The 56656-nt window shown below is 74.5% G+C and carries 53 protein-coding genes and 1 pseudogene (2 of these 54 running past the window's edge); 39 read left to right on the top strand and 15 right to left on the bottom strand.

The window, feature by feature from the left end; translation table 11 throughout:
* A protein-coding gene (locus tag ACR80Q_RS06930; protein WP_435376866.1) for an HNH endonuclease signature motif containing protein crosses the window boundary here: on the top strand, window positions 1-124 show its 3' end. The gene continues 1547 nt to the left of window position 1, outside the view; 124 of the gene's 1671 nt are visible here — the last part of the coding sequence; its start codon lies beyond the left edge, outside the window; the stop codon is at window positions 122-124.
* Window positions 125-428: 304 nt separating this feature from the next.
* Here ACR80Q_RS06930 and ACR80Q_RS06935 read toward each other — a convergent pair whose 3' ends face one another.
* A complete protein-coding gene (locus ACR80Q_RS06935) occupies window positions 429-2192 on the bottom strand; it encodes an alpha-amylase family glycosyl hydrolase (RefSeq protein ID WP_435376867.1) in 1764 nt (587 codons plus the stop codon).
* A 152-nt stretch (window positions 2193-2344) separates the two neighbouring features.
* On the opposite strand from ACR80Q_RS06935, the gene ACR80Q_RS06940 reads away from it, so the two are divergent.
* The 6 genes from ACR80Q_RS06940 to ACR80Q_RS06965 all read left to right on the top strand — a co-directional run bounded on the left by ACR80Q_RS06940 (window position 2345) and on the right by ACR80Q_RS06965 (window position 8036).
* On the top strand, window positions 2345-3391 hold the full coding sequence (locus ACR80Q_RS06940; protein ID WP_435376868.1) for a methylated-DNA--[protein]-cysteine S-methyltransferase: 1047 nt from the start codon (window positions 2345-2347) through the stop codon (window positions 3389-3391).
* Window positions 3388-4017 (top strand): VTT domain-containing protein, encoded by a 630-nt coding sequence (locus tag ACR80Q_RS06945; RefSeq protein ID WP_435376869.1) that lies wholly within the window; start codon window positions 3388-3390, stop codon window positions 4015-4017. The genes ACR80Q_RS06940 and ACR80Q_RS06945 overlap by 4 nt, the downstream gene beginning before the upstream one ends.
* A 106-nt stretch (window positions 4018-4123) precedes the next feature.
* A complete protein-coding gene (locus tag ACR80Q_RS06950) occupies window positions 4124-4891 on the top strand; it encodes a phosphatase PAP2 family protein (protein WP_435376870.1) in 768 nt (255 codons plus the stop codon).
* Window positions 4881-5675, top strand: a complete 795-nt coding sequence (locus tag ACR80Q_RS06955) for a phosphatase PAP2 family protein (RefSeq protein WP_435376871.1) — start codon at window positions 4881-4883, stop codon at window positions 5673-5675. Before ACR80Q_RS06950 ends, ACR80Q_RS06955 begins: the two co-directional genes overlap by 11 nt.
* A gap of 46 nt (window positions 5676-5721) precedes the next feature.
* On the top strand, window positions 5722-6762 hold the full coding sequence (locus tag ACR80Q_RS06960; protein ID WP_435376872.1) for a prolipoprotein diacylglyceryl transferase: 1041 nt from the start codon (window positions 5722-5724) through the stop codon (window positions 6760-6762).
* A gap of 29 nt (window positions 6763-6791) precedes the next feature.
* Window positions 6792-8036: a bifunctional alpha/beta hydrolase/OsmC family protein gene (locus tag ACR80Q_RS06965; protein WP_435376873.1), complete on the top strand. Its 1245-nt coding sequence runs from the start codon at window positions 6792-6794 to the stop codon at window positions 8034-8036.
* A gap of 54 nt (window positions 8037-8090) precedes the next feature.
* On the opposite strand, the gene ACR80Q_RS06970 is transcribed toward ACR80Q_RS06965, so the two are convergent.
* From ACR80Q_RS06970 to ACR80Q_RS06995, 6 genes are all read right to left on the bottom strand, one after another.
* Entirely contained in the window at window positions 8091-9023 is a 933-nt protein-coding gene (locus ACR80Q_RS06970; protein WP_435376874.1) for a glycine betaine ABC transporter substrate-binding protein, read from the bottom strand.
* Between the two features lie 70 nt (window positions 9024-9093).
* Complete coding sequence (locus ACR80Q_RS06975) at window positions 9094-9936, bottom strand: ABC transporter permease (RefSeq protein WP_435376875.1); 843 nt, start codon at window positions 9934-9936, stop codon at window positions 9094-9096.
* Window positions 9933-11096, bottom strand: a complete 1164-nt coding sequence (locus ACR80Q_RS06980) for an ABC transporter ATP-binding protein (protein WP_435376876.1) — start codon at window positions 11094-11096, stop codon at window positions 9933-9935. The genes ACR80Q_RS06975 and ACR80Q_RS06980 overlap by 4 nt, the downstream gene beginning before the upstream one ends.
* Complete coding sequence (locus ACR80Q_RS06985; protein WP_435376877.1) at window positions 11089-11739, bottom strand: ABC transporter permease; 651 nt, start codon at window positions 11737-11739, stop codon at window positions 11089-11091. The genes ACR80Q_RS06980 and ACR80Q_RS06985 overlap by 8 nt, the downstream gene beginning before the upstream one ends.
* On the bottom strand, window positions 11736-12545 hold the full coding sequence (locus tag ACR80Q_RS06990) for an IclR family transcriptional regulator (RefSeq protein WP_435376878.1): 810 nt from the start codon (window positions 12543-12545) through the stop codon (window positions 11736-11738). Before ACR80Q_RS06990 ends, ACR80Q_RS06985 begins: the two co-directional genes overlap by 4 nt.
* A 362-nt stretch (window positions 12546-12907) precedes the next feature.
* Window positions 12908-13408 (bottom strand): inorganic diphosphatase, encoded by a 501-nt coding sequence (locus tag ACR80Q_RS06995; RefSeq protein WP_435376879.1) that lies wholly within the window; start codon window positions 13406-13408, stop codon window positions 12908-12910.
* Window positions 13409-13556: 148 nt separating this feature from the next.
* Here ACR80Q_RS06995 and dacB point away from each other — a divergent pair, with 148 nt between their 5' ends.
* The 8 genes from dacB (at window position 13557) to ACR80Q_RS07035 (ending at window position 22864) form a co-directional block, all read left to right on the top strand.
* A complete protein-coding gene (dacB, locus tag ACR80Q_RS07000) occupies window positions 13557-15065 on the top strand; it encodes a D-alanyl-D-alanine carboxypeptidase/D-alanyl-D-alanine endopeptidase (protein ID WP_435376880.1) in 1509 nt (502 codons plus the stop codon).
* A 17-nt stretch (window positions 15066-15082) separates the two neighbouring features.
* Window positions 15083-16216 carry an Rv3626c family coenzyme F420 biosynthesis-associated protein gene (locus ACR80Q_RS07005; RefSeq protein ID WP_435376881.1) on the top strand — a complete coding sequence of 378 codons (1134 nt, stop codon included), beginning with the start codon at window positions 15083-15085 and terminating at the stop codon, window positions 16214-16216.
* A gap of 14 nt (window positions 16217-16230) precedes the next feature.
* The gene (gene tilS, locus ACR80Q_RS07010) at window positions 16231-17436 is read left to right on the top strand and encodes a tRNA lysidine(34) synthetase TilS (RefSeq protein WP_435376882.1); all 1206 of its coding nucleotides are present in this window, start codon (window positions 16231-16233) and stop codon (window positions 17434-17436) included.
* Window positions 17423-17974 carry a hypoxanthine phosphoribosyltransferase gene (gene hpt, locus ACR80Q_RS07015; protein ID WP_435376883.1) on the top strand — a complete coding sequence of 184 codons (552 nt, stop codon included), beginning with the start codon at window positions 17423-17425 and terminating at the stop codon, window positions 17972-17974. The genes tilS and hpt overlap by 14 nt, the downstream gene beginning before the upstream one ends.
* Window positions 17975-18187: 213 nt before the next feature.
* Window positions 18188-20428, top strand: a complete 2241-nt coding sequence (gene ftsH / locus ACR80Q_RS07020; RefSeq protein ID WP_435376884.1) for an ATP-dependent zinc metalloprotease FtsH — start codon at window positions 18188-18190, stop codon at window positions 20426-20428.
* Between the two features lie 5 nt (window positions 20429-20433).
* Complete coding sequence (gene folP, locus ACR80Q_RS07025) at window positions 20434-21345, top strand: dihydropteroate synthase (RefSeq protein WP_435376885.1); 912 nt, start codon at window positions 20434-20436, stop codon at window positions 21343-21345.
* Window positions 21342-22313, top strand: coding sequence for a 2-amino-4-hydroxy-6-hydroxymethyldihydropteridine diphosphokinase (folK, locus tag ACR80Q_RS07030; protein ID WP_435376886.1), 972 nt, complete (start codon window positions 21342-21344; stop codon window positions 22311-22313). The genes folP and folK overlap by 4 nt, the downstream gene beginning before the upstream one ends.
* A gap of 50 nt (window positions 22314-22363) precedes the next feature.
* On the top strand, window positions 22364-22864 hold the full coding sequence (locus ACR80Q_RS07035; RefSeq protein WP_435377114.1) for a DUF3180 domain-containing protein: 501 nt from the start codon (window positions 22364-22366) through the stop codon (window positions 22862-22864).
* A 22-nt stretch (window positions 22865-22886) separates the two neighbouring features.
* Here ACR80Q_RS07035 and ACR80Q_RS07040 read toward each other — a convergent pair whose 3' ends face one another.
* Window positions 22887-23843, bottom strand: coding sequence for a hydroxymethylglutaryl-CoA lyase (locus ACR80Q_RS07040; RefSeq protein WP_435376887.1), 957 nt, complete (start codon window positions 23841-23843; stop codon window positions 22887-22889).
* Between the two features lie 137 nt (window positions 23844-23980).
* Here ACR80Q_RS07040 and ACR80Q_RS07045 point away from each other — a divergent pair, with 137 nt between their 5' ends.
* The 5 genes from ACR80Q_RS07045 (at window position 23981) to ACR80Q_RS07065 (ending at window position 30621) form a co-directional block, all read left to right on the top strand.
* Window positions 23981-24652: a GntR family transcriptional regulator gene (locus ACR80Q_RS07045; protein WP_435376888.1), complete on the top strand. Its 672-nt coding sequence runs from the start codon at window positions 23981-23983 to the stop codon at window positions 24650-24652.
* The gene (locus ACR80Q_RS07050) at window positions 24649-25920 is read left to right on the top strand and encodes a CaiB/BaiF CoA transferase family protein (RefSeq protein ID WP_435376889.1); all 1272 of its coding nucleotides are present in this window, start codon (window positions 24649-24651) and stop codon (window positions 25918-25920) included. Before ACR80Q_RS07045 ends, ACR80Q_RS07050 begins: the two co-directional genes overlap by 4 nt.
* 83 nt (window positions 25921-26003) lie before the next feature.
* Window positions 26004-28085 (top strand): hydantoinase/oxoprolinase family protein, encoded by a 2082-nt coding sequence (locus tag ACR80Q_RS07055; protein ID WP_435376890.1) that lies wholly within the window; start codon window positions 26004-26006, stop codon window positions 28083-28085.
* A 3-nt stretch (window positions 28086-28088) separates the two neighbouring features.
* On the top strand, window positions 28089-29963 hold the full coding sequence (locus tag ACR80Q_RS07060; protein ID WP_435376891.1) for a hydantoinase B/oxoprolinase family protein: 1875 nt from the start codon (window positions 28089-28091) through the stop codon (window positions 29961-29963).
* 10 nt (window positions 29964-29973) lie between these two features.
* The gene (locus ACR80Q_RS07065) at window positions 29974-30621 is read left to right on the top strand and encodes an isochorismatase family protein (RefSeq protein ID WP_435376892.1); all 648 of its coding nucleotides are present in this window, start codon (window positions 29974-29976) and stop codon (window positions 30619-30621) included.
* Between the two features lie 58 nt (window positions 30622-30679).
* Here the strand turns inward: ACR80Q_RS07065 and ACR80Q_RS07070 are convergent, their stop codons facing one another.
* The 3 genes from ACR80Q_RS07070 to ACR80Q_RS07080 form a co-directional block, all read right to left on the bottom strand.
* Window positions 30680-31621, bottom strand: a complete 942-nt coding sequence (locus ACR80Q_RS07070) for a ferredoxin family protein (RefSeq protein WP_435376893.1) — start codon at window positions 31619-31621, stop codon at window positions 30680-30682.
* Entirely contained in the window at window positions 31618-32910 is a 1293-nt protein-coding gene (locus ACR80Q_RS07075) for a cupin domain-containing protein (RefSeq protein ID WP_435376894.1), read from the bottom strand. Before ACR80Q_RS07075 ends, ACR80Q_RS07070 begins: the two co-directional genes overlap by 4 nt.
* Window positions 32911-32978: 68 nt before the next feature.
* Window positions 32979-33296 carry a hypothetical protein gene (locus ACR80Q_RS07080; protein ID WP_435376895.1) on the bottom strand — a complete coding sequence of 106 codons (318 nt, stop codon included), beginning with the start codon at window positions 33294-33296 and terminating at the stop codon, window positions 32979-32981.
* A 558-nt stretch (window positions 33297-33854) separates the two neighbouring features.
* Here ACR80Q_RS07080 and ACR80Q_RS07085 point away from each other — a divergent pair.
* Both ACR80Q_RS07085 and ACR80Q_RS07090 read left to right on the top strand, forming a co-directional pair.
* A complete protein-coding gene (locus ACR80Q_RS07085) occupies window positions 33855-36071 on the top strand; it encodes a putative bifunctional diguanylate cyclase/phosphodiesterase (RefSeq protein ID WP_435376896.1) in 2217 nt (738 codons plus the stop codon).
* Entirely contained in the window at window positions 36065-36703 is a 639-nt protein-coding gene (locus tag ACR80Q_RS07090) for a DUF5317 family protein (RefSeq protein WP_435376897.1), read from the top strand. The genes ACR80Q_RS07085 and ACR80Q_RS07090 overlap by 7 nt, the downstream gene beginning before the upstream one ends.
* Here the strand turns inward: ACR80Q_RS07090 and ACR80Q_RS07095 are convergent.
* Window positions 36598-37806, bottom strand: a complete 1209-nt coding sequence (locus tag ACR80Q_RS07095; RefSeq protein ID WP_435376898.1) for an ABC transporter ATP-binding protein — start codon at window positions 37804-37806, stop codon at window positions 36598-36600. The two genes, ACR80Q_RS07090 and ACR80Q_RS07095, sit on opposite strands and share 106 nt — an antisense overlap.
* Between ACR80Q_RS07095 and ACR80Q_RS07100 the strand changes: the two genes are divergently transcribed.
* From ACR80Q_RS07100 to nadC, 10 genes are all read left to right on the top strand, one after another.
* Window positions 37795-38490 carry an ABC transporter permease gene (locus ACR80Q_RS07100; RefSeq protein WP_435376899.1) on the top strand — a complete coding sequence of 232 codons (696 nt, stop codon included), beginning with the start codon at window positions 37795-37797 and terminating at the stop codon, window positions 38488-38490. The two genes, ACR80Q_RS07095 and ACR80Q_RS07100, sit on opposite strands and share 12 nt — an antisense overlap.
* Entirely contained in the window at window positions 38487-39254 is a 768-nt protein-coding gene (locus ACR80Q_RS07105; protein WP_435376900.1) for an ABC transporter permease, read from the top strand. Before ACR80Q_RS07100 ends, ACR80Q_RS07105 begins: the two co-directional genes overlap by 4 nt.
* A 219-nt stretch (window positions 39255-39473) precedes the next feature.
* Window positions 39474-40469: an ABC transporter substrate-binding protein gene (locus ACR80Q_RS07110; RefSeq protein WP_435376901.1), complete on the top strand. Its 996-nt coding sequence runs from the start codon at window positions 39474-39476 to the stop codon at window positions 40467-40469.
* Between the two features lie 120 nt (window positions 40470-40589).
* Window positions 40590-41489, top strand: a complete 900-nt coding sequence (locus ACR80Q_RS07115; protein ID WP_435376902.1) for a hypothetical protein — start codon at window positions 40590-40592, stop codon at window positions 41487-41489.
* A 67-nt stretch (window positions 41490-41556) separates the two neighbouring features.
* Window positions 41557-42063 carry a PH domain-containing protein gene (locus tag ACR80Q_RS07120; protein WP_435376903.1) on the top strand — a complete coding sequence of 169 codons (507 nt, stop codon included), beginning with the start codon at window positions 41557-41559 and terminating at the stop codon, window positions 42061-42063.
* On the top strand, window positions 42060-43706 hold the full coding sequence (locus ACR80Q_RS07125; RefSeq protein WP_435376904.1) for a PH domain-containing protein: 1647 nt from the start codon (window positions 42060-42062) through the stop codon (window positions 43704-43706). Before ACR80Q_RS07120 ends, ACR80Q_RS07125 begins: the two co-directional genes overlap by 4 nt.
* A gap of 503 nt (window positions 43707-44209) precedes the next feature.
* Entirely contained in the window at window positions 44210-45154 is a 945-nt protein-coding gene (locus ACR80Q_RS07130; protein WP_435376905.1) for a Rossmann-like and DUF2520 domain-containing protein, read from the top strand.
* Between the two features lie 10 nt (window positions 45155-45164).
* Window positions 45165-46067, top strand: coding sequence for a pantoate--beta-alanine ligase (panC, locus tag ACR80Q_RS07135; protein ID WP_435376906.1), 903 nt, complete (start codon window positions 45165-45167; stop codon window positions 46065-46067).
* A complete protein-coding gene (locus ACR80Q_RS07140) occupies window positions 46064-47737 on the top strand; it encodes an L-aspartate oxidase (RefSeq protein WP_435376907.1) in 1674 nt (557 codons plus the stop codon). Before panC ends, ACR80Q_RS07140 begins: the two co-directional genes overlap by 4 nt.
* Entirely contained in the window at window positions 47734-48636 is a 903-nt protein-coding gene (nadC, locus tag ACR80Q_RS07145; protein WP_435376908.1) for a carboxylating nicotinate-nucleotide diphosphorylase, read from the top strand. The genes ACR80Q_RS07140 and nadC overlap by 4 nt, the downstream gene beginning before the upstream one ends.
* A gap of 19 nt (window positions 48637-48655) precedes the next feature.
* On the opposite strand, the gene ACR80Q_RS07150 is transcribed toward nadC, so the two are convergent.
* Window positions 48656-48973 carry an STAS domain-containing protein gene (locus tag ACR80Q_RS07150; RefSeq protein WP_435376909.1) on the bottom strand — a complete coding sequence of 106 codons (318 nt, stop codon included), beginning with the start codon at window positions 48971-48973 and terminating at the stop codon, window positions 48656-48658.
* Window positions 48974-49141: 168 nt separating this feature from the next.
* Window positions 49142-49918 (bottom strand): class I SAM-dependent methyltransferase, encoded by a 777-nt coding sequence (locus tag ACR80Q_RS07155; protein WP_435376910.1) that lies wholly within the window; start codon window positions 49916-49918, stop codon window positions 49142-49144.
* A gap of 74 nt (window positions 49919-49992) precedes the next feature.
* On the opposite strand from ACR80Q_RS07155, the gene lysS reads away from it, so the two are divergent.
* The 3 genes from lysS (at window position 49993) to ACR80Q_RS07170 (ending at window position 52353) form a co-directional block, all read left to right on the top strand.
* Entirely contained in the window at window positions 49993-51564 is a 1572-nt protein-coding gene (lysS, locus tag ACR80Q_RS07160) for a lysine--tRNA ligase (RefSeq protein ID WP_435376911.1), read from the top strand.
* A 7-nt stretch (window positions 51565-51571) separates the two neighbouring features.
* On the top strand, window positions 51572-51802 hold the full coding sequence (locus ACR80Q_RS07165; protein WP_435376912.1) for a hypothetical protein: 231 nt from the start codon (window positions 51572-51574) through the stop codon (window positions 51800-51802).
* Window positions 51803-52017: 215 nt separating this feature from the next.
* Window positions 52018-52353 carry a histone-like nucleoid-structuring protein Lsr2 gene (locus ACR80Q_RS07170; RefSeq protein ID WP_435376913.1) on the top strand — a complete coding sequence of 112 codons (336 nt, stop codon included), beginning with the start codon at window positions 52018-52020 and terminating at the stop codon, window positions 52351-52353.
* 91 nt (window positions 52354-52444) lie between these two features.
* On the opposite strand, the gene ACR80Q_RS07175 is transcribed toward ACR80Q_RS07170, so the two are convergent.
* Window positions 52445-53527 carry a TerC family protein gene (locus tag ACR80Q_RS07175; RefSeq protein ID WP_435376914.1) on the bottom strand — a complete coding sequence of 361 codons (1083 nt, stop codon included), beginning with the start codon at window positions 53525-53527 and terminating at the stop codon, window positions 52445-52447.
* A gap of 175 nt (window positions 53528-53702) precedes the next feature.
* On the opposite strand from ACR80Q_RS07175, the gene ACR80Q_RS07180 reads away from it, so the two are divergent.
* The 4 genes and pseudogenes from ACR80Q_RS07180 to ACR80Q_RS07195 all read left to right on the top strand — a co-directional run.
* Window positions 53703-54104: a YidH family protein gene (locus tag ACR80Q_RS07180; protein ID WP_435376915.1), complete on the top strand. Its 402-nt coding sequence runs from the start codon at window positions 53703-53705 to the stop codon at window positions 54102-54104.
* An 18-nt stretch (window positions 54105-54122) separates the two neighbouring features.
* Window positions 54123-54494 carry a DUF202 domain-containing protein gene (locus ACR80Q_RS07185; RefSeq protein ID WP_435376916.1) on the top strand — a complete coding sequence of 124 codons (372 nt, stop codon included), beginning with the start codon at window positions 54123-54125 and terminating at the stop codon, window positions 54492-54494.
* 253 nt (window positions 54495-54747) lie between these two features.
* Window positions 54748-54927 (top strand): annotated as a pseudogene (locus ACR80Q_RS07190) (Clp protease N-terminal domain-containing protein); the annotation flags it as partial.
* Between the two features lie 256 nt (window positions 54928-55183).
* Window positions 55184-56656: the 5' portion of a Clp protease N-terminal domain-containing protein gene (locus ACR80Q_RS07195; protein ID WP_435376917.1), read on the top strand. 1299 nt of this gene lie beyond the right edge of the window; 1473 of the gene's 2772 nt are visible here — the first part of the coding sequence; it begins with the start codon at window positions 55184-55186; its stop codon lies off the right edge, out of view.

Here is a 56656-nt window from a genome sequence, read left to right on the forward strand (position 1 = left end):
CGGTCCTGGGGCGACCGGAGCCGCGACCCGGCACCCCACAGGCCGGGTCGACGACGGGGAGGACGAAGACCCGCCGTGGGCGGCGCGAGGCGGGGGCACTCCAGGTGAGGTGCCCGAGGGGTGAGGTCGGCCCGGAGGCTGAGGTGCCCGAGGGGTGAGGTCGGCCCGGAGGCTGAGGTGCCCGAGGGGTGAGGTCGGCCCGGAGGCTGAGGTGCCCGAGGGGTGAGGTCGGCCCGGAGGCTGAGGTGCCCGAGGGGTGAGGTCGGCCCGGAGGCTGAGGTGCCCGAGGGGTGAGGTGGGCCCGGAGGCTGAGGTGCCCGAGGGGTGAGGTCGGCCCGGAGGCTGAGGTGCCCGAGGGGTGAGGTGCCTGTGGGGCAGCTGTCCGTCGAGGGTGAGGTGCCCGAAGAGGGCGAGCCGGCTCGCCCCGGTCAGCGGATCTCGAGGAACCAGGCGTTCTCCCAGGGCCTCATGAGGTCCCCGTCCTGCGCGGCCGACCCGGCCGCGTCCGCGCCGCCGTCGATGCGCACCCAGGTGCCGTCGGGAAGGTCCAGAGGGACGGGCTCCCCCGACACGTTGACCGCCACCACGGCTCGGCAACCCCCCGCCGGGACACGCTCGACCACGACGAGCGAGGGGTGCTCACCCAGGATCACCTGCGCTGCGTCCGGCGAGAACGCCGCGTGCTCACGACGCACCTGGAGCATCGCGCTGATGCCCGACAGGGCCGCCGCCTCCCGCGAGCCCGGGGTCGCCAGCCGGTCGCCCAGCTCGGTGACGTCCCAGCGGCGGCGGTTGAGGTCGCGTCCGTGCCCGGTGCGTTCGTAGGTCTCGGTGTCGTTCGCGGCCGCGACCAACGAGTTCAGGTACAGGAGCGGGACACCGCGCAGGGCCAGGGCCAGGGCGTGGCTGGACAGGTGCCGGCGCATGGCGGACTCGGCGTCGTGGCCCGCGGCCATGACGTCGGCCCAGCTCACCGCGAGCTCGTACGGCTGCCGGCTCCCGTCGGCCAGGGTGCGCTCGTTGACGACCCCGCCGGCCTGGTGCGTGACCTCGACCAGCCGGGACAGCTCGTCGGGGCCGAGCAACCGTTCGACGGCTCGTACCCCGATCCCGTCGTGGCTGGCGAGGAAGTTCAGGTACGTCCGACCCGGCCCCGCGAACCACAGCGAGCCGGCCCAGGACTTCAGCGTCGTCGCGTCACCGGTGACGAACGCGTGCAGGGTGAGCGGGGGCAGGGCGAACTGGTAGACGGCCTGCGCCTCGCGCTCCCCGTCGAGACCGAGGTAGGCGATGTTCTCCGTGTGGGGGACGTTGGTCTCGGTGACCAGCTGCAGCCCGGGGTCGATGGCGTCCAGGCAGGCGCGCATGAGCTGGACCAGGTGGTGGGCGCCCGGCAGGTTCAGCGACGTCGTGCCCGGGTCCTTCCAGGCGAAACCGATGGCGTCCAGCCGGATCGCGCGCGCCCCCAGGGCCACGTAGTCGAGGAGCACCCCGACCATCGCCAGCAGCACCCGCGGCTCGGCGTAGTCCAGGTCCACCTGGTCGGCCGAGAACGTCGTCCACACCCCGACCTCGGTGCCGTCGTCCTTGGTGAACACGGTTCGGAGCGGGCTGGTCCGGGGGCGGGTCACGCCGCTGGTGTCGGTGTCCGCGCCCAGGGTGCGGAAGAACCCGTCCACCTCGGGGTCACCGGCGAGCCAGCGGCGGAACCAGGTGCCCTGGGCCGACACGTGGTTCACGACGGCGTCGGCCACCCACGTCCCCCCGGCCGCGAGCCGTCGCAGGTCCTCGGCGACGCCGTAGGCGGGGTCGACGACCGAGTAGTCCATCACCGAGAAGCCGCCGTCTGAGCTGGACGGGTGCAAGGGCAGCGTGTGCACCCCCGACACGGCCGGAGACATGTGCGCGTCGACCAGGTCGGCGAGCGAGGACAGCGGGGTCCGGGCGCCGGAGTCGTCCCGGACGTGGTCCGGGTACGCGATGAGCCAGGCGTCCGTCTCCCCCACCGGCTCGGTGGGGACCGGGCGCGGCCGTCCCGACAGCAGCCGCGTCAGGTCGGTGGCGAGCCGGTCGGCGGTCGGCTCGCCGTACAGCTGCCCGAGCAGGTGCCGCCGGTGGGTGGCCCCGGGGTCGACCGTGCGGCGTGCGGTCGACCGGGAGGGCGTAGGACGGCCTGGCGGAGTGACGGTCATGGCGCGGGCGCGTCCCAGGGCTGGTGGTCGACGAGCAGGGGGTGCCATTGGATGGCGGGGGGGCTCGGTGCGTCAAGCCGCCGGACGGGTCGGAGCAGGCACGGCGAGGATCGGGAGGCCGGGTGACGCACGCCAGGTCTAGCGTCCTGGACGTGGAGCTGGAGGAGCAGGAGCGGGTGCTGTCGGAGCAGGACGACGCGTCGTCGGGCCGGCGGGAGCCGTCGGGCCGGGAGCAGCCGTCGGGCCGGGGGGAGCCGTCGGGCCGGGAGCAGCCGTCGCGCCGGGAGCAGCCGTCGGGCGAGGGCGAGCAGTCGGACCCGGACCGGGCGCGGGTGGCCGCCGCGTGCCGCGTCATGGACGACGCCGGGGGCCCCGTGGCGGCCGAAGACCTCGCCTCGGCCGCTCACTGCTCCCCGCGGCAGCTGCACCGGGCCTTCGCCGCCGTCCTGCAGGTCACCCCGCTGCAGTACGGCCGGGCCGTGCGGACGGGCCGCGCCCGAGAGGTGCTGCGGAGCGCAGGGACGGTCACCGACGCCGTCTGGGAGGCGGGGTACGGCTCGGCGCGCGGCTTCTACGAGGAGGCCGGGCGACGCCTGGGCATGAGGCCGGCCGAGTTCGCCGCCGGTGCTCGTGGTCGACGCCTGCAGTGGAGCGCCGTCGACACCGTCCTGGGCGCGGTGCTCGTGGTGGTCAGCCCCGACGGCATCTGCGCGGTCCGGATCGCCCCCGGCACCACCGCGGCCGAGCCGGAGGCGATGCTCGCGGAGGTGCGCGAGGAGCTGCCCCACGCCGAGCTGGTGCGGGACGACGAGGCCCTGGTGCACGTCACCGCGGCCGTGCAGGGCCTCGCCCGCGGTGAGCGACCGGCGGGCGACCGGTCGACGGACCTGCCGCTCGACGTGGCCGGCACGGCGTTCCAGGCCCGCGTGTGGCAGGCGTTGCGCGAGATCCCGGCCGGCAGCACGCACACCTACACGCAGGTCGCCGCCGCCATCGGCAGCCCGTCGTCGGTGCGGGCCGTGGCCCGGGCCTGTGCGACCAACCCGGTGGCGCTGGTCGTGCCCTGCCACCGGGTGATCCGCTCGGACGGGTCACTGGCCGGGTACCGGTGGGGCCTGGAGGTCAAGCGGTCGCTGCTGGACGCCGAGCGTCGTGCGCGACCGGCGGCCGGGCACCCCGCACCTACCCTGTCGGGGTGAGCGACACCGTCGGCGCGGCCCCGGGGGCGGGCCCGGCCGGGAGACCGCCTGCGGACCGGCGTCGTGCGCGCCGCCGGGCCCTGCTCGCGGTCGGCGCCGTCGTGGCCCTCAACGTGGCCACCTACGCCGTCCTGGCCACGGACACCGCGCAGCGCTGGATCGCCTCGGTGGAGCAGTGGGCCTACCTGGGCTCGTTCGTCCTGGCCCTCCTCACGAACGCGACCCTCGCCGTCCCCGTGCCCTACAACCCCGTCGTCATCCAGCTGATGGTCGCCGTCGAGCACCCCATGATCATCGCGGTCCTGGCCGCCGCGGGGGCGTCGCTGGGGGAGTCGACCGGCTGGTGGGTGGGCAGCCAGGGGCGGGCGGTGCTGCCGACCGAGGGTCGGGCGGGGGCGTTCGTCGCCCGGCTGCACCGCCTCAGCGCCCACCGCGCTGCGGCGTTCTGGGGCCTGGTCGTGTTCAGCGCGGTCCCCAACCCGGCGTTCGACGTGGCCGGCCTCGTCGCAGGGGCCGCCAGGGTGCCGTACCTGGTGTTCCTCGGGGCGGCGTTCCTGGGACGCCTGATCCGCTTCACCCTGTTCGCGCTGTTCGGCGCGGCCCTGCTCGACCTCTGGCCGTTCTGAGCAGGCGGCCAGAGCAGGCGGCCAGAGCAGGCGGCCTGAGCGGGTCCTGGGCGAGGTTCTGAGCAGGTGGCCTGCCGCACCCGCCGGTCTGCACCAGGATGTCCTGATGCGCCTGGACGTCCGACTCCCCACCCGAGGTGAGACGGTCGCCGGTGCCCGGACCGTCCTGGACGTCCTGCGTCAGCAGTGGACCCTGGTGCTCCTGCTGCTCGTCGGGGTCGGTGTGTTCGCCGCGATGGTCGCGGCCAGCGCCGAGGTGTACGAGAACGTCCAGGAGTCCGACGACCTGGCCGTTCTGGACCGACCGGCCCTGGACGCGGCGGTCGACCTGCGGACCCCGGGGCTGGACCGGCTGGTCACCGCCTACACCGACCTGGGCGGGACCGTCTGGGCGCCGATCGCGACCACGCTGCTCGTCGTTGGTCTGGCCCTGCTCTGGCGGTCGTGGTCGCCCGTGGTCCTCATGCTGGCCGCGACCGCGGGGTCGCTGGCGATGACGTCGGTGGGCAAGGTCGTCGTGGCCCGGGACCGCCCGGACGTCGAGCTGGCGGTGCCGCCGTTCGAGACGTCGGCGGCGTTCCCGAGCGGTCACGCGCTGAACGCCACGGTGATCGCCGGCGTCGTCGCCTACCTGCTGATCCTGAGGGCGAGGTCGGTCCGGGTGGGGGTGCTGGTCGTGGTCCTGGCGGTGACGCACGCCGTCCTCATGGGCCTGTCCCGGGTGTACCTGGGGCACCACTGGGTGACCGACGTCGTGGTCGCCTGGTTCCTGGGTGCGGCCTGGCTCGCCCTGGTCGTCACGGTTCACCAGCTCCTCCTGAGACGTCTGGCGCACCGGTCCCGCCGGCGTGAGGAGGCCCCGGATGTCGCCTGACCCCGGCACCTCCGCCCGGACGGACCCCGGCACCACCGCCCGGACGGACCCCGGCACCACTGCCCGGACGGGTGGCGGGTCCACCGCCGCGGGGACCTACGGCCGGCTGCGCGGGTCACGCGCCCGGTTCACCGGTGTCGTCGTCCTGCTCCTGCTGTTCCTGCCGTGCCTGGTGGCCAGCCTGGTCCTGTTCTGGATGGAGTCGACCGGCTCCGGCCTGGTCGCCCACGACCAGGGCGTCCTGGAGCGGGTCTCGCAGGCCCGGACACCGACCCTCGACACCGTCGTGACGATCTACAGCGACCTGGGTGACCCGGCCCCCGCGATCATCGCGACCGGCCTCGCGGTGGCGGGCCTGGGCCTGCGGTGGCGCTCCTGGACCCCCGTGGTGCTGATGTTCCTGGGGGGCGCGGGCTCCCTGGCCATGTCGATGTCCACCAAGGCGTACGCGGACCGGGTCCGGCCCCCGCTGGACCTGGCGGTCACGCCGCTAGAGCCCTCGTGGTCCTTCCCCAGCGGGCACGCCCTCAACGCCACCATCATCGCCGGTGTGCTGGCCTACCTGGTGGTCAGTCGAACCCGGTCCTGGCGGGTGGCCGCGCTCGTCGTCCCGCTCGCGGCGCTGCACATGGTCCTCATGGGCCTGTCGCGGGTCTACCTCGGCGCCCACTGGCTCACCGACGTGATCGTCGGCTGGACGATGGCCCTGGCCTGGCTGGCGTTGGTCCTGGCGGTGCACCAGCTGCTCCTGCGCCGGTCCGAGCGCACGGCCCAGAGCCCCTGACCGGCCACGACACGGACCGCTCAGCCGCGGCGGATACCCTCGCGCCGTGATCCCCCTGGTCTCCGCTGTCCCCGCCGGCATCCCCTACGTGCCGTTCCCGACGATCGAGATCGGGCCGCTGACGATCCAGGTGTTCGGTCTCTGCGTCGCCGTGGGGGTCCTGCTCGGTGGCTTCGTCACCGCCCGGCGCAACGCGAAGCTGGGGATCTCGACGGACGACACTGAGAAGATCGTCATCGCCCTGGTGCTCGCCGGCGTGGTCGGGGCCCGGATCCTGTGGGTGCTGACCAACCTCGACCGCATCGAGGGCCCGATCGACGTCATCGCGGTCTGGGACGGGGGGCTGCAGTTCTCCGGCGGGTTCATCCTGGCGCTGCTCATCGCGCCGTACCTGGTCAGGAACCTGTCCAAGGAGCAGCGCTGGCACATGATCGACGGCGCCGCCATCGGGCTGGCGATCGGCCTGATGTTCGGTCGGATCGGCTGCTACGCGGTCGGCGAGCACCTGGGCGGGACGACGACCTTCCCGCTCGGCATCACCTACCGCGGCACCCCGGGCGACACCATCGAGGGTCCGCTGGTCGTCGGCGAGACCTACTGGGCGCTGCCGGTGATCGAGTTTCTCTACGTGGGCGTGATCCTGGCCGTCATGCTGGCGGTGGACCGGAAGGGCCGCTTCGGCGCCGGGACGCTGGCGGGCGTCTTCTGCATCGGCTACGCCGTCTCGCGCTTCGCCTCCGACTTCCTGCGGACCTTCGACGACACCGTGTACGGGTTCACCGGGGCCCAGTACATGTGCATCGTGCTGCTGCCGGTCGGGCTGTGGTTCCTGCTGTCGGCGCGGCGCCGGGAGAGCCCGGCCGTCTACCAGGACCGCCTCGCGGCGGAGCAGGCCGTGGCGCGCGCCGACGCAGCGGCCCCGGGCCAGGCCGCACAGGACGGCGCGGTCACGGACGGCGTGGTCACGGACGGCGTGGTCACGGACAGCGCGGGCACGGACGGCGCGGGCAGCCCGGTCGACGGCACCGGCACCGGCGCGGACGGCGCGGTCGACGGCACCGGCACCCGCACGGTGCGCGAGGACTGACCGGACCGGACGTCAGGAGGGGTCGCAGCGTGCCGCAGCAGGACGTCCGCTTCACGGGGGTGCACGGCGGGACCCTCGTCGGGGTCCTCGACGTCCCCGAGGGGGACGCCAGGGCCTGGGCCGTGTTCGCGCACTGCTTCACCTGCAGCAAGGAGTCCCACGCCGCCTCCCGCATCTCCCGTGCGCTGGCGTCCCGGGGCATCGGCGTCCTGCGCTACGACTTCACGGGCCTGGGGGAGTCCGGCGGGGACTTCGCCGACGCGACCTTCAGCTCCGACGTGACCAACCTGCTCGCCGCCGCCGACACGATGCGGCAGCAGGGCCGGGCGCCGCGGCTGCTGGTGGGGCACTCCCTGGGCGGTGCCGCGGTCGTGGCGGCCGCGGGGCGCATCCCCGGCATCGCGGCCGTGGTCACCCTCAACGCCCCCGCGCAGCCGTCCCACGTCGCCCACCTGCTCGACGACGTCACCGACGAGCTCGCGAGCGCGGGGCAGGCCTGCGTGCGCATCGGCGGTCGGGCCTTCACCGTCCGGCAGGAGCTGATCGACGACCTCGACGGCCAGGACCAGCGGGACCGGTTGGCCTCGCTCGACGCGGCGCTGCTGGTGATGCACGCCCCGACGGACGAGGTGGTGGGGGTGGAGAACGCCCGCGAGCTGTTCGACCTGGCGCGCCACCCCAAGTCCTTCGTCGCCCTGGACGGCGCGGACCACCTGCTGAGCCGTCGGGCGGACGCGACCTACGTCGCGGACGTCGTGGTCGCCTGGGCGTCGCGCTACCTCGACCAGGAGGTGGGGGCGGACGAGGCCGACGCCGGCGCCACGACCGCGCCCGGGGTGGTGCAGGTGCGCGAGACGGGGAAGGGCCCCTTCACCCAGCAGGTGACCGCGGGCCGTCACCGCTGGGTGGCCGACGAGCCGCCCGAGGTCGCCGGCGGCCTCGACACCGGGCCGACGCCCTACGACCACCTGCTCGCCGGCCTGGGCGCCTGCACGTCGATGACGCTGCGGATGTACGCGGACCGCAAGAAGATCCCGCTGGAGCGGGTGAGCGTGACGCTGCACCAGGAGCAGGTCCACGCTGTCGACCTGAGCGCCTGCGTCGACGGGGGCGAGGACTGCATGCGGCAGTTCACCCGGGAGGTCACCCTGGAGGGCGACCTGACCGACGCCCAGCGCCGGGCCCTGCTCCGCATCGCCGACCGCTGCCCGGTGCACCGCACGCTCGAGGGCGGCGTCCGGGTCGTCACCACCCTGGTGGGTGCGACGACCTGACCACCGCCCTCGGGTGCGCTCAGGTGCTGCGGCGAGGCAGCGGGAGGGGCTCGATCAGCCGATCAGGCCCTCGGACTCCAGCCACTCCTCCGCCACGGCGTCAGCGGTCTCGCCGTCGACGTCCACCTGGGCGTTCAGCGCGGTCATCGTGTCGTTGTCCAGCGCCTCGGTGATCGGGGCGAAGACGTCGGCGATCGCCGGGAACTCCTCGAGCAGCTCGGCGCGCACGTTCGGCGACGGGTTGTAGATCGGGAAGAACGCCAGGTCGTCCTCGAGGACGGTGAGGTCCTGCTCGACGATGCGGCCGTCGGTGATGAAGACCTCGCCGAACTGGCACTCGTCCCCACCGGTCGCGGAGTAGATCGCGCCCGTGGCCAGCTCGCTGATCTGGTCGGGGCTGAACGTCGTGCCGTACACCTCCTGCAGGCCGGGCAGGCCGTCGTTGCGGACGGCGAACTCGGACTCCACGCAGATGTTGACGGGCTCGCCGGCGTTGTTGGCCTCGGCCAGGTCGCTGAGGGTCTCGATCCCGGTCTCCTCGATCGTGGCCTGGTTGGCCGCGAACGCGTAGGTGTTGTTGAAGGGCGCGTAGGGCAGCCACTCGATCTGGTTCTGCTCGAGGTCGGCCTCGGCGACGGCGGTGAACTGCTCGTCGGGCTCCTGGATCGGCTCGGCGTTGCCCAGGTGGGTGATCCAGCCGGTGCCGGTGTACTCCCAGTAGGTGTCGATCTCGCCCGCGAGCAGCGCCTCGCGCGCGGCGACGGTGCCCTGCAGGTTGCAGCTGTTGGTCACGTCGGCGCCCGCGTCCTCGAGGGCGAGGACGGTCATCTCGCACAGCACGAGCTGCTCGGTGAAGTCCTTGCCGCCGACGGAGATCGACGCACCGGACAGCTCGCCGTCGCCGCCGCCGGAGCCACCGCCGCAGGCCGCGAGGCCGAACAGGGCCGCCGTGGCGGTCGCGGTCATGGTCAGGGTGCTTCTGCTCACGTGGGTGTGCTCGCTTCCAGATCGGGGGTGGTGCAGATCAGGTGCAGGTGCAGAGGTGGAACGACCGGGGTCAGAGGCCCCGGGGGCGGAGGACGCGCTGCGCGACGGCGGACAGCCAGTCGACGGTGAGCGCGAGCGAGGCGACGAGGAGGGCGCCCACGAGGGTGACGTCGCCGCGGGCCAGCTTCTGGCCGGTGTCGATGAGGTAGCCGAGCCCGCCGGCGTTGATGAACGCGCCGAACACGGCGGCCCCGACGGCCAGCACGAGGGAGACCCGGATCCCGGTGAGGATGACGGGCACCGCGAGCGGCAGCTCGACCTTGAGCAGGGTCTGCAGGTTGGACATGCCCATGCCGCGGCTGGCCTCGATGAGGCTGCGGTCGACCCGTTCCAGGCCGACCAGCACGTTGCGGAGCACCGGCAGGACGGCGGCGATGACGATGGCCGTCACGGCGGTCCGCAGCCCGAAGCCCATGAAGCTGGGCAGCAGGAACATGACGCCCAGCGGGGGCAGGGCCTGGGCGAGGGTGAGGAACGAGACGAGCCCGCCCCGGACCCGCTCGAACGCGGGCCGGCTGAACAGCACACCCAGGGGGACGGCGATCAGGATGATGAGCGCCACGGCCCGGACCGACATGTCGAGGTGCTGCACGACGCGGCGGAGCACCTCGTCGGTGGCCAGCGCACGGGCCTCGATCTCGTCCAGGTCGCCGTTCATGACGACGACGGCGACGACGGCCGCGGTGATCGCGACGACGGGGGAGATGACGAGCTCTAGCGCCGACCGCAGACCCGTCCGGCGGGCGGCCCGGGCGTCCTCGGCGGCGGCGACGCCGTGGCGCTCGGCCGTCGCGGCGGCCGTCTCTGGCTCGTGGGCGCCCGGCGCCGCGGGGCCGGGGGTGGCCAGGCTCATGCGCCCGCCGCTGCGCTCGGGGTGGCCGTGGCGGCCGCGCCGGCGGACCCGGTGCCGACGGAACCGGTGGCGACGACCTCGTCCCGCTCGTTGACCAGGTCCTCCCAGCGCAGCGCCCCGACCAGACGACGGGCCCCGTCGACGACGGCCACCACCGGTACGTGGTGGGTGAGCATCTCGTCGACGGCCGTGTGCAGGCTGGCGTCCTTGTCGACGTAGATCAGGGGGATGTCGCGGCCCTCGTGCCCGGGGACGGACGCCCAGCGCTTCGGCTTGCCGCCGCCGTCGACCTCGGCCACCAGGTCGCCGCGGGTCACGCGGCCGGCCCCGGCCTTCAGCACGTCGCGCAGCGGCATGTCGTCCAGGGTGACCAGCGCCAGCCGGCGCACGGCGGCCCCGCCCCCGACGAACTCGGCGACGAAGTCGTCGGCGGGCTCGCTGAGCACCTTGGCCGGCACGTCCAGCTGGTGCAGCCGACCGCCCTGCCCGAACACGGCGATCCGGTCGCCCAGCTTCACGGCCTCGGTCAGGTCGTGGGTGACGAAGCAGATGGTCTTCTTGACCTGCTCCTGCAGGGCCAGGAACTCGTCCTGCAGCCGGTCGCGGGTGACGGGGTCGATGGCCCCGAACGGCTCGTCCATCAGCATGACGGCGGGGTCGGCGGCCAGGCCGCGGGCGACGCCGATCCGCTGCTGCTGCCCGCCCGACAGCTCCTTGGGGTAGCGGTCGCGGTAGTCCTTGGGCTCCAGGCCGACCAGGGCCAGCAGCTCGTCGACGCGGGCCGCGGTCCGCTTCTTGTCCCAGCCGAGCATCTTGGGCACCGTCGCGATGTTGGCGCCGATGGTCCAGTGCGGGAACAGCCCCACCTGCTGGATCACGTAGCCGATGGTCCGGCGCAGCTTGTCGACGTCGACGTCGGTGACGTCCTCGCCGTTGATGACGATGCGACCGCTGGACGGCTCGATCAGCCGGTTCATCATCTTCAGGGTGGTGGTCTTGCCGCACCCGGAGGGGCCGATGAGCATGACGATCTCGCCCTCGGGCACGGACAGGTCGAGCGCCTTGACGGCGGGCTCGGCCTGGCCGTGGAACCGCTTGGTGACCTGCTGCAGCTCGATCATCGGACGGGCTGCTGCGGTGCTGGTGGTGGGCTCAGGCACGGATCCCCCTCGGGACGGTGAGGCGTTGGACGACGGAGAAGACGGCCTCGAGGACCAGGGCGACGACGACCGTGCCGGCGATGCCGACGATGACGCTGGCCAGGGCGTTGGTGCCGCCGAAGCGGCTGATGCCGGAGAACAGCAGCTCCCCGAACCCGCCGGCCTGGACGTACGCCGCGGCGACCGCGATCGAGGTCAGGACGGTGGTCGTGGTGCGGATGCCGCCGAGGATGACCGGCCAGGCCAGCGGGAGCTTGGTCCGCAGCACCCGCTGCGTGGCGCTCATCCCCATGCCCCGGGCCGACTCCAGGACGTTGCGGTCCACGGTGCCGAGCCCGGTCACGGCGTTGACGAAGATCGGGTAGACCGCGTAGACGGTCAGACCGATGTAGGCCGCGGTCGCGCCGAGGCCCACCAGCGGGATGAGCAGGACGAACAGGGCCAGCGACGGGATGGTCAACGACGTGGCCGACACCGTCGTGACGACCTCGCGCGCGATCGGGTTGCTCTCGACCAGCAGCGCGAGACCGACGGCGACGACGGTGGCGATCACGATCGGCACCATCACCAGCTGGACGTGCTGCAGGAACAGCTCGAACAGGTCGTCGTAGCGCGAGGCCAGGAAGCCGGGCAGGTCGCTCATCGGATCACCTCGTCGCGGTGGGAGGCGCCGAGACGCTCGGCGAACGTGGCGGCGGCGGCGCGGAGCGCAGTCGTCAGGATCACGACGTTGTCCGCGAGGCGCTCGGTGGGGCCGGCGCAGGACACGGCGGCGGTGACGGACCCGTCGGCGCCCCGGACCGGGACGGCGAACGCGGACAGGCTGCGGTCGATCTCCTCGTCGGCGCGGGCGTACCCGGCCCCGGCCACGGTGCGCACCCGCCGCAGCACCTCGTCGGCGTCCTGCGGCGCGGCGGGACCGCCGCCGTCGGCGCCGTAGCGGCCGTGCAGGGCGAGGACGGCGGCGTCGGAGGCGTCCACCAGGAAGCACCGGCCGGCCGCGGTGGCCAGCAGCGGGTAGCTGAAGCCGACCCGGCCGATCGCCTGCAGCGGCGTGGCCGGCGCGGCCGTGGCGATGCTCACCACGGTGCCGCCGTCCCGGACCAGGACGTCGATGCGTTCGCGCAGCGACGCGCTGAGCTCGTCGACGACGGACCTCGCGTGCTCGGTGAGCACCCCGTCGTGGGCCCGGGCGGCGATGGTGAACAACCGGGGACCGATCCGGTACCCCAGGCCCACCGGGTCGCGGCGCAGGAGCCCGGAGTCGGCGAGGACGCGCAGCTGCCGCGACACCACCGACTTCTCCCGGCCCAGGGCCCGGGCGACCTCGACGACGCCGGGGGCCGACCGTTCGGAGCAGCCGGCGACGAACGTCAGCACGTCGACGGCCCGGGCGATGGTGTGCCCCGGGTCGCGGCCGGCGGCCGGCTCGGTGTCCACGGTCGTCATCGGGTGCTGGTCTCCTGGTCTGTCGGCGAGGTGCGGTCCGTCGGGGAGGTGCTCGAGCACGCGTCGTCCCGGCGGCGACACAGGCAGGTGCGTGCGACGCAACCGTGGTTGGCGGGATCGCATCGACAGTAGGCCGACGAGGGTGCTCCGCGTCCAGCCAGCACCCAGGTATGGCGGTCATCGTGACCGGATCGTGCCCTCGGGGGTCCTCGTGGTGACGCGCAGTGACCGGACGGGGGGCGGTTGTCACGCCCCGACGCGACGAGGGCGGGGCCGCGGGCCGGCCCTCGACGGGGTCGGCCCGCGGCCCCGCCCTCGGCGGTGACGCGGGGTGGTGCGCGGTCGGTGCGAGCCCGGTGGGCTCAGTGGGAGGTCGAGTACCCGGCCTCGCGGGCGCGGACGACGGAGCGGTTGATCTCGCGCTCCGCCTGCTCGCGACCGGCCCAGTGGGCGCCCTCGACGCTCTTGCCGGGCTCGAGGTCCTTGTAGGTCTCGAAGAAGTGCTGGATCTCCAGGCGGTGGAAGTCGGCGACGTCGGTGAGCTCGCGGATGTGGGCCATCCGGACGTCGTTCGCCGAGACGCACAGCACCTTGTCGTCGCCGCCCGCCTCGTCGCGCATGCGGAACATGCCGATGGCGCGGCAGGCGATCAGGCAGCCGGGGAACGTCGGCTCGTCGAGCAGGACCAGCGCGTCCAGCGGGTCGCTGTCCTCACCGAGGGTCCCCTCGATGTAGCCGTAGTCGGCCGGGTAGCGGGTCGCCGTGAACAGCATCCGGTCCAGCCGGATCCGTCCGGTGGCGTGGTCGACCTCGTACTTGTTGCGCTGCCCCTTGGGCACCTCGACCGTGACGTCGAACTCCATGTGCGCCTGACCCTTCTTCTCGCCTCGCGTACCGGTCCCCGGGTAGGGCCGTATCGTCGCCTCGCGCGGGCCGCCCGGGGACGGCCCCGGACCCCGGACGACGGGGACGGGCCCGCCCATCATGGCGCAGGTGGGGGGAGGACGGAGCATGGCCGGCAGGTCTGGGCGTGCAGGTGTGTCCATCGTCACGGCGTCGGCACTCTGCGTGGCCCTGGTCGCGGGGTACGCCTGGGCGGACGCCGCCGACGTCGTCCCGGGCCCGCTGACCGCGGCCCCGCCCCCCGCGCCGCTGCCCTCGCCCGCCCCGGAGGCGGTCGTCCCCGCCCCGGCCGCAGCCGCCCTGGACGACGTCGCCGCCCCGGCGGCGGCCGCGGTCGACGTCTCCGCACCCCCGCCGCCGGACGCCGACGCCCTGGCGGTGCAGCTGGGCGCGCTGCTGGGCGACCCGGCGCTGGGGCCCGGCCCGACGCTCAGCGTCCGGGACCTCGCCACGGGCGAGGAGGTGGCGCTCCGCAGCTCCGGCGAGGCGGTCGAGCCGGCCTCCACCGCCAAGCTGGTCACGGCCGCGGCGGCCCTGCAGGCCCTGGGGGCCGAGCACCGCACCGTCACCAGCGTGGGCTGGGTCCCCGCGGGTGAACGCCCCGGCGCCGTACCGGCCCTGGTGCTCGTCGGCGGTGGTGACCTGCTGCTGGGTGCCGCCGAGGGTGACGAGACCGCCACGGCCGGGCGCGTGGGTCTGCTCGACCTGGCCCGCACGGCGGCGGCGGCGCTCACCGAGGGGGAGCAACCGCTGCTGACGCCCGGTGCGACCCGGGTCGACGTCGTGGTGGACGACTCGCTGCTCGGCGCCCCGCAGACGCTGCCGCGGGGTGCGGGTGACGCGTTCTTCGCCTCCCCCCCTGCCTCGGTGGCCGTCGACGCCGGTCGGCGGGACGAGGGGCAGGGGCGTGACCCGGACCCGGCCGCCACGGCGGGGACCCTGTTCGCCGGGGCGGTCGAGCAGGCCCTGGCCGAGACGCTGGGCGACGCCGCCCCCTCGACCGGGCCCGTGCAGGTCAGCGTCGCCCCCGTCCCCGTGGGGTCCGTCGTGGCCGAGGGTCGCTCCGCCCCTCTCGAGGACGTGATCGCCTACCTGCTGGCGACCAGCGACAACACGGTCGCGGACGCCGTCGCCGGGCTCGTCGCCGTCGCCCGGGACCAGCCCGCCACCCTGGCCTCGGCCGGTGGGGTCCTGGTCGACGTCGTGGAGCAGGACCTGGGCGTGGACCTGGGGCCCACCGCCCTGGTCGACGGCAGCGGCCTGGGCGACGGCAGCGTCGCCACCGCCTCGGCCCTGACGTCGCTGCTGGCCGCCGCGGCCGCCCGGCCGCCGGGCGACGACGTCTCGCGGCTGGCCTCGCTGCTGCCGGTCGCCGGGGTCGACGGCACGCTGTCGGAACGGTTCACGGCCGCTGACGCCAGCGCCGCGGGTCGGGGCGTGGTGCGCGCCAAGACCGGGACGCTGACCGGCACGACGGCCCTGGCCGGGGTGACGACGACCGCCTCGGGGCGTGGTGTCGCCTTCGCGCTGCTGTCCGACCAGGTGCCGGCCGACGGGACGCCTGCCGGTCGGGTGGCCACCGACCGGGTCGTCGCAGCGGTGGCCGCCTGCTGCTGAGCACATACGCTCCTCGCATGCCCGCCGCCACCGCCACCATCGTCGACTGGGCCGCCGCCGGTGCCGCCGCGGGTGCCCTCGCGCCGCCCGGGCCCCCCCTGACGCGGGCCGAGATCGACGACCTGGTCGCGGAGCTGCGCGAGTGCTCGTCGCTGGCGGTCGACCCGGTCGCCGAGACGGCCGAGCTCGAGGCCGGTGACGACGCGGGAGCGGTGCTCGTCGTCGACCGGGCCGGCTGGGCGCGGGCCAACGCCGCGTCGTTCGGTCACCTGATGGACCCGGTCATCGCGCGGGCCATGGCCGCCCAGCGGGACAAGCGCGAGCAGAGCCGGGTCGGTCGCGCGCGGGCCCGGCTCGGGGACGGGCCGTCGCCGGCCACGGCGGTGGCCCGCGCGGTCAACGCCGCCGAGACCGGCGGGCTGCTGGCGTTCATGGCCACCAAGGTGCTCGGCCAGTACGACGTCCTCGCGCCCGAGGGTGGTCGGCTGCTGCTGGTGGCCCCCAACGTGGCGCAGGTCGAGTCCGAGATCGGGGCCGTCCCGTCGGACTTCCGGTTGTGGGTCTGCCTGCACGAGGAGACCCACCGGGTCCAGTTCGGCGCCAACCCGTGGCTGGGGGAGTGGTTCCGGACGCAGGTGGTCGAGCTGATGGACGACATGCTGGCCGACCCCGCGTCGTCGCTGGACCGGCTGCTGGAGGGCCTGGGGCGGCTGCCCGAGATCCTCCGCGCCCCCGCCGCGGGTGAGGGCTCGCCCCCGGGCTCGGCCAGCACGGGTCTCATCGACCTGGTCCAGACGCCCGAGCAGAAGGAACGCCTCGACGCCCTCACCGCCGTGATGTCGCTGCTGGAGGGCCACGCCGACGTCGTGATGGACGCCGTCGGACCGTCCGTGGTGCCGAGCGTCGCCCAGATCCGGTCCCGGTTCCAGGCCCGTCGAGGTGGGACGGGGCCGGTCGACCGGGTGGTCCGCCGCCTGCTGGGCCTGGAGGCCAAGGCCGCCCAGTACCGCGACGGCGCGCGCTTCGTGCGCCAGGTCACCGACCGGGTGGGCACGAGCGGCTTCAACGCCGTCTGGGCCGGTCCGGACAGCCTCCCCCGACCCGGTGAGCTGCGGGACCCCGCGGCGTGGGTGGCCCGGGTCCACGCCTGAGCGGGCCCTCCGTCGTGGACAGCACCTCCCCCCAGGAGCAGGTCGGGGCAGCGACCCGGCAGGTGCAGCTGGCGGTGCGGGCCGCGCTGGGACGGGCCGGCGGGGTGGCCGGCGGGCGCGTCGTCGTCGGGGTCAGCGGTGGCCCCGACTCGCTGGCCCTGCTGGCTGCGACCGTCCACGTGGCCGTCGGGTCACGGCTGCGGGTGCACGCGGTCACCGTCGACCACGGCTGGCGCCACGACAGCCCCGCCGTCGCCGCCCGCGTCGCCCGCGCCGCCCTGGGCCTGGGCGCCCAGGACGTGTCCGTCGTCCGGGTCACCCCGCGCCGGTCCTCCGGTGGCGGTTGGGTCGGCGGGCCCGAGGACGCCGCCCGCGACGTCCGGCTGAGGGCCCTGGCCGGGGTCGCGGAGAGGGACGGCGCGGTGGCCGTCCTGCTCGGCCACACCCTGGACGACCAGGCCGAGCAGGTCCTGCTGGGGCTGGCCCGCGGTTCGGGCAGCCGGGCGCTGGCCGGCATCCCCACGTTCCGTCCGCCGTTCGTCCGCCCGCTGCTCGGGCTGCGGCGCGGCGTCGTGGCCACCGCCTGCCCGCAGCTGCCGGCCCTGGGCCTGCCCTGGTACGACCCCGGCAACCACGACCGCACCCTGCTGCGCTCCCGCGTGCGCGCCGACCTGCTCCCCGTGCTGGCCGACGTCCTGGGGCCCGGCGCCGTGCCGTCGTTGGCCCGCAGCGCCGACCTGCTGCGTCGGGACGCGGACGCCCTGGACGACTGGGCGGGCCGGGAGGTCGCGGAGCTGACCGGGGCGTCGCCACCCGCCGGCGCAGCGGTGCAGGAGGGACCGGTCGACGTCTTGGTCGACGTCCCGGTCGACGTCCCGGTCGCGGTGCCGGTCGGTGTCCCGGTCCCGGTCCCGGTCGCGGTCCCGGTCGCGGTCCCGTCCCGCGTCCCGGTCGACGTCCCGGTCGCGCCGTTGCTCCGGCTGCCGGACGCGGTCCGGACCCGGGTGCTCCGCCGGCTGGCCACCACCGCCGGCGCCGGGCCGCTGTCGCTGCGGCACACCACCGCCCTGGACGGCCTCGTCGTGGCCTGGCGCGGGCAGGGCCAGGTCCGGCTGCCGGGTGGTGCGGCGGCCGCGCGCGTCACGGGGCCCGACGGCTGTGGCAGGCTTCGGATCGCTGTCGACCGCACCCCTCGAGAGGACCCTCATGGACGCCCGTGACGCCGGGACAGACCTCGCCAGCGTGCTGCTGACGCAGGAGCAGGTGCACACGCGCCTGGAGGAGCTCGCGGCCGAGATCGACGAGTTCTACGCGGGGTCGGAGGTGCTGCTCGTCGGCGTCCTCAAGGGGGCCGTCATGGTGATGGCGGACCTGGCCCGGGCGCTCACGGTCCCGGTGACGATGGACTGGATGGCGGTGTCCAGCTACGGCTCGGGCACGCAGTCCTCCGGGGTGGTGCGGATCCTCAAGGACCTCGACACCGACCTGACCGGCAAGCACGTCCTCATCGTGGAGGACATCATCGACTCCGGCCTCACGCTGTCCTGGCTCAGCGCCAACCTCGGCTCCCGCGGCCCGGCGTCGGTCCGGATCGCGACGCTGCTGCGCAAGCCGACCGCGGCCAAGGTGCAGGTCGAGGTGCAGTGGGTGGGGTTCGACATCGGTGAGGAGTTCGTCGTCGGCTACGGCCTGGACTACGACGAGAAGTACCGCAACCTGCGCGACATCGGGGTGCTCGCCCCGCACATGTACCGCTGACGGAGGTCGACCCGTCCGGCTTCGCCCGCGGCGAACAGCGCCCCCGGGCGGAACGCCTGCGGCACGGACCCCGTTGACACCGCAGATGGTGTGTCGTAGGCCCGCTGTACCCTCAGGACCTGGGCCTGCACGACCGGCGACACCCAGGACCACGACGAACAACCGACGCTGTCAGCAGGGAGGACGGGGCTCGCGCCCCGTTTGGTGAACCGGATGAAGATGCGCACGTTCCTGCGAAGCGGAGCGATCTGGATCGTCCTCGCGATCGTGATCGTCCTGGTGGGGGCCCGGCTCATCAGCACCGACCGGTTCGCGCAGGTCGACACCAGCCAGGCGCTGCAGCTGATCGAGGACGGCCTGGTCGCCTCGGCGCTGGTCGTCGACCAGGAGCAGCGCCTCGACCTGACCCTCGTCGACGGCGAGGAGGTCGACGGCTCGACGCAGGTCCGCACCTACTACGTCGACCAGCGTGGCGAGGACGTCCTGCGCCTGCTGGACGCCAACCCGCCCGAGGACGGCGTCAACGAGGAGAACCCGCAGGGGTCGCTGCTGACGACGCTGCTGATCAGCATCCTGCCGCTCATCATCATCCTGGGTCTGTTCTGGTTCGTCCTGACCCGGATGAGCGGCGGGGGCAACCGGGTGATGCAGTTCGGCAAGTCCAAGGCCAAGCTCATCACCAAGGACATGCCCAAGGTCACCTTCGCCGACGTCGCCGGTGCCGAGGAGGCCGTCGAGGAGCTCACCGAGATCAAGGAGTTCCTCTCCGAGCCGCAGAAGTTCCTGGCCGTGGGCGCCAAGATCCCCAAGGGCGTCCTGCTCTACGGGCCGCCCGGCACGGGCAAGACGCTGCTGGCCCGCGCCACGGCCGGCGAGGCCGGTGTGCCGTTCTACTCGATCTCCGGCTCGGACTTCGTCGAGATGTTCGTCGGCGTCGGCGCCTCCCGCGTCCGCGACCTGTTCGAGCAGGCCAAGCAGAACGCGCCCGCCATCATCTTCGTCGACGAGATCGACGCCGTCGGCCGCCACCGCGGCGCCGGCATGGGCGGCGGGCACGACGAGCGCGAGCAGACCCTCAACCAGCTCCTGGTCGAGATGGACGGCTTCGACGTCAAGGCCAACGTCATCCTCATCGCCGCGACCAACCGCCCGGACATCCTCGACCCGGCGCTGCTGCGCCCCGGCCGGTTCGACCGGCAGATCACCGTCGAGGCCCCGGACATGCAGGGCCGGCTCAAGATCCTGACCGTGCACGGCAAGGGCAAGCCGCTGGCCGACGTCGACCTGGAGTCGATCGCCCGCCGTACGCCGGGCTTCACCGGTGCCGACCTGGCCAACGTGCTCAACGAGGCGGCCCTGCTCACCGCGCGCGGTGACAGGCAGCTGATCGACGACGCCACCCTCGACGAGGCCATCGACCGCGTCATGGCCGGGCCGCAGAAGCGGACCCGGCTGATGAACGACAAGGAACGGCTGATCACCGCCTACCACGAGGGCGGGCACGCCCTGGTGGCCGCGTCGCTGCCGAACACCGACCCCGTCGCCAAGATCACGATCCTGCCGCGGGGCCGGGCGCTCGGCTACACGATGGTCCTGCCGACCGAGGACAAGTACTCCACCTCGCGCAACGAGATGCTCGACCAGCTGGCCTACGCCCTGGGCGGGCGGGTCGCGGAGGAGCTCGTCTTCCACGACCCGACCTCCGGTGCGGCCAACGACATCGAGAAGGCGACCGGCCTGGCGCGCAAGATGGTCACGCAGTTCGGCATGAGCGAGGAGATCGGCGCCATCAAGCTCGGCAGCGCGTCGGGCGAGATGTTCCTGGGCCGCGACATGGGCCACGAGCGTGACTACTCCGAGTCCGTCGCGGCGACGGTCGACCGCGAGGTCCGCCGGTTGATCGAGGCCGCGCACGACGAGGCCTGGGAGATCCTGGTCGAGCACCGCCCGATCCTCGACCGGCTCGTCAAGGAGCTCCTCGAGAAGGAGACCCTGAACGCCGAGCAGATCCGCGGCATCTTCTCCGACGTGGTCAAGCGGCCCTCCCGGGCGGTCTGGCTGTCCAGCGAGCGTCGCGCGGTCTCCGACCTGCCGCCGGTGCCGGTGCCGCCACGTCCGGTCGTCAACGCCAACGGGTTCGCCGTGGCCAACGGTGCGCCGGTCAACGGTGCCCCGGTCAACGGTGGTCCCGACGGCGGCGCGAACGGCGGCGCGAACGGGGGCTCGAACGGCTCGTCGAACGGCGGTTCCGACTCCTCGCACGTCGACGGGTCCTCCAACGGCGTCGGCCACGGCTCGGGCAACGGCGGGTCGGCCACCGACGGCGACGGCCCGGGGCAGGGCCCGGGGCCCGGTGCGACCGGCGGCCCCGACCCGTGGGTCCCCACCCCCGGCTCCCCGTCCGCGGGTGGCTCCGGTCTCCCGGGCGCGCCCGGCCGCCCCGGACCGTCCTGAGCCTCGTGGCGCAGGCCCCCCGGCGCGGACCGGCGGGCCTGCAGGGCCCGGCCGGGTCGCTGCTGTCCGGTCTCGACCGGCCGGTGGTGCTGGCCGTCCTCAACGTCACGCCCGACTCGTTCAGCGACGGCGGGCTCTGGGCGCGCGAGGACGACGCGGTGCTCCACGGCCTCGGCCTGGTCGCGGCCGGGGCCGACGCGGTCGACGTGGGAGGGGAGTCCACCCGGCCCGGGGCGCAGCGCGTGCCCGAGCACGAGGAGCTCCGTCGCACCGTGGCCGTCGTCCGGCGCCTGGCCGCCGACGGCGTCCCGGTGAGCATCGACACGATGCGGGCCTCGGTCGCCGCGGCGGCGCTGGAGGCCGGGGCCGTCATGGTCAACGACGTCAGCGGGGGGGTTGCCGACCCCGACATGGCGCGCGTCGTGGCGCAGGCCCGCTGCGCCTTCGTGGTGATGCACTGGCGGGGGCACGCGGAGCAGATGGACGACCTGGCCCGCTACGACGACGTCGCGGTCGACGTCGCCGACGAGCTGGGCCGCCGGGTCGACGCCCTCGTCGCCGCCGGGGTGGACGCCGACCGGCTCGTGCTCGACCCCGGGATCGGCTTCGCCAAGACCGCGGCCGACAACTGGCGGGTCCTGGGCGAGCTGTCCCGCCTGGACGCGTTGGGTCTGCCGCTGCTGGTCGGGGTCAGCCGCAAGCGGTTCCTCGGCGCCCTGCTCGCCGCCCCCGACGGCACGCCGCGCGACGTCGAGCACCGTGAGGACGCCTCCCACGCCGCGGCGGCCCTGCTGGCGGCGCACGGGGTGTGGGGGGTCCGGGCTCACACCGCCCGCCCCACGGCCGACGCGGTCCGGGTCGGCGCGGCCTGGCGTCGGGCCAAGGCCGGTCGGAGCGAGCAGGATGGGTTCTCGTGACCGATCACCACCTCGTGGGTGCCGGGACCGGCCCGCTGGACCGCGTGTCCGTGACCGGCGTCCGGGCTCACGGCACCCACGGCGTGCTGGAGCACGAGAAGCGTGACGGGCAGGAGTTCTCCTGCGACATCACCATGCACCTGTCGGTGGTCCGCGCGGGCCGGAGCGACGACCTGGCCGACGCGGTCGACTACTCCGTGGTGGCGCGCCAGGCGCACGAGATCCTGGCCGGGCCCTCGCTGGACCTGGTCGAGACGGTGGCCGAACGGATCGCCGCCGCCGTCCTCGCCGACCAGCGGGTCCAGGCCGTCGAGGTCGTCGTCCACAAGCCGCAGGCCCCCGTGGGGGTCCCGTTCGACGACGTCCAGGTCCGGGTGCTCCGCACGCGCGAGGACGCGGTGGCCGACGCCGCGCCCGACCGCCCGGTCCGGGCCGTGCTGGCGCTGGGCGCCAACCTCGGCGAGGCCCACGCCACCCTGCACCAGGCCGTCCTCGACCTGGCCGCGGTCGACGGCCTCACGGTGCTGGAGTCCTCGCCGGTCGTGGACACCGCCCCGGTGGGCGGTCCGCAGCAGGGGCGGTACCTCAACGCCGTCCTGCTGGTCGAGACCACGCTGTCACCGCGCGCACTGCTGCACGCCTGCCAGGACGTCGAGACCGCGCACGGGCGGACCCGTGAGGTGCGGTGGGGCCCGCGCACCCTGGACGTGGACGTGGTGAGCGTCAGCCGCACCGACGGGCGGGCCCTGGTGCTGCGGACGATCGACCTGGAGCTGCCGCACCCCCGCGCCGCCGGTCGTCGGTTCGTGCTGCAGCCGTGGTCCCTGGTCGACCCGCAGGCCCGGCTGCTCGACCTCGGCGAGGAGCGGTCCGTCGTGGACCTGCTCGACGAGGCCCTCTCCGACGAGTCGGACGTGGTCGTGCGGCCCGACCTCGCCCTGCCGTTCGGGCTGCCGGCCGCGGGTTGATGGTGGCGGGTTGATGGTGGCGGGTTGATGGTGGCGGGCTCGCCGTGAGGATGGCCCCCACGCGGGTCGGTCCGCTCCTGCTGCTGGCCGGGGTCGCCTTCGCCCTGACGACCGCCTGGTTGCAGCTGCGGCAGGCCGGCGGGGCCGCGACCCCCGCCCCGCCGTTCGTGGCCGTCGTGGTCATCGCCGCGCTGGCGTTCGCGGTCCTCGTGGTCGCCTGGCCGATCCGACGGTGGAACGCCGGCGAGCGCGACCGGGCCGTGAACCCGCTGCGGGCCGCCCGCACCGTCGCCCTGGCCAAGTCCGCCGCGATGGCCGGTGCGCTGCTGACCGGCGGGTGGGTCGGGTTCGTGGGGGTGGCGCTGCCGGCCGTGACCCTGGCCTCGCAGCCGGGCCGGGTCGCGGCGTCGGCCGCGGTGGTGCTGGCCTCGGTCGGGCTGACGGTCGCCGGGCTCGTCGCCGAGCGCTGGTGCATGATCCCGCCCGAGGACGACGACGAGCACGGCGGTGGCGCCCGCGGTGGGGGAGGCCGGCAGCCGAGCCCGGCCTAGTCGCGGTCGGCGCGGGCGGCGCTCAGCCCGGGAAGTCCCCTGCCCGGCCCAGCAGCGCAGGGGCCCGGTCCGCGCCGAGCGCCGCGGTGACGTAGTCGCAGGGGTCGGCCAGGTCGGCCACCCGCAGCCCGACGTCGACCCCGGAGCGACCCAGCGCGTAGACCAGGTCCTCGGTGCCGATGTTGCCCGTGGCGTTCGGCGCGAACGGGCAGCCGCCGTACCCGCCGATCGAGGCGTCCAGGGCCAGGACGCCCTCCTCGGCCGCGGTCAGCGCGTTGGCGTAGCCGGTGTTGCGGGTGTTGTGGAAGTGCGCGCGCAGCGGCACGTCGGACTCCGCCCGCACCGCGCGCACCAGCCTGCGCACGTCGGCGGGCACGCCCACACCGATCGTGTCGGCGATGGCGACCTCGACGGGCTCGCCCGGCAGCACGGCCCGGACGACCCGCATCACCTGCTCCGTGCCGACCTCGCCCTCGAACGGGCAGCCGAAGGCCGCCGACACGGTCACCGAGGCGGGCACGCCTGCGGCCCGGGCGCGTTCGAGCATCCGGACCGTGGCGGCCAGCACGTCGTCGACGCCTGCGCCCTGGTTGCGCCGGGAGAACGTCTCGGTCGTGATCGCCACGAGGTTGACCTCGTCGACCCCGGCGGCGAGGGCGCGGTCCAGGCCCCGCTCGTTGAGCACCAGGCCGATGTGGTCGACGTGGCTGCCGTCCGGCGCGGTGCGGGGGACCGCAGCCATGACCTCCTCGGCCCCGGCCATCTGCGGCACCCGCTTCGGGTTGACGAAGCTGACGGTCTCCAGCCGCCGCACGCCCGCGCCGACGAGACGGCGGACCAGCTCGACCCGGGTGTCGACGTCCAGCACGGCACGCTCGTTCTGCAGACCGTCGCGCGGACCGACCTCGACGACGTGCACCCCGCGCGAGGTGGGAGCGGGCACGGGGGTGGACTGGGGTGCGACGGCGGCGTCGGACATGGGTACAGCGTGCACCCCGTTCTCAGATGTATGCAACAGCCTCGGTCACCGAAAGAAAGTCGCCTGGATCTCTTGTGCTGCCCAGAGACCGCTCCTAGATTGCACACACCCCTCACCCCAGCGATGCGGAGCGGCGCATGGACTCGACGGATCGGACCACCACGGTGGACTCGGTGCGCACGATGATCCTGCGCGGCGACTACGCACCGGGGGCCAGGCTCGGCGAGGTCGAGCTGGCTCAGGCCCTCGGGGTGTCCCGCACGCCGGTCCGCGAGGCCCTCCGCCGCCTGTCGGCGGAGGGCCTCGTCGACATCACCCCCAACAAGGGCGCCCGCGTCGTCGACTTCAGCCCCGAGGACCTCGAGCACGTGTTCGTCCTGCGCGCGCACGTCGAGGGCCTGTCGGCCCGGTTGGCCGCCGCCCGGATCAGCGACGCGCAGCTGGACGAGCTGCAGGCGTCCGCGGAGCAGATGGCCGCCCACGCCCTGCCCGGCCCGGACCAGGACCTCGACCTGGTCTACGGCCTCAACGCGCGCTTCCACGCCCTCGTCGTGGGGGCCACCGGCAGCAACGTCCTGCCGGGGGTGGTGGACTCCCTGGTCCACACCGGGGCGGTGCTGCGCACGCTGCACGGCTTCGACGACGACGCCATGCGCCGCAGCACCCAGCACCACCTGGAGATCGTCGCCGCCCTGCGCGCCCACGACGGGCTCTGGGCGGAGTCGGTGATGCGCAGCCACCTGATGTCCGCCCGGGCGTCCTTGCTCGGACCACGACGCCAGCCCGCAGACCCCCTGGAGCCCGAGTGAACGACAGCCCCGCCGGCGCCGGCAACCCCGGCCACGTCGGCAGCCCCGCCGCCCCCGAGGACGCGGACGGCCGCGCCGCCCTGCCGCTGGCCGACGTGCGGGTGGTCGAGCTGGGCCAGCTGCTGGCCGGGCCGTTCTGCGGGCAGCTGCTCGGCGACTTCGGGGCCGACGTCATCAAGGTCGAGGACCCGGGCCGCGGTGACCCGATGCGCCAGTGGGGGCGCGAGAAGCCGCACGGTCAGTCGCTGTGGTGGCCGGTGGTGGCCCGCAACAAGCGGAGCGTCACCTGCGACCTGCGCACCCTGGCGGGGCAGGACCTGGTGCGGCGCCTCGTCGGCGAGGCCGACGTCCTGCTCGAGAACTTCCGGCCGGGCACCCTCGAGCGGTGGGGCCTGTCCCCGGAGTCGCTGTGGGAGGTCAACCCCCGTCTGGTCGTCACCCGGGTCACGGGCTTCGGGCAGACCGGGCCCTACGCCCCGCGCGCCGGGTACGGCTCGATCGGCGAGGCGATGGGCGGCATCCGGCACGTCATCGGCGACCCCGACCGCCCGCCCGCACGCGCCGGCATCAGCCTCGGCGACTCCCTCGCCGCCACCTTCGCCGCGCTCGGCACCATGGTCGCCCTGCACCACCGGGACCGCACCGGGCAGGGCCAGGTCGTCGACTCCGCCATCTACGAGGCCGTGCTGGCGATGATGGAGTCGCTGCTGCCGGAGTGGGAGGTCGCCGGCTACCAGCGCGAGCGGACCGGGTCGGTCCTGCCCAACGTCGCCCCGAGCAACGCCTACCCGACCGCCGACGGCGAGATGGTCCTCGTCGCCGCCAACCAGGACACCGTCTTCACGCGCCTGGCCCGGGTGATGGGCCGCCCCGAGCTGGCGACCGACCCCCGCTACGCCACGCACGGCGCCCGCGGCGCCCACGCCGAGGAGCTCGACGACCTCATCGCGGTGTGGACGGCGAGCCTGGACGCCGACGACCTGCTGTCCCGGCTGGCCGGCGACGGCGTCCCCGCAGGTCGGATCTACCAGGCCAAGGACATGCTGGCCGACCCGCACTTCGCGGCCCGCGAGTCCGTGGTCCGCCTCGCCCACCCCGACTTCGGCCAGGTGCCGATGCAGAACGTGTTCCCGCGGCTGTCCCGCTCGCCCGGTCGCGTCCGGGCCGTCGGCCCCACCCTCGGCCAGCACAGCGACGAGGTCTACCGCGGCCTCCTGGGCCTGACCAGCGACGAGATCGACCAGCTCCGCACCGACGGGGTGATCTGAGGAAGGCCCCACCCCGCCCCTGCCGCACCCCACGGCGACAACCGCCCGCGAACCGGAGGAATGCAATGGCGCACCGTCTCGGCGTGGACGTCGGTGGAACCTTCACCGACGTCCTGCTCATCGACACCGACACCGGCCGGACCTGGCGGGTCAAGACCGCCTCGACGCCGCAGGACCAGTCCGTGGGCGTGCTCCGTGGCGTCCAGCGCGTCTGCGCGGACGCCGGGATCGCGCTCGCGGACGTCACCGAGGTGCTGCACGGCACCACGGTCGCGACCAACGCGATCCTGGAGGGCAAGGGCGCCAAGGTCGGCCTCGTCACCACGCAGGGGTTCCGGCAGGTGCTCCAGATCGCCCGCTCGTTCGTCCCGGGCGGGCTGGCGGGCTGGATCATCTGGCCCAAGCCGGAGCCACTCGCCGACCTGGAGAACACCGTCGAGGCGGTGGAGCGGGTCGCCGGCGACGGTGCGGTCGTCGTCGCGCTGGACGCCGAGGACGTGCGCGCGAAGATCCGCCGCCTCAAGGCGCAGGGGATCGAGGCGCTCGCGGTCTCGCTGATCAACTCCTTCGCCAACGGCGACCACGAGAAGCAGATCGGGGCGATCGCCGTCGAGGAGCTCGGCGCGGACTTCCCGATCTCGCTGTCCAGCCACGTCCTGCCGGAGCTGCGGGAGTACGAGCGCACCGTCACCACCGTGGCCAACGGCTACGTCCAGCCGCAGGTGGCCCGGTACGTCAGCGCGCTCGCCGACGAGCTGGCCGGGCACGGGGTCGACGGCCCGCTCTACATCCTGCGCAGCGACGGCGGGCTGGCCTCGGCCGCCACGGCCGCGGCCAACCCGGTCAACCTGCTGCTGTCCGGGCCCGCCGGGGGCGTCACCGGCGCCGCCTGGGCCGCTGAGCAGGCCGGGTTCCGCGACTTCCTCACCTTCGACATGGGCGGCACCAGCACCGACGTGGCCCTGGTGCAGGACCTCACCCCCCGCATCGGCCGGCAGACCCGGGTCGGCGACCTGGACGTCCGGGCCGCGAGCGTCGACGTGCGCACCGTCGGGGCCGGTGGCGGCTCGATCGCCCACGTCCCGCCGCTGACCCAGGCGCTGCGCGTCGGGCCGCAGTCCGCGGGCGCCGTGCCCGGTCCGGCGGCGTACGGGCAGGGCGGGGAGGCCCCGACGGTCACCGACGCGAACGTCGTCCTCGGCTACCTGCCCAGCGCCCTGGCCGGGGGCGAGATCCAGCTCGACGTCGAGGCGTCGCGGGCGGCGGTGCAGACCATCGCCGACGCCACCACGCTGGACTCCGTCGAGGCCGCCGCGAGCGGCATCGTCGACATCGTCAACGAGAACATGTTCGGTGCCATGCGGCTGGTGAGCGTCCAGCAGGGCTTCGACCCGCGCGACTTCGCCCTGGTGGCGTTCGGGGGCGCCGGACCGCTGCACGCCAACGCGCTGGGCCGGCTCACCGGGTCGTGGCCGGTGATCATCCCGCCGAGCCCCGGCGTGCTGTGCGCCTACGGCGACGCCACCACCAGCCTGCGCGACGAGTCCGCCCGCACCTACATCCGCCAGTTCACCGACACGACCGACGACGAGATCCGCACGGCCCTGGACGAGCTCGCCGCCACGGCGAAGGCCACCCTGCGGGCCGAGGGCGTCGACGAGGCCGACATGAGCGTCGTGCACTCGGTCGACCTGCGCTACCACGGGCAGGGTTTCGAGATCCCCGTCACGGTGGACATGGCCGCCTTCGACGGTGACGGCGGCGGTCTCGTCGCCCTGGCCGCCCGCTTCGACGCCGAGCACGAGCGCCTCTTCGGGTTCCTGCTGAAGAACGCCCACGAGGTGGTCACCCTGCGCGCGTCGGCCACTGGTCCGCGGCCCAACGTCGGCGCCGAGACCCTGCCGCCGGGCTCGGGCGACGACGCCGCCGACCTGGCCGCGGCCAAGGTGCTGGACGCCGACATCTGGGTCTCCGGGGCCCGGGTGAGCGCGGGGGTCTACGACCGGTCGAGGCTGCCCGCGGGGGCCGTCGTCACCGGTCCCGCGATCATCACCGAGATGGACTCGACCACCCTCGTCCTGCCCGACCACGTGGCCGAGGTCCACCCCAGCGGCTCGCTCCTGATCACGCCCGCGACCGGTACCACCCAGAGCCAGGAGGGCTGAGACATGGCACGCATCCTCGAGACCGCCACCGAGCCGGTGAGCCCGGTCGACGTCGACGTCATCACCCTCGACCTGGTCGAGAACGCCCTCCGCAACGCCCGCTACGAGATGGACGAGGTGCTGTTCCGCACCGCGCTGAGCCCCGGCATCCGCGAGCAGCACGACGAGTTCCCGCTCATCGCGGACCCCGAGGGCAAGATGGTCGTCGGCCAGTTCGGCCTGTCCATCCCCGACTTCCTCGACAACTACGACGGGACGATCGAGGAGGGCGACGTCCTGCTGACGTCGGACCCGTACTCCTGCGGCGCGGCCATCAGCCACGCCAACGACTGGCTCGTCGTCATGCCGGTGTTCCACTCCGGCCGGGTGGTCGGCTGGGCGTCCATGTTCGGGCACATGTCCGACGTGGGGGGCAAGACCGCGAGCTCGATGCCGACGGACGCGCGGACGATCTTCGAGGAGGGGGTGATCATCCCGCCCTTCAAGCTGTACAAGCAGGGCGTCCTGGCGGAGGAGTCCTTGGAGATCATCCTCAACCAGGTCCGCAAGCCCGACTGGAACCGGGCCGACCTCAACGGCATCGTTGCCGCCTGCCGCACCGCCGGGCGTCGGATCCAGGAGATGTGCGACCGTTTCGGCACCGACACCTACCTGTCGGCGCTGGACGCCCTGCTGGCCCGCAACTACTCCGCCATGAAGACGTTGCTGGCCATGGTGTTCGAGGACGGCAAGGCGATCAGCTTCACCGACTACATCTGCGACGACGGCGTCGGGTTCGGCCCGTACGAGCTCAAGATGACGCTGACCCGGACCGGGGACAAGGTCACCATCGACTTCACCGGGTCGTCCCCGCAGGCGGCCGGCCCTATCAACTACTACATCAACGAGAACCTCATCCGGATGTTCTTCGGGATCTACATGATCACGGTCGCCGACCCGCAGATCCTGTGGAACGACGGGTTCTACCCGCTCGTCGACGTCGTCATCCCGGAGGACTCGTTCTGGAAGCCCCGGTTCCCGGCCGCGCTGTCGGGCCGCAACCACGGCATCGGCCGGGTGTTCGACCTGCTGGGCGGGCTGCTCGGGCAGACCAACCCGCAGCTGATGAACGCCGCCGGCTTCAGCTCCTCGCCCCACTTCATGTACTCCGGGACGTACTCCTCCGGCGAGCAGAAGGGCGAGTGGTTCCAGCTGTACTCGATCGGCTTCGGCGGCATCCCCGGCCGGCCGATGGGCGACGGCCCGGACGGGCACTCGTTGTGGCCCAGCTTCACCAACATCCCCTGCGAGTACCTGGAGTCGTACTACCCGCTGCGGATCGAGAAGTGGGAGACGGTCGCGGACACCGGCGGCTCCGGCCTGCACCGCGGCGGCAACGGCGTGGACGTCGCCTACCGGTTCCTGTCCGACGGCGAGATCGCCATCCACGACGACCGCTGGCTCACCTACCCGTGGGGCGTCCTGGGCGGGGAGCCCGGCGCGCGCGGCACCAAGTGGCTGGAGCACCTGGACGGGACCACGGAGGTGCTGCCCAGCAAGTGCCACGACGTGCCGGTCAAGGCGGGCGAGCTGCTGCACTTCGTCACCTGGGGCGGGGGCGGTTGGGGCGACCCGCTGGCCCGGGACGCCGAGCTCGTCGCGCTCGAGGTGCGGCGGGGCCTGGTCAGCGTCGGAGGGGCGCGCCGCTACGGCGTCGTCTGCTCCGAGGCGGGCGAGGTGGACCCGGCGGCGACGGAGTCCCTGCGGGCCGAGCTGTCCGCCGGTCGTCCCGACCCGTTGCCGATCTTCGACTCCGGACCCCCGATGGAGCAGATCCTGGCCAACGCGCTCGCGGAGACCGGGCTGCCCGCACCGAAGCCGCCCGTGGCCAGGGTGTGACGGCGAGGCGATGACCGGCGACGACGGGGCAGCACGCGGTCATGCCGACGGGCACGACCGGTCCGGGTGGGGCACGCCGCTGCAGCCGGGCCGGCGCCCGGCGCTGCTGTGCATCGACATGGTGCGGGCCTACTTCGACGACGGCGGGGCGTTCCAGCTGCCGTCGACCGCGTCGCTGGAGGCGGCGTCGCGGGTCCTGACCGCCGCGCGGGAGGCGGGCGTCCTCGTGGCGCACTCCGGGGTCCGCTACGCGGCGGGCGCCGTCGACGGCGGCTCGTTCGTGCGCCGGGTGCCGGGGCTGCACGCCTTCGTCGGGGACACCGAGGCCGGTCGGTTCCGGGTCGAGGTCGCGCCGCGACCCGACGAGGTGGTGCTGCTCAAGCAGATGCCCAGCGCGTTCTTCGGCACGACGCTGGCCTCGACGCTGACCGCGGCCGGTGTGGACACCGTCCTGGTGCAGGGCGTGTCGACGTCGGGCTGCGTCCGGGCCACCGTGGTCGACGCGATGTCGCACGGGTTCACGGTGTTCGTGGTCGCCGACGCCTGCGGCGACCGCTCGCCCACGGTCCACGAGGCCAACCTGGGCGACATGGCCGCCAAGTACGCCGAGGTCGTCGACGAGGCCTGGGCCCTGGACTACCTGGCGGGTCTCAGGTAGGGCGCAGGTCCCGCCGCAGGGGGAGCGGGGCGGCCGCCACAGGCCCTGGTGGCGCGGCTCAGCCGGCGGCGCGGTGCTCCGCGAGCGTGATGAGGTCCCAGGCCAGCGGGGACGAGGGGCGGGGGGCCGCGCACGTGAGCGGGGTGGGCGGGCCGCTGGGGGTCTGGGCCACGGTGACCTGCACGACGCGATCGGTCCCGGCGCGCTCGAGGTCGACGACGACCGACCCGTCCTCGGCCGCGCGGCTGCGCAGGGGGCGCAGGTCGTCGATGCGGGTCTCGCCACCGGCCAGCACCTCGCGGGCGTGGTGCTGCGCGGCCTGCACCGCGGCGGGCAGCGACGAGCGCCCACGCAGCAGGTCGGGCACGACCTGGCCGTTCTCCGTGGCCTCCACCAGGCCGGCGGCCGAGGCCGGGGTGACGCCGCCGTAGTAGAGCCCGTGGGGCAGGACCACGACGTTCGCGGCGAAGCGGCAGCCGCCGACGTGCGAGCACTCCCACACCCGCCCGGGGGCCAGCTCGTCGAGGGCCGAGGCCACCTCACGGCCCCGGACGGCGCAGCAGGTGTCGTGGCGACCGTGGGCGCAGGCCAGGTAGACCGGCCGCGTGGGGTCGCCCGGGCCCTCGTGCGGCAGCGCGACCACCGGCCCGTCGAGCGCGACGTGCAGCAGCTCCTCGTCCTGCTCGAACCTGCCCCACCGGACGGCCTCGGTGCCCGGTCGGGAGTCGACCAGCGCCCAGTGCCGCCGTCCCTGCGGGGTGTGACCGGCCCGGCCGTGCCGACGGACGAGCAGCACCCGGGCGCCGGCGGCCGTGGCCCGCCTGGACATCGCCGCCGCGACCCCGGCGTCGAGCCGGGACGACAGCAGGGCGTCACGGCCCCACGGTCCGGGCTGCTCGAGCAGGAACCAACGGCTCACGGGCGAGGCGGACCCGGCCCGGGGGTCGCCCCGCTCGGCCGCGGCGTCGGCGCAACGGGGCAGCCTGGTGGGTGCGTTCACGCCGTCGGGGCCGTCGGGGCCGTCGGGGCCGTCGGGGCCGTCGGGGCCGTCGGAGCCGTCGGAGGGGCGGGGACGGCGACGCCCTCGCGCAGCAGGCGACGCGCCAGCCGGACCGCTTCCTCGCCGTCCAGGCCGGGCAGCTCGCCCACGACGACGTCACCGCCGCCCAGCAGGGCGAGCACGGCCGTCCGGACCCGCCCGGGCAGGTCGAGGGACCGGTCGGCCAGGACGAGACGGAACCCGTCGTCGGTGCCGGTGCCGGTGCCGGTGCCGGTGTCGGTGCCGGTGTCGTCGGCGGCGCGGTCGCGGACCACCGTGCGGAGCCCGGCGCGGACGCGGAGCACCGTGGCCGCTCCGACGGAGGACACGGCGACCGCCTGCGCGAGCGGCGCGAGCGGGGCGGGGCGGTTGCCGGCCAGCACCGAAGGCGTCAGCCGGCGGGCCACCGCGTCCGAGGACACGTCGCGGAGACGGTCGGTCAGGGCGTCCACGGTCGCGGCCAGGTGCGGGGACAACCCGACCGGGTCGGTGAGGTCGATCCCCAGCGGCAGCGTCGCACGCAGCCGCGGGTCGTCCAGGACGAGCGCCGCCAGGGCCTCGACCAGCGTGGCCCGGGTGCGGACGTGGACCCCGACGGTCAGGTGCGCGGACACCTCGCCCAGCGCGGTGGCCGCGTGCAGCCAGCCGCGCGGCACGTACAGCGCGTCGCCGGGGCGCAGCACGGCCTCGAGGAACGGCTCGTCGGCCGCGGCACGCTCGACGGCGTGGCGGTGGTCCGTCCACGGGTCGTCACGCAGCGGGTCGGTGACCACAGGCCGGTGCAGGCGCCAGCGCTTCTCCCCGGCCACCTGCAGGACGAAGACGTCGTGCACGTCGTAGTGCGAGCTGAAGCCCTGGTTCTGCGGTGGCGTCACGTAGGCGTTGACCTGCACCGGGTGGCCGAGGTCCGCGGCGAGGTCGGCCGCGAAGCGCGCCAGCGGGGCGTGGGTGCGGTGCAGCGCCTGCAGGACGACGGTGGCGCCGTCGGCGAACAGCTCCGCCACGCGCTCGTCGCGCACCTGGTCGCCGACCGTGGCCCCCACGCCGCCGCCCCCGGTCCAGCGGCGTTCGGGCACCACCTGACCGTCCTTGGCGACGCGCAGGAACGGGGTACGCAGGCCCTGCTCGGACAGCAGCACGTCGACGTCGGCCAGGCTGAGCAGGTCCGAGAAGTCGCGAGGCAGGTCCGAGGCCGCGCTGAGCGACGGCTCCTGGGCCCAGACGGCGTCCGCGAACACGTCCCCGGGCACCGCGGTGCACCGGGCGAGGGCCGGGCGGTCGGGGGTGACCGCCCGGCGACCCGCGTCAGCGCCGGAGGTCAGCGCCCAGCCCCGCCGTCGGCCGGCCCGTGCGCGCCGCCGTCCGCGCCCCCGTCCGCTCCGCCGTCCGCGCCCCCGTCCGCGCCCCCGTCCGCGCCCCCGTCCGCTCCGCCGTCTGCTCCGCCGTCCGCTCCACCGTCGGCGCCCCCGTCGGCGCCCCCGTCCGCGCCCCCGTCGGCGCCCCCGTCGGCGCCCCCGTCCGCTCCGCCGGGCGTGCTGCCCGCGCCGCCGTCCGCGGGGCCGTGGGCGCCGCTGTCGGCTCCGCCGTCGGCCCCGCCGTCACCGGTGCTGGTCGTCATCTCGTCGTCGAGCGCCATGGGTCCTCCTGGGTTCGGTGGGACGGCCGGCGGTCTCCGGCTGCCCATCGGCAGCATGGCCCGGTCGACGGCCCACCGCGAGCGGACAGGGGCGGCTCACCCGTCCCCACCCCGACCGCCTCGCGACGGGTGCGGTCGGTGACGTCAACCGCGTGGTCACAGGTAGTGATCAGACCGTCACTCGGGCGTCGCCGGACAACCGGGACATCGTGCCGCGGTCGTCGTCACCGACGGTGACCAGGTGTCATGAACGTGCAGGTCAGAGGCGATTACGCCGTTCGGGCGGTCGCTGCGGACCGCCAGGACGGTGACGGTATGTCAACGCTCAACTACTCCTGGCCAACACGGGCCGACAGACAGGAGCAGACCATGAAGCAGACCCTGAAGAGCACCCTCGTCCGCGGCGTCGTCTCGGCCGCGACCGTCGTCACCCTCGCCTCGGTCGTCGGCGCCGGCGTCAAGTGGTGGTGACATGAGCGCCCCCGAGTCCGGGCCGCCGCCCGGCACGAGTGCGACCAGGGACGACCGCGAGCTCCTCGTCCCCGGGTACAAGTGGGCATGAACCACCCCGGGAGTCGGTCGGACGAGCGCCCCCAGCACCTGTCGGTGCTGCGGGCGCTCGTCCGGCTGCTCCCTGCACCGCCGGCCGCGCTGCCGTCCTACGCCTGGGCGGTGGGCCTGCTGGGCGTCGTCGCCACCGTGGTGGTCTGGTGGCTCGACCCGCCGCTCGCCCAGCTGGCCGACGAGCCGGCCCCGCTGCTGGTGCTCATGGGCTGCCTGGTCCTGGGTGAGCTGTTCCCCATCCCCGTGTCCCGCGGGGACGCCACGACGTCGAACGTGACGATCTCCACGACGTTCGCCGTCGCCCTCATCGTCCTGGGCCCGCTGTCGCTGGTGCTGCTGGCGCACCTGGTCGCGGTGTTCCTGGACGACCTGCGGGGAGGGCGCCGCCCGGTCCAGATGGCCTTCAACCTCGGCCAGTACGCCCTGTCCATCCTCGCCGCCCGGGCGGTCTTCGCCGCCACCAGCGGCGTCCCCCTGATGGCGGACTTCCGGCCCGCCGCCGGCGGCGACCTGCTGCCCGCCGTCCTGGCCGGCCTGGTCTTCGCCACGGTCAACCACACGCTGGTCGGGGTGGTCGTCGCGCTCGCGACCGGCGCCCGCCTGGTCCAGGCCCTCGGGGACGACCTCCGGTTCACCCTGGAGACCAGCGCGGTGCTCGTCGGGATGGCCCCCGTGGCCGCGCTCGTCGTGGTCGACGCGCCCTCCATGCTCCCGCTGGTGCTGCTGCCGATCATCGCCGTCCGGCGCAGCGCGCAGATGACCGCCATGTCGGAGCAGCAGGCGCTGCGGGACCCCCTCACCGGCCTGGGCAACCGCACCAGCCTCCAGCTGCACCTGACCCGGGCCCGCACCGACCCGGCGCGGCCGACCCTGGGCATGCTCATCGTCGACCTCGACCACTTCAAGGACGTCAACGACAGCCTGGGCCACGACGTCGGGGACCGGTTGCTCGTCGAGGTGTCCGCTCGGCTCACCGCCGTCGCCCCGGACGGCTCCCACGTGGCCCGCCTGGGCGGGGACGAGTTCGCCGTGGTCGTGCAGATGCCCGACCCGGTGACCGCGAGGGCCGAGGCCGAGGCCGTGGCGGCCCGGCTCCTGGAGGCCTTCGCGCGCCCCGTCGAGGTGGGCAGCACCCGGCTGGCGGTGCGCGGGTCCGTCGGCGTGGCGGTGGCGGCCGACCCCGACGAGGTGGGCGAGCTGCTCAAGCACGCCGACATCGCCCTCTACGAGGCCAAGACCGAGCGGGCGCGGTACGCCGTCTACGAGCCCCGCGACGACGACGCCGAGACCGAGCGGCTCACGCTGCTGGCCAACCTCAGCGAGGCGGTCGAGGCCGGACGGCTGACCGTCGCCTACCAGCCGCAGGGGGACTGCCGCACCGGGCGGATCGTGTCCTTCGAGGCCCTGGTGCGCTGGGACGACCCCGCCCACGCCCACGTCGGGGCCGACGTGCTGGTGCAGCTGGCCGAGAACGCCGGCTTCATCGACCGGGTCTTCGACCTCGTGCTGGACCAGGCCCTCACCGACCTCGCCGCCTGGCGGGCCGCCGGGCACGACGTGACGGTCGGGGTGAACGTGTCCGCGCGGCAGCTGTCCGACGAGGCGCTCGGCGACCGGATCGCGGCCCGGCTGCTGGCCCACCGGGTGCCGGCGTCCGCCCTGGTGGTCGAGGTGACCGAGAGCAGCCTGATGGTCGACGCCCGGCGGGCCGACGTGGTGCTCGCGTCGTTGCGCGCACTGGGTGTGGTGCTGTCGATCGACGACTTCGGCACCGGGTACTCCTCGCTGGTCCGGCTCAAGCAGATCGACGTCGACGAGCTCAAGATCGACCAGGGCTTCATCGCCGACCTGTCCGACGGGACCACCAACGACATGCTGCTGCGGACCATCATCGACCTGGCCGACAACCTGGGCCTGGAGGTCGTGGCCGAGGGCGTGGAGACCGGGTGGGCGGCGGCCACGCTGACCGCGATGGGCTGCGACCGGCTGCAGGGGTACCACCTGTCCCGCCCGGTGCCCGCCGACGGCGCCGTCGCCCTGCTGGACGAGCAGTCCCGGGAGGGGGCCGCCGTGCCCGCGTGGGCGCTGGCCCCCGACGGGCGACGCCCGGCGCTGAGGCTCGCCCCCACCCCGATCGACGAGGTCCTCGCCTCCGACGCCCCGCCGGGCGACCCCCGACCCACCGACGCACTGGGAGCGCTGCCGTGCTGATCACCGTCCTCGTCCTGCTCGCCGTGCTGACCGTCCCGCTGAGCGGGGGCACGTTCCGCGGGCTGGCCGCCACCACCTGGCGCTGGTCCTGGCTGCTGCCGGCGGTGCTGGCCCTGCAGGTCGTCCTGCTGCAGACGGCGTGGGTGCCGGAGCCGCTGGCCCCGGCGGTGCACATCGCCTCCTACGCGGTGGCGGGTGCCTTCATCGTCGCGAACCTGCGCGTGGCCGGGCTGTGGCTGCTCGCGCTGGGTGCCCTCGGCAACGGTCTGGCCATCGTGGCCAACGGCGGCACCATGCCCGCCTCGCCGACGGCCCTGCGCACCGCGGGGCTGACGGCGGAGACCGGGTTCGTCAACTCCGCCGCGGCGCAGGACGCGCACCTGGCCTGGCTGGGAGACGTGATGGCGGTCCCGGCGTCGTGGCCGCTGGCCAACGTGTTCAGCGTCGGGGACGTGCTGGTCGTCGCCGGCGCCGCGTGGGTGGCCCACGCCGCGGCGAGACAGGGCGCCGACGAGGCCCCGTCGCCTCAGCCGGCGACGGCCGTGACCGACGGCACGTCGCCGTCGACCCGGTCGGGCAGCAGCCGTCGCAGCGCGGCGTGCACCGAGTCCGGGGTGAGCACCCCGACGTAGCGGTCGTCGTCCAGCACGGGCAGCCAACCGGCGTCATGGGCGACGATCTCGCTGAAGCCCGTCTTGAGGCTGTCCCGGACGTCGACGGTGTCGTCGAAGCGGCGTCGTACCTCGCCCACGGTCTGGCCCCGCCGCAGGGTCCGCTGCGAGACCCAGCCCCGGAGGTCGTCGCCGTCGAGCACGACCGCGAAGTCGAGGTGGTGGGCCGCGAGCACCTGCAGGGCGTGGTCGGTGCTGTCGCTGACCTGCAGCGTCGGCGGGTGCACCAGGTCCTCGGTCTGGATCGGCGTCACCGCGAGCCGGCGCAGGCCGCGGTCGCTGCCGACGAAGGACGCCACGAAGTCGGTGGCGGGCGCCCCGAGCACGACGGCAGGCGTGTCGTACTGCTCGAGCACGCCCCCGACGCTGAGGACGGCGATCCGGTCGGCGATCCGGACGGCCTCGTCGATGTCGTGGGTGACCAGCAGCACCGTGGTGCCCAGGCGCTGCTGCAGCCGCCGGAACTCCAGCTGCAGCCGGTCGCGGACCTGCGGGTCGACGGCGCCGAACGGCTCGTCCATCAGCAGCACCGGCGGGTCCACGGCCAGCGCCCGGGCCACGCCGACGCGTTGGCGCTGACCGCCCGACAGCTCGTGGGGGTAGCGGGGGCCGTGGACCTCGGCGTCCAGGCCCACCAGGCCGAGCAGCTCGTCGGTGCGGGCGCGGGTCCGCTGCTTGTCCCAGCCGAGCAGCCGGGGCACCGTCGCCACGTTGTCGCGGACCGAGCGGTGCGGGAACAGCCCGCCCGACTGGATCACGTAGCCGATGCCGCGGCGCATCCGGGGACCGTCGGCGTGGATGACGTCGGTGCCCGCGACCTCGATGGACCCGCCGGTGGGCTCGATGAGCCGGTTGACCATGCGCAGGATCGTGGACTTGCCGCAGCCGGACGGACCGACCAGGGCCACCAGCTCGCCGCGGCGCACCTCGAGGTCGAGCGAGTCCACCGCGACCGTGCCGTCGGCGTACTGCTTGCGGACCCCGGCGAGCCTGATCATGGGCTCGCCGTCGTGCCCGGGCACGGTCGAGGCGGTGCCGGTAGCGTCGTCACGGTGCTGGTCCACCCGCTGAGCGTCGCCGAGTCCTGCCTGCAGCGCAACGCGTGGATCTGCCCGGAGTACGTCTCGACCAGGCAGGACATCCTGCTCGACGCCACGGGGCAGCACCTCTACATCACGTTCGCGGCGGTCACCATCGGGGTGCTCGTCGCCATCCCCGCGGCGCTGCTGGCCCGGCGGGCCAGGTGGCTGGAGCTCGGGGTGGTCGGCGCCGCCACCATCGCCTACACGGTCCCGTCGCTGGCGCTGTTCGCGCTGCTGCTGGCGCTGGGCACCGGGCTCAACCAGAACACGGTGGTCATCGGCCTGGCGATCTACTCCCTGGCCATCCTGCTCCGCAACATCCTGACCGGGCTCGCGCAGGTGCCGGCGGACGCGGTGGACGCCGCCAACGGCATGGGCCTGACGCCGGCCCGCCGGGTCTGGAGCGTCGAGCTGCCGCTGGCGGTGCCGGCCATCGTCGCGGGGGTCCGGATCGCCACGGTGTCCACGGTCGCGCTGGTGACGGTCGGCGCGCTCATCGGGTTCGGGGGGCTCGGCAACCTGATCTTCCAGGGTCTCAACAGCCGGTTCAACGCCGAGGTGCTGACCGCGACCGTCCTCACCGTGGTGCTCGCGCTCGTGCTGGACGCCCTGCTGATGCTGCTGCAGAAGCAGCTGACGCCCTGGGCCCGGGGGAGGGCGACGTGAACGACTCCATCCTCGGCCAGGCGCTGGGCTGGCTCACCGACCCCGCCAACTGGTCCGGCGCGGCGGGCATCCCCGTCCGCCTGGGCGAGCACGTCCTCGTCTCCGGGGTCGCCGTGGTCGTCGCGACCCTGATCGGGTTGCCGGTCGCGCTGGTCCTCGGCCACCTGGGCCGTGGCGGGGCCCTCGCCTCCGCGGTGGCCAACATCGGCCGCGCGGTGCCCACCCTGGCGATCCTCGTCATCCTCACCCTCGCGCCCGCCCCGTTCGGCATCACCGCCCCGGTGACCAACACGATCGTCGCGCTGGTGCTCTTCGCCGTCCCGCCCATCCTCACCAACGCCTACGCGGGCATGCGGGCGGTCGACGCCGACCTCGTCGAGGCGGCCCGTGGGATGGGGCTCACCCCGGCCCAGGTGCTGCTCCGCGTCGAGCTGCCGCTGGCGGTGCCGCTGGTGGTGGCGGGCCTGCGGATCGCGTCGGCCCAGGTCATCGCCACCGCGACCATCGCCGCCTTCGTGGCCGGACCGGGCCTGGGCCGGTTCATCACCAACGGCCTGGGCAACCAGGACACCGCGCAGTTCGTCGGCGGGGCGGTGCTCGTGGCGCTGCTGGCGATCGTCGTCGAGGTCGGGTTCCAGCTGCTGCAGCGCGCCGTCGCGCCGGTCAGGGAGAGCCGGACGACGGTCGCGCTCGACGAGGAGGCCGAGGGCGCGCCCGTCCGGGAGACCGCACCCGCGCTGGGGGCCTCGGGCGCGTCCCGCTGACCGCCGCCCCGGCCTGGCCGATCCGTCACCGGATCGTGACCGGCCCGGTCCCGTAGTCGGGATGCGGCCGTCGGTGCCGGGGGTTAGACAGTCGTAGCCACCAGGCGCCGTGACCGCCGCTGCGGCACGCACCGGTTCGTGCGCGAACGCGCGGACCCACGACATGCACGGCCAGACACGCGGGGACGACGTCCCCGGGACACAGAAGGCGATACCCCCATGACGACAGCCATCCTCCGCCGCGCGCTCCTGCCCGCCGCCCTGGTCGCCTCGCTCGCCCTCGCGGCCTGCGGCTCCGGCGACCCCCTCGCCGAGGACTCGGCCGCCCCCGGTGGCGACGCCGCGGGCGGCACCGCGTCCGACCCGGCCGACGTCGCCTCCGGTGCCGTGGTCGTCGGCGGCGCCAACTTCACCGAGATGCAGATCATGGAGGAGATGTACGGCGCCCTCCTGACCGACGCCGGCTACGAGGTCGAGATCATCGCCTCGGACTCCCGCGAGATCTACGGCCAGGCCCTGATCGACGGCGACATCGACGTGGTGCCCGAGTACGCCGCCACGATGGCGGAGTTCCTGAACCGCGAGGTCAACGGCCCCGACGCCGAGCTGGTCGCCACCAGCGACGCCGCGGAGACCGTGGCCGCGATGGAGCCCCTGGCCACGGAGCTCGGCCTCGTCGTGGCGGAGCCCGCCGAGGCCGCCAGCCAGAACGGCTACGCCATCCTCGAGACGGTCGCCACGGAGAACGACATCACCACGCTGTCGGACCTCGCCGCGTTCCAGCCCGACATCGTGCTGGCCGCCACCGAGGAGTGCGGCACCCGGCCGTTCTGCCAGCCCGGCCTGCAGGACACCTACGGCTTCACCATCAGCGAGGTCCTGCCGCTCGGCTTCGGCAGCCCGCAGGCCAAGGCGGCCGTCGTCCAGGGCCAGGCCGACATGGCCCTGGTCGGCACCACCGACGCGACCCTGGCGGCCGACGGTCTCGTCCTGCTCGAGGACGACCAGGCCCTGCAGCTGGCCGACAACCTGGTGCCCGTGCTCAACGCCGCCTCGGCCGAGGACGCCACCCTGGTCGAGACGCTCAACGCCCTGGCCCCGGTCCTCACCACCGATGACCTGGCCGAGCTCAACCGTCGCGTCGACGCCGACCGGGAGCTGGCCGCCGACGTCGCGACCGACTACCTCACCGAGGCCGGCCTGATCGGCGGCTGACCCCGCACCGGGACGAGCCGTCCCCGGCCCGCGGCCGTCACGGCCCGGGCGCGGACCTCGACGGTCCGTGCCCGGCGTGGCGGGACCCGTGCTGCCGCCGCCGGACCTAGCCTGCTCGTCGTGTCCGGTAGGCATTGCGCTCTGACGCGTCGTCCGTGGTGGCAGGTCGCCCTCGACCCCCGACGGCGTCGCGCCACCCTGCGCCGGCGCGACCGGCCCGGCGTGGGTCCGACGTCGGCCCTGCTGCTCACGGCCGCCGGGCTCGCGGGGGTGCTGGTGGGCTCCTCGATGGACCCCGGGGCGGGCAGTGCCCTGATGGTGGCCTCGTCGGTGCTGCCGCCCGCGGTGCTCGGGACCGCCCTGGTCCGGACCCGGACCGCGCTGGTGCACGAGACCCGTCACCGGCACCGTCTCGCCGGTCGGGTGGCGGTGTCCGACGAGCAGCTGAGCCGGATGGGCGACCGGGTGGAGCACCTGGTGGACCTGGCGCACGACCAGACCGCCGAGACGCAGCTGGTCCGCACCCGGCTCCGCGACGTCCGCGTCGAGCTCGCCACGTCCCGCGCCGCCCTGGCCGGGGTCCGTGAGCAGGCCGCCCGGGCCCGGTCCGCCGCCACGGCCGCCGTCGCCGCCCGGGACGAGGCGCGGCAGGTCGCCAACGCCGCGCTCGCCAGGGCCGACGCCGCCGCCCTCGACGCCCGTCGGGCCGAGGTGGCCCTGACCCGCGTGGAGGAAGGCCTGCTCGGGCCCGACGCCGTCCGGTCGACCCCACGGGTCGACGGCCAGCGCAGCTTCGCGAGCGTGGACATGCGCGTGTTCGACGCCTTCGTCGAGGCCGACATGGCCGACGAGGACGCCGTGCTGGACGCACCCGCGCGGCGCGGCCGGCACGCCGCCGCCCCCGCCCTGGACCCGGAGACGCAGGCGGCCGCGACCGTGGCCGCCGCGAGCCGCGCGGCGGGACGGGCCGCCGCGGCCCCGGCCGGCGCCGCCCGGGACTCGGTCCGCGACGTCGCCTGAGCCGGCCGCCCGAGCCGGTCCGGCCCTGCCTGTCACGCGCGGCCCGGCCGTGCGAGAGGATCGGGGCATGGACGACCAGCCGGAGCACGTCGAGGAGCCGTTCGACCCCGAGGGCGTCCGCTTCAAGCGGGTCAGCCCCCGGCTGACCTGGGTCCGGCTGGCCGGGGCGGGCATCTTCGCCCTGCTCGGCATCGCCCTGGCCGTCGTCCTCCGGCTCGTCCTGGACAGCCCCTGGTTGCTGCTCGTCGCCGCCCCGGCCCTGCTCATCGCCGTGGTCTCCGCCGTCGTGGTGCCGCGGCAGGTCAGGGCGCTGGGCTACGCGGAGCGTGAGGAGGACCTGATCGTGCGCCGGGGCATCCTGTTCCGCTCCCTCACGGTGGTCCCGTACGGGCGGATGCAGTACGTCGACGTGACGGCCGGACCGGTGGACCGGGCGCTGGGCCTGGCGACCGTCCGGCTGCACACCGCCAGCGCCGCCACCGACGCCACCGTCCCCGGTCTCACCGCGGACGCCGCCGCCCTGCTGCGCGACCGGCTGACCGCCGCCGGCCAGGCGCGCCTGGCGGGGCTGTGACCGAGGAGACCGCCTTTTCCGTGGTGCCGGTACGCCCGCCCCGCGTCCCGATGCGGCGTCTGCACCCGGTGTCGCCGCTGGTCCGCGGCTGGGCGGCGCTGCTCGTGGGGCTGGCGATCGTCGTGGAGGGGGTGCTGCCCGGTGAGGGCTTCGGGCCGGACATCGGGTTCCTCGGCGGGCTCGGGGTCCAGCTCGGCGGCGTGCTCGCGATCGCCGTGGTGGTGGTCCTCGGCAACGTGGTCGGCTGGGCCTTCGCCCGCTTCTCCGTCGACGACGACGCCGTGCACCTGCACACGGGCGTGCTGAGCCGGACCCAGCGCCAGGCCCGCCTCGACCGGCTGCAGGCCATCGACGTCGTGCAGCCCCTGATCGGGCGGTTGTTCGGCCTGGCCGAGCTGCGCATCGAGGTGGCCGGCGGGGCGGACTCCCAGGTGCGGCTGCGCTACCTGAAGGAGTCCGAGGCGCAGCAGCTGCGCAACGCGCTGCTGGCCGCGGCCGCGGGGGTGGAGTACGAGACCGACGAGGCGCCGGAGGCGCCGGAGCGCGAGGTCCTCGTGGTCCCGCCCGGCCGCCTGGTGGCCGGGACCGCCCTGACCGGGACCGTCATCGCCCTCACGGTCGGCACGGTGGTCGTGCTCACCGGGCTGGCGGCCGCGGCCCTGCTGCCCGGCGTCCCGCTGGCGCTCGTGCTCGCCCCGATGGCCGGGGTGGCGCCGGGGGCGGTCATCGTCATCGTCTTCACCGTCGCCAACCAGTTCGCCAAGTCGTTCAACTTCCGCCTCGCCGAGTCGCCCGACGGGCTGCGGGTGCGGGCCGGTCTGACCGAGACCCGCTCGGCGACCGTGCCGCCGGGGAGGGTGCAGGCCGTGCTGATCAGCCAGTCCTGGCTCTGGCGCCGCTTCGACTGGTGGCACGTCAAGGTCAACATCGCCGGCTACGCCGCGGCCGAGGCGCAGCAGACCTCCAGCGCCGTCCTCCTGCCGGTCGGCACCCGGCAGGACGTCCGCGACGTGCTCGCCCTGGTCGTCGCCGGGACCCCCGGGCCGGACGGGACCGGGCCGGCGGTCGGGGCGAGCCTGCTGGACGACGCGTTGTCGGGCACGGGGGACGCGAGCGGGTTCGTGACGGTGGACCGACGGGCGCGGTGGCTGGACCTGCTCGCCTGGCGCCGCATCGGGTACGCGGTCACCGACCGGGTGCTGCTGGCCCGCACCGGGCGGCTCAACCGCAGCCTGGTGGTCGTCCCCCACGAGCGCACGCAGAGCATCGGCCTGCTCCAGGGCCCGCTGCAGCGCCGGCTCGGTGTCGTCACCTTCCGGCTGCACTCCACGCCTGGGCCGGTGAACCCGGTCGTGCCGCACCTCAGCGAGGCCGAGGGGGCGCGGCTGCTGCGTGAGCAGGGCGCCCGCGCCCGCGCGGCCCGGGCCGCGTCCGGGCCCGAGCGGTGGATGCAGCGGCCGGTCTCAGCAGCGGGGGTTGGTCTCGGCGCGCACGACGAGGCCGTCCTCGTAGACGAGGGTGACCGCGGTGCCCTCGAGCGTGGGGTCGCCGAGGAACGCGTCCAGGTCGACCCGGTCGCTGGAGATGGCGGGACCGGAGTCGCCGGCGGTGCACGTGGTGACGAAGAACCGGGCCTGCGGTGACACCCCGACCTCGTAGAACCGCACGGTCTGGTTGCTGAACGACTCGCCGTCGTCGACCCGGACAGGGGTCCCCTCGGCCGCCAGGACGTCGTCGTCGACCCCGGCGACCGTGAGCCGGTCGAAGGACAGCACGGTGCCGTCCGGGGTCTCGGTGGCCTCGCCCAGGTAGCCCACGTCGTGGCGCCGCTCCTGCCGGGGCAGCGCGGCCGGGTCGCCGGACGGCTCGGCCGACGCCGTGGCCACGGCCGCGGACGCCGGGCCGGCACCGTCGGCGGGACCGGGGCTCACGGGGGCCGTGGCGGTCGGCGCCGCGGGTGCCGCGGTCACGGTGACGGTGGACGGGGTGACGTCCGGCTCCCCGTCACCGCACCCGGCCAGGAGGGCGGCGCCGACCAGCACGGGCAGCACGGGTAGCACGGGACGCACGGCCGGCAGGGACCTGGCCGTGGATCGCAGGCTCGTGATCATGGGCGACATGCTGGCACGGCGTAGGGTGCGCCGACGTGGCAGAGCAGGTACCGGTCCCCGTCCCCGCGGACGGACGGCTCGGCGTCGGGGTCGTGGGGGCCGGCCGCGTGGGGGCGGTCCTGGCCTCCGCGCTGCGGGCCACCGGCCACGCCGTCGTGGGGGCCTCGGGCGTCAGCGCCGCGAGCCGTGAGCGCATCGACACCCTGCTGCCGGGGGTGCCGCGCCTGGAGGTGCCCGAGGTGGTGCGACGGGCGGAGCTGGTGCTGCTCGCGGTGCCGGACGACGCCCTGCCCGACCTGGTGGCCGGGCTCGCCGCGACCGGGGCCTGGCAGGTCGGGCAGCTGCTCGTCCACACCTCCGGCCGCTACGGCACCTCGGTGCTGGCCCCGGCGTCGGCCGCGGGCGCCATCGGCCTCGCCGTGCACCCGGCCATGACGTTCACCGGCACCAGCCTGGACCTGGCCCGGCTGCCGGGGTCCACGATGGCCGTGACCGCCCCGACCGTGGTGCTGCCGGTGGCCCAGGCGCTGGTCATCGAGATGGGCGCCGAACCCGTCGTGGTGCCCGAGAGCGCCCGCGTCGCCTACCACGCGGCCCTGGCGCACGCGTCCAACCACGTCGTCACCGTCCTCGCCCAGGCCCGTCAGGTGCTGCACGACGCCGGCGTCGAGGCCTCCGCGCCGCTGCTCGGCCCGCTGGTGCAGGCCGCGGTCGACAACGCGGTCCGGCTGGGCGACGGTGCGCTGACCGGCCCGGTGGCCCGCGGGGACGCCGGCACGGTGGTCGAGCACCTGCGGGCGCTGCGCGCCGGTGACGAGCAGCGCGCCCCCGACGAGGCGGTCGCCGAGACGTACCGGGCCCTGGCCCGGGCCACCCTCGACCGGGCCCGCCACCAGCGCCGCCTGGACCCCGCCGACGCCGCCCGTGTGGAGGCCGCACTGGGGGAGCCTGGTGAGGGGACCGACGGGCAGCGCAGGTAGCGTTCCGTGGATGGGTGCTGCCGCTGTGCGTGACCTGACGGACCCCGCGACTGCCGTCGGGCCGCTGCTGGTGCGTGACCGGGCCGGTCTGGCCGCGGCCCGGGCGGGGCTGAGCGGGCGGGTGGCGGTGGTCATGACCATGGGCGCGCTGCACGAGGGCCACCGCTCGCTGCTCCGGCTCGCCGCGGACCACGCGGACCACGTGGTGGTGACGGTGTTCGTCAACCCGCTGCAGTTCGGCCCCGGGGAGGACCTGGACGCCTACCCCCGCAGCCTCGAGCGGGACCTGGCCGTCTGCGCCGAGGAGGGCGTCGACCTGGTCTTCGCCCCCACCCCGGAGCAGGTGTACCCCGACGGCGAGCCGCAGGTGCGGGTCCGCGCCGGGGACGTCGCCGCCCGGTGGGAGGGCGGCAGCCGGCCGGGGCACTTCGACGGCGTGCTGACCGTGGTGCTGCTCCTGCTCAACCTCGTCCGCCCCGACGTCGCGGTGTTCGGCCGCAAGGACCGCCAGCAGCTGGTGCTGGTGCAGCGGATGGTCCACGACCTCGCGGTGGGGGTGCGGGTCGTGCCGGGCGACACGGTGCGCGAGGCCGACGGGCTGGCCCGCTCCAGCCGCAACGCCTACCTGCAGGAGGCGGAGCGGGTCGACGCCGCCGCCCTGCCCCGGGCGGGTGCGGCCGCGGTGTCCGCCGCCGTCGCGGGGGCCGGCCCGCGGGAGGTGGTCTCCGCCGCGGTGGCCGAGCTCGACCGTCCGGGCGTCGACGTCGCCTACTGCGTCCTGGTGGACCCGGTCGACCTGCGCGAGGTCCCGGCAGAGCACACCGGACCGGCCGTCCTGCTGCTCGCGGCGCGGGTCGGACGCACGCGCCTCATCGACAACGTCGACGTGCACCTGACCGGACCCGTCGCATGAGGACCGTCCCCCGGCGCCTGGTGACCGGCGCCGCGACGACGGCCCCCGGCACCGACGTGGTCGTGGTGGGCTCCGGCATCGCCGGCCTGACCGCCGCCCTCGGGCTGTCCGACCACGGCCTGGCCGTCACCCTGGTGACCAAGACGGTCGTGGCGAGCGGGTCCACCCGCTGGGCGCAGGGCGGGATAGCCGCGGCGATGGCCCCCACGGACTCCGCGGACGCGCACTTCGCCGACACGATGGCCGCCGGCGGTGGCCTGTGCGACCCGGCGGCCGTCCGCGTGCTGGTCGACGACGGTCCGCGGCGGCTGCGCGGGCTGGTCAGCCTGGGGGCGCAGTTCGACCTCGACCACGCCGGCGAGATCGCCCTCACCCGCGAGGGCGGGCACGGCGCCGACCGGATCGCCCACGCCGGCGGGGACGCCACGGGGGAGGAGATCTCCCGTGCGCTCACCGCGGCGCTGGAGGGCGTGACCGCGGACGAACGGGTCCGGGTCCTGGAGCACACCTTCGCCGTCGACGTGCTGACCGATGCCCACGGTGCCGCGTGCGGGGTGCTGGTGGCCGGTCCCGACGGCACGCAGCGCCTGCCCGCCCGGGCCGTGGTGCTGGCCAGCGGCGGCATCGGGCAGGTGTACCGCTCCACCACCAACCCGCCCGAGGCCACGGCCGACGGCGTCGCCCTGGCCCTGCGCGCGGGGGCGGAGCTCGCCGACCTGGAGTTCGTCCAGTTCCACCCCACCGTGCTGTGGCTGGGCGGCGGGGCCCGCGGCCAGCAGCCGCTGATCTCGGAGGCGCTGCGCGGCGAGGGGGCGGTGCTGCTGGACGAGGGCGGGCACCGGTTCATGCCGGACCTGGACCCCCGGGGCGAGCTCGCCCCCCGCGACGTCGTGGCGCGCGGCATCGTCGACCGGATGCGGCTGACCGGCTCCGACCACGTCCTGCTGGACGCCCGGCACCTGGGGGCGCAGTTCCTGGCCGGTCGCTTCCCCAGCATCGTGCGGCGCCTGGCCGAGCACGGCTTCGACCTGGCGGCCGACCCGGTGCCGGTCGCCCCCGCCCAGCACTACCACTCCGGTGGCGTGCGGACCGACCTGGTGGGCCGCTCCGCCGTGGACGGGCTCTACGCCGTCGGTGAGACCGCCTGCACCGGTGTGCACGGCGCCAACCGGCTGGCCAGCAACTCCCTGCTGGAGGGGCTGGTCTACGCCGCCCGGCTGGCCGACGACATCGCGTCGAGGCTCGGCGCCGGTGAGCTGTCGCCCGGTGCCGCCGTGGACCGCAGCGGCCCGGCGGGGCTGGTCCCGGCGACGGCCCGCTCCCGGGTGCAGCGGGCGGCGTCGGCCGGACCCGGTGTGCTGCGCGACGCCGCCGGGCTGCAGGCCGCCGGGCGGGCCCTCGCCGGTGTCGTCACCGACGCCCACCACCACGAGGGTGTCAGCGCCCGGGTGGACCGCCCGGAGTGGGAGGCCGCGAACCTGCACACCCTGGCGGTCGCGCTCACCGAGGCGGCGCTGCTGCGCGAGGAGTCCAGGGGAGGTCACGTCCGTCGTGACTTCCCCGACGAGGACCCGGCGTGGCGCCGCCACGTCGTGGTGCGCGCCGACGTCGACGGCCGGCTCGTGCTCACCGAGCAGGCCGCCCGCGACGAGGATGCGGAGCAGGCGTGAACGCGCCGGTGGGTCCGACCGCGGACGAGGTCGAGCGCCTGGTCCGCACCGCGCTCGACGAGGACCTGGGCGGCGACCCGGGCGTGGACGTGACCACGTCGGCCACCGTCGACGCGACGGCCACCGCCGTGGTCGAGGTCCGCGCCCGGGAGGCGGGTGTGCTGGCCGGCCAGGTCGTGTGGGCCCCGCTGCTGGCCGAGGCCGCGCGGCGGCTCGGGCAGGCGGCGCCCGTGGTGGAGCTCCTGGCCGCGGACGGCGACCCGGTGCGACCGGGCGACGTGCTGGCCCGGCTGTCCGGGCCCACCCGCACCCTGCTGGTCGCCGAGCGCAGCGGCCTCAACCTGGTGGGTCGGGCCTGCGGCACCGCGACGGCCACCCGGGCGTGGGTCGACGTCCTGGCGGGCAGCGGCGTGGGCGTGCTCGACACCCGCAAGACCACGCCCGGGCTGCGCGCGTGGGAGAAGTACGCCGTGCGCTGCGGCGGTGGCACCAACAAGCGCATGGGCCTGTTCGACGTGGCCATGGTCAAGGACAACCACGCGGCCGCGGCGGGGTCGGTGGTGGCCGCCTACCGGGCCGTGCGCCGCGCGTCCCCCGACGTGGTCGTCGAGGTGGAGGTCGAGTCGACCGACGTCGCGCTGGCCGTCGTCCGGGCCGGCGGACGGTTCCTGATGTGCGACAACATGACGCCCGCCGAGCTCGCGGCGACCGTGCGGGCGGTCCGGGCGCTGGTGCTCGAGCTGGACGGTCCCGACGGGCGGGTCGAGCTGGAGGCGACGGGTGGCCTCACGCTGCAGCACGCCCCGGAGGTCGGGGCCACCGGCGTCGACTTCGTGTCGGTCGGCGCGCTCACCCACTCCTCGCCGCAGCTGGACGTCGGCCTGGACTGGGTGGGCTGAGGCAGCGGGGCCGGCCCGGTCAGTCGATCGGGTGGGCCGAGGCCATCCGCGGGATCCGGCCCCGCAGCTGGTTGGGGGTGTTGAGGAGGCGGACCTTCCAGCGCCGGTGCAGCCCGACGATGAAGTCGAGGCCGGCGCCCTCGATGGCGTCGACCTCGTCCAGGTCGACCACCACCCGGCTCAGGACCATGGTCTCGACGTCGTGCAACGCCCGGGCCAGCCGGGGCGCGGCCCGGTCGTCCAGCACGCCGTACAGGCGAACGACGACCTGGGTGCCGACCCGCTGCACCACGACGTCGCAGGAGTCCTCGCGCGGCGCGGGCACCGATCCCTGCACGTGGCTCACCTCCGTCGTCCGGTCGTCCTCGTCCGGTCATGGTCGTCCAGCTGTCAGACCGCCCGGTCCGTCCCCGGGCGGGCCCTGCCCGGCAGTCTGCCCCACATCGTGACCCGCGTCACGGCCCCCCGCACGCCGAGCCCGCTCCTCGGGCCCCCGGAGGACCTCTCAGGCCCGGGTGAAGCGGTAGGCGTGGACCGCCTGGGCCAGGTCGACCGTCCCGTCGGGGGCGGCCAGGGCCTCCGCCGACCGACGGACCTCCGCCAGGACCGTGTCCCGGGCGGGGGAGAGGGCGACGTAGGACCAGGTGGCGACCAGGCTGACGAGGTCGTCGACGCCGTAGCGCAGCGAGCTGTCGAACGTCGCCGTGCCGTCGGGGGTGAACCTCGGGTCGGGCACCGACACGTCCAGCCGGGCGGCGTAGGTGTCGGCGCCCGCCCGTGCCGCCAGGTCGGGGGCGTGCGCCACGACGGAGGACGTGATGGCCTCGGTCACCGGGTGGTGGGCGTCACGCAGGTTCCACATCAGGACCAGCGCCCCGCCGGGTCGCAGCACGCGGGCGACCTCGACGGACGTGCGGTCGTGGTCCATCCAGTGCCAGGCCTGAGCCACGAGCACCGCGTCGACCGAGGCGTCCGGCAGCGGCAGGGCCTCACCGCTGCCCGCCAGGGCCACGGCGTCGGGCGACACGGCGACGAGCTGCTCCCGCATGAGCGGGTCGGGCTCCACCGCGACGACGTCGTGCCCCAGCTCCAGCAGCAGCCGGGTCAGCTTGCCCGTGCCCGCCCCCAGGTCCGCGACCCGACGCGGCCGTGGCCCCAGGGCCCAGCGGACCACGTGCGGCGGGTAGCCGGGGCGCACCCGGTCGTACTCCGAGGCCGTCGCCCCGAAGGAGCGGGCCTGCGGCCCCTCGGGGGCGCCGCGCCGGACCGGGCCTGGGGTCATGTCCCCATGCTGCCGCCTCGGGCCGGTCGAGGTGCCCGGTCGGGACGTCGCGGCGGGTTCCCTATCCTGAACGGGTGAGCGACACCACGGCCCCCGCCGCCGCGCCCGACCTGGCCGGCCCGGCCGATCCCGTCGACCCGGTCCCCGCGGACGACCGGCCCGACGAGCAGATGGACGAGCAGATGGCGGTGCGGGCCGCGAAGCGCGAGCGGATCCTCGCCGCGGGCGGCCAGGCCTACCCGGTCCTCGTCCCGCGCACGCACTCGCTGGCCCAGGTCCGCTCATCGCCCGGGTGGCAGGCGCTCGAGGACGGCCAGGAGACCCAGGACGTCGTCTCGGTCACCGGCCGGGTGATGTTCGCCCGTGGCACGGGCAAGCTCGCGTTCGCGACGCTGCAGGAGGGCGACGAGCGGCTGCAGGTCATGCTCAGCCTGGCCGAGGTCGGTCCGGAGCTGCTGGACGCCTGGAAGCACGACGTCGACCTGGGTGACCAGGTCTCCGTCACCGGCCGCGTCGTCAGCAGCCGTCGCGGCGAGCTGTCGGTGATGGCCACCACGTGGCAGCTGGCCTCCAAGGCGCTCCGCCCCCTGCCCAACCACTACGACGGCGCCCAGCTGGCCGAGGACACCCGCGCCCGCCGCCGCTACGTCGACCTGGTGGTGCGCCCCGAGGCCCGTGAGGTCGTCCGGACCAAGGCGACGGTGCTGCGCTCGCTGCGCGAGACCTTCCACCGTCTCGGCTACCTCGAGGTCGAGACGCCCGTGCTGCAGCTGGTGCACGGCGGGGCGACGGCCCGCCCGTTCCACACCCACCTCAACGCGCTCGACGTCGAGATGAGCCTGCGGATCGCGACCGAGCTGTACCTCAAGCGCTGCGTCGTCGGGGGGCTGGAGAAGGTCTACGAGATCGGTCGGACGTTCCGCAACGAGGGCATCGACTCCACCCACAGCCCCGAGTTCACGATGCTGGAGGCCTACGAGGCCTACGGCTCGTACGACACGATGGCCGCGCTGGTCCGTGAGCTGGTCCTGGACGCCGCGACCGCGGCGGGGCGGACCGTGGTGCCCGACGGGCACGGCGGCGAGGTCGACCTGCGGGCCGACTGGCGCACCGTGACCGTCCACGACGCCGTGTCCGGGGCGCTGGGTGAGGCCGTCGACGTCGACACCGACGTCACCGAGCTGCGACGTCATGCCGAGCGGGCCGGGGTCGAGCTGCGTCCGGGGGCGGGCGCGGGCGAGGTCGTCCTCGAGCTGTTCGAGAAGCTGGTCGAGCACACCCTCCTGCAGCCCACGTTCGTCCGTGACTACCCGGCCGAGGTGCGTCCCCTGGCCCGCCCGCACCGCGACGACCCCCGCCTCGCCGAGGCGTGGGACCTGATCGTCGCCGGGGCCGAGCTGTCGCCGGCGTACTCCGAGCTGGCCGACCCGGTGCTCCAGCGCGAGCGGCTGGTGCAGCAGTCGTTGCTGGCCGCCGACGGCGACCCCGAGGCCATGCAGCTGGACGAGGACTTCCTGCGGGCGCTGGAGCACGGCATGCCGCCCACCGGTGGCATCGGCCTGGGGGTCGACCGGCTGGTCATGCTGCTGACCGGGGTCGGCATCCGCGAGACGATCCTGTTCCCGCTGCTACGGCCCGAGGGCTGAGGCGACCATGGACCTGGGTGTCCTGCAGGACGTGGTGCTGGGCCTGCTGCCCACCATCGGGGTGACGCTGCTGTTCGGCATCGCCATCCTCGCGATCGTCCGCGCCGACGCCGGTGAGCGCGAGGACCGGGCCCGGATCGAGGCCGAGGAGGACGCGGCGGCGGCCCGGGCCGCCGCGGACCGTCGTGCCGACCCCGCGCCGGCCGACGGCGGTCCCGAGGAGCCGGGCCCGGTCTGAGGTCCGAGCGGCGCGAGAAATGCGTTGCTGCATTCGGATCGAATTACTGCTGTGACACGACGTGTTGCATTCCGTCGTGTTGCCCGGTGATCACCGGAAGTGCAATCATCGTTTCTCGGCGACGGTGGCACGAGCCACCCCGGTCGGTACCCCAGCCGGATTCACGAGAATTCTGTCGCCGCCGGTCAGAGATCCGCGAAGTGGAGAAAAAACAAATGGCTCAGCAGGTCAACGTGGTGCTGGTCGACGACCTCGACGGCACCCCCGCCGACGAGACCGTCACATTCGGTCTCGACGGGATCACCTACGAGATCGACCTGACCGCCGACAACGCGGCCCGGCTGCGCGACTCGCTCGCCGAGTGGGTCGGTCACGGCCGTCGTGTCGGTGGCGCCCGCCGCAAGGGGAACCGCGCCGTCACCAAGCGCTCCTCGGTCGGTTCCGACAACGCGACGATCCGCGAGTGGGCCCGTGCGAACGGTCACGAGGTCTCCGAGCGCGGTCGTATCAAGGCCGAGGTCATCGAGGCGTTCAACGCCGCCAACGGTTGAGACCCGTGCCGGCGTCGACCTGACGTCGTCACGGAGAAGCCCCCCGGACCGAGAGGTCGGGGGGCTTCTGCGTGCTCGGGGTGGCGCCTGGTCAGCGCTCCCGCTCGGCGTCGGTGGCCTCGCGGACCGACCTCGGCGGCAGGTCCTCCTCGGCGACGCGGGCCCGCTTGTTGGACATCAGCGACGTGATCGTCACGACGACGAGTGCGCCCACGATGACGAACAGGCTCGCCAGCGTGGGGATCTCCGGGACGCCGGGCCAGATGTTGTGGGCCCAGTGCAGCAGCAGCTTGACGCCGATGAAGGCGAGGATGAACGACAGCCCGTAGGACAGGTGGACGAGCTTGGACAGGGCGCCCTCGAGCAGGAAGTACAGGGCACGCAGGCCCAGCAGCGCGAAGGCGTTGGTCGCGAACACCAGGTACGGGTCGCCGGTGATGCCGTACACCGCGGGGACGGAGTCGACGGCGAAGACGACGTCGGTGAACAGCAGGACGATGACGACGAGCGCGAACGGGGTCAGGTAGCCGACGCCGTCCCGCGTGACGCGGAACCTGGTGCCCTCGTACTCCTCGGACACCGGTGTGACCTTGCGGATGAGCTTGACCACACGCAGCTCGGAGACGTGGATCTCCTTCTTCTCGCCCTTCAGCTCCTCCATCAGCAGGTGGACCGCCGTGAAGATGAGGATGGCGCCGAAGACGAGGAACGCGAAGTCGAGCTGGGCGATGGCGACGGCGCCGATCGCGATGAACACGCCGCGCAGGACCAGCGCGCCGAGGATGCCCCACAGCAGGGCTCGCTGCTGCAGGTGACGCGGGACCGCGAACGCGGACAGGATCAGGATGAAGACGAACAGGTTGTCGACCGACAACGACTTCTCGACGATGTACCCGGTGTAGTACTCGACGCCGATCCGTGACCCGAACTGCGTCAGGACGAACACGCCGAACAGCAGCGGCAACGCGATGTAGAAGGCCGACCAGCCGGCCGCCTCCTTCATGGACACGTCGTGCGGGTTGCGGGTGGCGATGAAGTCGAAGACGAACAGGGCGGCGACGGCGGCGATGGTGGCGCCCCACAGCAACGGGGTCCCGATCGTGGTGAGCTCACCCGAGCCCGGGGCGGACCCCGAGGCGGGCAGCCCGACCAGGGCGTGGACGAAGGGGGTCATGGAGGTCCTTCTGGATGGTGCGGCGCGCCGCAGCGGTGAGGTCTCCGTCGCCGGCCCGGTGCTCGGGCCGGCTCGACCCGGGGCCGCGACGCGACCGTGCTGACCGGGACCGGTTCTGAGGACGTACTCCCCTCGGCGCCGATGGTAGGGGCAGGACCACCGATACGGTGCTCCCGTGGCCGACGACCGAGCAGACGCGGGGGCGGGCGCCGCCGGCGGGCCTCGCGCCAGGCGGCCGCAGCGGGTCTTCGGGGTCGGCGAGGAGCCCGACCCCCGGTTCACGCTCGCCAACGAGCGCACCGTGCTGGCCTGGGTGCGGACGTCGCTGGCCTTCGTGGTCGCCGGGCTCGCCGCGGCCGTCGCCGACGGCGTCGTGGACACCGGCGGCCTGCTGCAGGTGGTCGCGGTGGTCGCGGTCGCCGTGGGGGCGTGGCTGTCGCTGACCTCCCTGGTGCGCTGGGGGCGGACGGAGCGGGCGATGCGCCTGCGCCGGCCGTTGCCGTCGCCGTCGAACCTGCTCGTCGTGGTGCTCGGGCTGCTCGGGCTGGCCGTCATGGCCATCGTCGCGGTCCTCTGAGCCGTCGGTGAGCCGGTCGTGAGCGCGGCTGCGGACGGGGCCGCCGACGGGACGGCCGAAGCGGCGGCGGACCCGTCCGGGCCGTGGGACCCGGGGCTGCAGCCGGAGCGGACCGCGCTGGCCTGGCAGCGGACGGGGCTCTCGGTGGCCGTCGCGGCGCTGGTCGGGTTCCGCGACGCGGTCGCCACCGGGAGCGTCCTCGCCGTCGTGCTGTCCTCGGCGGCCCTGGCCGCGGGGGTGTACGTGCTGCGTGCGGCCCGCACCGAGCTCGACGACCGGGTCGAGGCGCTGCGGGCCGGGCTGCCCCTGCCCGCGCCGGTGGCGACCCGGGCGGCGGCGTTCGCGGTGCTGGCCCTCGCCGCGACCGTCCTCGCGATCGTCCTGGACTGAGCCCCGCGTCCCGGCGGTTCGCCCAGAGCGGACCGGCCCGCCCACCCGGAACACTCAGGCGGGAGAGGCGTTGTGCCGATGGACGACCGGACCGCGACCCTGCCAGGGGGCCAGCCGCTGCGCTCAGCGCGAACGCAGGCCCCGCGAGCAGGTGGTCGGCCGGTGCCGCAGCCACCGGACGTCTAGCATCGACTGGGAACGAGGTCCTTCGGAGCACTTCCGTCGGACGCCGCCCGCTCGTGAGGAGCGAACAATGTTCGAGAGATTCACTGACCGCGCTCGTCGCGTTGTCGTCCTGGCCCAGGAAGAGGCCCGGATGCTCAACCACAACTACATCGGGACCGAGCACATCCTGCTCGGGCTGATCCACGAGGGCGAGGGCGTCGCCGCCNTGCTGGCCCTCGCCGCGACCGTCCTCGCGATCGTCCTGGACTGAGCCCCGCGTCCCGGCGGTTCGCCCAGAGCGGACCGGCCCGCCCACCCGGAACACTCAGGCGGGAGAGGCGTTGTGCCGATGGACGACCGGACCGCGACCCTGCCAGGGGGCCAGCCGCTGCGCTCAGCGCGAACGCAGGCCCCGCGAGCAGGTGGTCGGCCGGTGCCGCAGCCACCGGACGTCTAGCATCGACTGGGAACGAGGTCCTTCGGAGCACTTCCGTCGGACGCCGCCCGCTCGTGAGGAGCGAACAATGTTCGAGAGATTCACTGACCGCGCTCGTCGCGTTGTCGTCCTGGCCCAGGAAGAGGCCCGGATGCTCAACCACAACTACATCGGGACCGAGCACATCCTGCTCGGGCTGATCCACGAGGGCGAGGGCGTCGCCGCCAAGGCGCTGGAGTCCCTCGGGATCTCCCTGGACGCCGTCCGCGAGCAGGTCCAGGAGATCATCGGCCAGGGCCAGCAGGCCCCGAGCGGTCACATCCCCTTCACCCCGCGGGCCAAGAAGGTCCTCGAGCTCAGCCTCCGCGAGGCGCTGCAGCTCGGGCACAACTACATCGGGATCCAGCACATCCTGCTCGGCCTCATCCGCGAGGGCGAGGGCGTCGCCGCCAAGGCGCTAGAGTCCCTCGGGATCTCCCTGGACGCCGTCCGCGAGCGGGTCCAGGAGATCATCGGCCAGGGCCAGCAGGCCCTGAGCGGTCGCATCCCCTTCACCCCGCGGGCCAAGAAGGTCTTCGAGCTCAGCCTCCGCGAGGCGCTGCGGCTCGGGCACAACTACATCGGGATCCAGCACATCCTGCTCGGCCTCATCCGCGAGGGCGAGGGCGTCGCCGCGCAGGTGCTGGTCAAGCTGGGCGCCGACCTCAACCGGGTCCGCCAGCAGGTCATCCAGCTGCTGTCCGGCTACCAGGGCAAGGAGCCCGCGACCTCCGGCGGCCCCGCCGCGGAGAACACGCCGTCCGGCTCCCTCGTGCTCGACCAGTTCGGCCGCAACCTCACGCAGGCGGCCCGCGAGTCCAAGCTCGACCCGGTCATCGGGCGCGAGAAGGAGATCGAGCGGGTCATGCAGGTGCTGAGCCGCCGGACCAAGAACAACCCGGTCCTGATCGGTGAGCCCGGCGTCGGCAAGACCGCCGTCGTGGAGGGCCTGGCCCAGGCGATCATCCGCGGCGAGGTCCCCGAGACGCTCAAGGACAAGCAGCTGTACACGCTGGACCTGGGCGCCCTGGTGGCCGGTTCCCGCTACCGCGGTGACTTCGAGGAGCGGCTCAAGAAGGTCCTCAAGGAGATCCGCACCCGCGGCGACATCATCCTGTTCATCGACGAGATCCACACCCTCGTCGGGGCCGGTGCGGCCGAGGGCGCGATCGACGCCGCCAGCATCCTCAAGCCGATGCTGGCCCGGGGCGAGCTGCAGACCATCGGCGCGACCACGCTGGACGAGTACCGCAAGCACGTCGAGAAGGACGCCGCCCTCGAGCGTCGCTTCCAGCCGATCCAGGTCGCCGAGCCCTCGCTGGTGCACGCCATCGAGATCCTCAAGGGCCTGCGCGACCGGTACGAGGCGCACCACCGCGTCTCGATCACCGACGCGGCGCTGGTCGCGGCGGCCAACCTGGCGGACCGGTACATCAACGACCGCTTCCTGCCGGACAAGGCGATCGACCTGATCGACGAGGCCGGTGCCCGGCTGCGGATCCGTCGCATGACCGCCCCGCCG

The sequence above is a fragment of the Aquipuribacter aurantiacus genome (genome assembly GCF_051216895.1).
Classification (GTDB): domain Bacteria; phylum Actinomycetota; class Actinomycetes; order Actinomycetales; family JBBAYJ01; genus Aquipuribacter.

Excerpts from the sequence above, each read along its gene's own strand:
- ACR80Q_RS06935 (WP_435376867.1), bottom strand. The coding sequence starts at position 2,192 with ATGACCGTCACTCCGCCAGGCCGTCCTACGCCCTCCCGGTCGACCGCA.
- ACR80Q_RS06950 (WP_435376870.1), top strand. The coding sequence starts at position 4,124 with ATGCGCCTGGACGTCCGACTCCCCACCCGAGGTGAGACGGTCGCCGGT.
- ACR80Q_RS06955 (WP_435376871.1), top strand. The coding sequence starts at position 4,881 with ATGTCGCCTGACCCCGGCACCTCCGCCCGGACGGACCCCGGCACCACC.
- ACR80Q_RS06975 (WP_435376875.1), bottom strand. The coding sequence starts at position 9,936 with ATGAGCCTGGCCACCCCCGGCCCCGCGGCGCCGGGCGCCCACGAGCCA.
- ACR80Q_RS06985 (WP_435376877.1), bottom strand. The coding sequence starts at position 11,739 with ATGAGCGACCTGCCCGGCTTCCTGGCCTCGCGCTACGACGACCTGTTC.
- ACR80Q_RS06990 (WP_435376878.1), bottom strand. The coding sequence starts at position 12,545 with ATGACGACCGTGGACACCGAGCCGGCCGCCGGCCGCGACCCGGGGCAC.
- ACR80Q_RS06995 (WP_435376879.1), bottom strand. The coding sequence starts at position 13,408 with ATGGAGTTCGACGTCACGGTCGAGGTGCCCAAGGGGCAGCGCAACAAG.
- dacB (WP_435376880.1), top strand. The coding sequence starts at position 13,557 with ATGGCCGGCAGGTCTGGGCGTGCAGGTGTGTCCATCGTCACGGCGTCG.
- ACR80Q_RS07005 (WP_435376881.1), top strand. The coding sequence starts at position 15,083 with ATGCCCGCCGCCACCGCCACCATCGTCGACTGGGCCGCCGCCGGTGCC.
- hpt (WP_435376883.1), top strand. The coding sequence starts at position 17,423 with ATGGACGCCCGTGACGCCGGGACAGACCTCGCCAGCGTGCTGCTGACG.
- ftsH (WP_435376884.1), top strand. The coding sequence starts at position 18,188 with ATGAAGATGCGCACGTTCCTGCGAAGCGGAGCGATCTGGATCGTCCTC.
- ACR80Q_RS07035 (WP_435377114.1), top strand. The coding sequence starts at position 22,364 with ATGGCCCCCACGCGGGTCGGTCCGCTCCTGCTGCTGGCCGGGGTCGCC.
- ACR80Q_RS07040 (WP_435376887.1), bottom strand. The coding sequence starts at position 23,843 with ATGTCCGACGCCGCCGTCGCACCCCAGTCCACCCCCGTGCCCGCTCCC.
- ACR80Q_RS07045 (WP_435376888.1), top strand. The coding sequence starts at position 23,981 with ATGGACTCGACGGATCGGACCACCACGGTGGACTCGGTGCGCACGATG.
- ACR80Q_RS07060 (WP_435376891.1), top strand. The coding sequence starts at position 28,089 with ATGGCACGCATCCTCGAGACCGCCACCGAGCCGGTGAGCCCGGTCGAC.
- ACR80Q_RS07065 (WP_435376892.1), top strand. The coding sequence starts at position 29,974 with ATGACCGGCGACGACGGGGCAGCACGCGGTCATGCCGACGGGCACGAC.
- ACR80Q_RS07080 (WP_435376895.1), bottom strand. The coding sequence starts at position 33,296 with ATGGCGCTCGACGACGAGATGACGACCAGCACCGGTGACGGCGGGGCC.
- ACR80Q_RS07085 (WP_435376896.1), top strand. The coding sequence starts at position 33,855 with ATGAACCACCCCGGGAGTCGGTCGGACGAGCGCCCCCAGCACCTGTCG.
- ACR80Q_RS07110 (WP_435376901.1), top strand. The coding sequence starts at position 39,474 with ATGACGACAGCCATCCTCCGCCGCGCGCTCCTGCCCGCCGCCCTGGTC.
- ACR80Q_RS07120 (WP_435376903.1), top strand. The coding sequence starts at position 41,557 with ATGGACGACCAGCCGGAGCACGTCGAGGAGCCGTTCGACCCCGAGGGC.
- panC (WP_435376906.1), top strand. The coding sequence starts at position 45,165 with ATGGGTGCTGCCGCTGTGCGTGACCTGACGGACCCCGCGACTGCCGTC.
- ACR80Q_RS07140 (WP_435376907.1), top strand. The coding sequence starts at position 46,064 with ATGAGGACCGTCCCCCGGCGCCTGGTGACCGGCGCCGCGACGACGGCC.
- ACR80Q_RS07155 (WP_435376910.1), bottom strand. The coding sequence starts at position 49,918 with ATGACCCCAGGCCCGGTCCGGCGCGGCGCCCCCGAGGGGCCGCAGGCC.
- ACR80Q_RS07165 (WP_435376912.1), top strand. The coding sequence starts at position 51,572 with ATGGACCTGGGTGTCCTGCAGGACGTGGTGCTGGGCCTGCTGCCCACC.
- ACR80Q_RS07170 (WP_435376913.1), top strand. The coding sequence starts at position 52,018 with ATGGCTCAGCAGGTCAACGTGGTGCTGGTCGACGACCTCGACGGCACC.
- ACR80Q_RS07175 (WP_435376914.1), bottom strand. The coding sequence starts at position 53,527 with ATGACCCCCTTCGTCCACGCCCTGGTCGGGCTGCCCGCCTCGGGGTCC.